This window comes from Paenibacillus sp. UNC496MF (genome assembly GCF_900113915.1).
Lineage (GTDB): Bacteria > Bacillota > Bacilli > Paenibacillales > Paenibacillaceae > Paenibacillus_Z > Paenibacillus_Z artemisiicola.
Genome location: NZ_FORE01000026.1, coordinates 1 through 41,029 on the forward strand (window position 1 = coordinate 1; position 41,029 = coordinate 41,029).

The window sequence follows — 41,029 nt, forward strand, 5'->3', positions numbered from 1 at the left end:
TTCCTCTAGACTTGCGAACTTCGTTTTAGGTCGACCTCTGAGGGATGAATGCTGTCCACGACCATCCTCTAATGAAACACCATTTTGGGATTTCTTAACCCAATCCAACACTTGAGCTTTACTACGAATATTCAATTGTTTCGCTACTTCGCGAGAGCTTACACCTGATTCATAAAGACGAATAGCCTCGCTTTTTAATTGTGCCGTGTATTGGAAAAATAGTTGTCCCTTTTTCGCCAAAAAAATCCCCTCCGATTGCAGCTTTTAAGTCCATTGTACCAATGGGCTTTTCTTCGCTGTCAACCATGAGGGGATATTACCACAACGACGGTCTTTAAACGAGCTGTAACGGATGTCATGCTTATACGGATGGTCATTATACGAATAATGGAGCGGCAGCATGCAGTAGTTCTGGCGCGCCGGTAATCGCCGCCTCCAGCGGCATCGGGGACTGAGTCGCTCCGGCGATGACATCCAGGAACACTCGATATATAAACTTCCATCCGGAATTTGATCGGCTTCATAACATGGACGAGTGTGCAAGGTACCCTGTAGCTTGAAATGCGGTGGCACATGTCTGCAATCAGTGATGCGTACAGACGAAGTTCTTTTAGCTCATTAGGCGAAAGGCTAGAAACGACAAGTTCATCCGCCAGAAGCGGTTCAATATAAGGAATGAGTTTTTCGGGTCTCCGGTCCACGCATCCATGTGCTAGCAGTTCATCTACATGAGGTACCATTTCATGTTGAATCTCATTGAACCTGCGAAGCATCCCTATTCGAGCCTCCACGGGGATATCGCGACTTAATCTGTCTCCGGCATCAGCCAGCAGCATCCATCCTTGTACAGGTTCAGACGTCATAACCTTCGGCACGCGGTCTGGGAATCGGCCTGCCATATAAGCCAGAAAATCAGGTTCCTGCGCGAATAGCGGTTGCTTGGCGTTTGTTTTGAAATAGATGATTCCTTGTGTGGTGGTTAGTTGAATCACACATGATAGGCTCCACCACTTTAACTGTTTTGGAGTTTCAGTCAGTTGTAAACCGAGCGCCCCAAGAGAAGTCTCGATCCAAGACATTGCTTTCGCATACCAGCCAATTTGCTCCCAAGGTCGTCGAAATTTCGGAATACTATCGTTAACTGCCTCTAGCAAGTAATTCTTAATAACTTCAGCGTGATACGGCTGCATGGATGGTAGATCCTCAGGGTCAAGCCATTGTGCGTTGTAATTAAGATCCTGATCCGAGGCATCCATGCGATCAAACTCGTAGAACGCTTCATTCCCACCTGTGGGACGATTAGTTTGAACCCATACGTATCGACAGGCGATGACGGGACATCCGAGAAGCTTTGTCATCTCTCGGGTTAACTTGTCTGGTGAGCAATCGGCTTGCCCTTGCAGCACGATTGTAGGCAAGTGCCAATCTTCATTCGCATGCTGCTTAATCGTCAGCAGTCGACCTGTGGAGGGATTACGTATTAGCCCGTGAATAAAGGACTCTACTTCATTTTCATTGGTACGATTCATTTATAGGTAGTTAACCTCCTATAAGCCGTTCTTACGTTATCAATCCCGCCATATGGCTATTGTTCTCATCGTTCATTTTCTTAAAAACATTTCACAAAACAGCTTTGAGGACTCCTAATTATATATGTCCTATTTACGATTCGGCAACTTGCCCAACTCTAGCCCGTATCCACGTAATTTCCTTCTTCCGTAGGAGCGCAATGAATAATAGGAGATCGACATAGCATTTCGTTCCCTTGCAAAGCCAGCCTCAGAAGGATATGAGAACTTGTATCCCGGGTCCACTTGACGCTTCCTTATACGAAGGTGGGAATGACAGCGGCATATGGCTGAAACCATAACAATAATAGGGCATACTCCAAGGTCAAATATTGACTTTGAAGTATGCCCCTTTTACTTTCAAGATATAGTTTTTTACCTACTTCAAGGAACGGGATAATTCAAATACACAACACAGAATTAAAGGTTTTTTTCAGGATCTCCTACGGTGCAGGCTGCTCTCTTGCACCGTTCGAATGCGACATTGTGGGATCGTACGGCTCGGTGAAGCAGCGCCTCCAATGTTCCGTAAAATGACCGTAAATATTCCGGTCGATGATATAGATCCCGGTACTCGCATGGACGTTCAACTGGTTGGGTATTGAAATATCCTCCCTGGCGGACTGTTAAGGCTGTGCATTGGATTCCTGGCGGTGCGATTGCTTTGCCTTGAATTCCCGTCTCCTGCGGTGAAGAATCGGCTCCGTGTACCCGTTCGGCTGGCTGCAGCCCTCGAAAACAAGCTCACAGGCGGCCTGAAAAGCGATGGATTTCTCAAAGTCCGCAGCCATCGGGCGGTAGGCGGGATCACCGGCGTTCTGCGCGTCTACGACGGTGGCCATCCGCTTCAGCGTAGCTACGATCTGCTCCCGCGAACAAATTCCGTGACGGAGCCAGTTGGCGATATGCTGGCTGGAAATTCGCAGCGTAGCTCTGTCCTCCATCAGGCCAACGTTATGGATGTCGGGTACTTTAGAGCACCCGATGCCCTGTTCGACCCAGCGGACGACGTATCCGAGGATCCCCTGCGCGTTGTTGTCCAGCTCCTGCGCGATTTCCGTCTCGCTCCACTCGGCATGCCGTGCCAGCGGAATGCTCAGAATGTCGTCTCGCCGGTCAACGAAGGAAGCCTTTAAGCAGTTCTGGACTGCCGTTACGTCCACCTCGTGGTAATGAAGCGCATGCAGCACGGCCGCGGTTGGGGACGGGACCCAGGCGGTGGTGGCACCGGCTTGGGGATGGCCGATCTTCTGCCTCAACATCTCCCTCATCAAATCCGGCATCGCCCACATCCCCTTGCCGATCTGGGCCCTTCCCTGAAGACCGCTGGCCAATCCGACGGCAACGTTTGATTGTTCATAGCTCTGCAGCCACTTCGACGTTTTCATCTCATGCTTCCGGATCACGGGGCCAGCTTCCATGGACGAATGGATCTCGTCGCCGGTGCGGTCCAGAAAGCCGGTATTGATGAAGACGACCCGTTCCTTCACGCTTCGGATGCAGGCTTTCAGATTCAGGGAAGTTCGGCGCTCTTCGTCCATGACCCCGATTTTGAGCGTGTGCCGTTCGAGGCCGAGCAGGTCCTCCACGCGTTCGAACAGCTCGCCCGCAAACGCGGCTTCTTCAGAGCCGTGCATCTTCGGCTTGACGATATAGACCGAGCCCTTGGGCGAATTGGTATACTTGCCGTTTCCGAGCAAATCGTGCTTGGCAATGAGAGCCGTAATGACGGCATCCATAATTCCCTCGTATACTTCCCGGCCGTCCTGGTCGAGTATCGCGGGGTTCGTCATCAAATGACCGACATTGCGGACGAACAGAAGCGATCTGCCACGGACGCTGAAAGTCTCACCCGTCAAAGAGGCATAGTCCCGGTCAGGATGGAGGGAACGTCTGACCGTTTTCCCGTCTTTCAGGAAGGTCGTATCCAAGTCTCCCTTCATCAGTCCCAGCCAGTTGCGGTAGACAAGCGCTTTGTCCTCCCCATCGACGGCGGTCACCGAATCTTCCGCATCCATAATCGTCGTCAGCGCCGCTTCCATCAGGATGTCTTTGATGCCAGCGTCATCGGTCCCGCCTACGGGATGAAGGCGGTCGATCTGGATTTCAAAATGCAGGCCGTGATTGCGCAAGAGCAGCGCGGACGGGCTTTCCGGCGTACCTTGATAGCCGATCAGCTTGCTGTTCTCCCGAAGTCGAGTCACGGCTCCGCTTCGCAGCTGTACCGCCAATTGGCCGTCCGAAACGGCATAGTTCACCGCGTCTGCGTGCGATCCCTGCGCGAGCGGAATCGTACGGTCCAGGAACGCCCGTGCGAACGCAATGACCTTACCGCCCCGCACGGCGTTGTAGTCGGAGGTTCGTTCCGCACCGTCTTCATCGCCGATTGCATCCGTGCCGTATAGTGCGTCGTACAGGCTGCCCCAGCGTGAGTTAGCCGCATTCAGCGCATACCGCGCGTTGTTGACGGGAACGACCAGCTGCGGTCCCGCCTGCAAGGCGATTTCGTCGTCGACGTTCGCCGTGGAAACTTGAACATCTTCGACGTCAGCTTCGAGATAGCCGATGCCCTGCAGAAACGATTTATAAGCCGCGAAATCAAAGCGATCACGATTCTCACGATGCCATTCATCCAGCTGTCGCTGCATCGCATCCCGACGTTCCAGCAATTCCGTGTTGCGGGGCGTCAAGTCATGGATCAGACGATCGAATCCGGACCAGAACGCATGGTTCTGAACACCGGTTCCCGGAAGCGCTTCCGTCTCCACGAATTCGTATAAGCGCCGATCTACCCGAAGACGATGCACGTTAACATAATGAGTCATGTTCCTTTCCTCCTTCATTGTCGTACTTTTGTTCATAATAATGAACAAGGTTCACAAAATATTTTATCACCCGCTCTCTGGTCGGTCAATTTAATCTTGCATGCATCCCGGCGGAAATTGACCGAATCAATCGGCAATGTTAGGATCAAATGAGTTCATAATATCGAACATCGCCCTGTGCGTAAGGAAGGTGAGTCATGGACCAGAAATATAACGTTCCCGCTCTGGATCGCGCCAATGCCGTGTTGAAGATGCTTTCGGAGCAGCCCTATACATGGAAGCTGTCCGATCTCTCCAAGCAGCTCGACATCAGCAAGAGCACGTTGTTTTCCCTGCTGCAGACCCTGGAACGCCTGCAATGGATTAGCCGCGACCGCCATGAGACCTATGCGATCGGAAGTGCCCTGGGGCAGCTGGGGGGAGCGTTCTTCCGTCAGTTCAATTTAACCGAAGATTTCAAGCGGCTGGCCGAGCCCGTCATGCTCAAGCTGAAAGAGTCGGTCCAGCTAGCAATGCTCGAAGGCGGCGACGTGCTGTATTTGGCCAAAGTGGCGGCCAGCAGCCCCGTACAGATGGTGTCGGGTCCCGGTGTTCGGTTCCCCGCCCATGCGACCGGTCTCGGCAAAGCCTTGATGTCTAATCTCGGCGAAGAGGAGATTCGGCAGCTGTTTCCGCAGGAGTTGCTTCCGAAACTCACGATGCACTCCATCGGCACGCGAGAGGCGCTTCTTCAGGAAATCCGCCAGGCAAACGAGAACGGCTATGCCACGGATATTCAGGAAGGCGTCATGGGGTTCTGCTGCGTGGCGGCTCCGATCCGCCGTCCCGACGGCACGTTGCTGGCGGCGGTAAGCTGCTCGATGCCTATCCATCATTGGGAAGGCAAGAAGGAAGACGCGACAAGGGAAATCATCGCGCTGGCCCGACGGCTTTCACCCGGCATTTAAATTCAATTGACGCGTCCATCCACCATGGACGCGTCTTTTTTCGCTTTACATGAGAGTTGATGATTGACATTCGGACTTCAATGACCGATGATAATTATGATATTTAGAACATTGTTCATTATAATGAACGAAAGGTGGAAGGACTAATGCGGTACGTTCGATTTACCATGGATCAGGAGTCAGAGTCGAGATTCGGGATCGTTGAAGGGAATTCCATTCTGGAGTGCAGAGGGGATCTATTCGACCAGCCTTCCCTTACCGGCAATTCGTTCTCCATGACGGACGTTATCCTGAAGGCGCCGCTTACCCCTCGGCACATTATCGGTATTGGCAAGAACTTTGCCGGGGAAGGCGAATCGAAGCCCAAGCCGCCCGAGCTGCCGATCTTTTTTTTTAAACCGCTTACCTCGGTGGTCGGCCCGAATGAGCCGATTCTGCTCCCCCGAGGCGCAGCTCAGGTGAAATATGAATCGGAGCTGGCGGTAATCATCGGGAAGACGGCAAGGAACATTGCACCTGAAGCGGCCGATGATTTCATCTTCGGCTGCACGGTGGCCAATGACGTCGGAGCGATCGACTATTTTCACCCGGAAGGCCACTGGACGATCGGCAAAGCCTTCGATACGTTCTGTCCGCTCGGGCCGGTGATCGTGACCGATTTCGATTATCGGCAGGCCCGTATCCATTCAAGGCTGAACGGTGAACAACGGCAGGACGCCGGCATGGAGTTAATTATTACGCCGATTGATCAGATGATTGCCGTCATCAGCCGGTTTATGACCTTGATGCCCGGCGACGTCATTCTGACGGGAACGCCTGCAGGCGCCGCGGTCATCCGTGATGGCGATATGGTCGACTGCCTCATCGATGGCATCGGCTGCCTCAGCAATCCGGTCCGGGAACGATCGGCCTAAAGCAGCTTAATCAAGGGAGGTCTACCGATGTCGATCAACACGACCATGATTTTTCGGATCCAAATGGACAAGAAAGCCATTACGTTCGGCGATGTCGTGTCAGTGGTCAACGCCGCCGGCGGGGATGTCGTCGCCGTCGATATGATCCGGGCAGGCAAGGAATCAACCGTTCGCGATATCACCGTCCAAATCAATGTCGATGCTCATGAGCGGCTGGAGGATCGCATCCGCCTGCTCCCGGGCATACAGATCATTCACGTTTCGGATAGCACGTTCCTCGCCCATCTCGGCGGCAAGATACAGGTCGTGCCCAAGACGCCGATCAAGAACCGTGAGGATCTGTCGAGAGTGTACACGCCGGGCGTCGCCCGCGTATGCATGGCGATTCATCAGGATCCGGCCAAGGCGTATACGCTGACCGCGAAGCGAAACACGGTGGCCGTCGTCACGGATGGCACCGCCGTTCTCGGTCTGGGCGACATCGGTCCCGAAGCGGCCATGCCGGTCATGGAAGGCAAGGCAATGCTGTTCAAGCAGTTCGCCGATGTGGACGCCTTCCCGATCTGCCTGCGCACGAAGAACCCGGATGAGATTGTCGGCATCATCAAAGCGATCTCGCCTACGTTCGGCGGCATCAATCTGGAGGACATCAGCTCGCCGCGCTGCTTCGAGATCGAGAGAAGGCTCAAGGAAGAGTTGGATATCCCCGTTTTCCACGACGACCAGCACGGTACGGCGGTCGTCATGCTCGCCGGACTGTTCAACGCGCTCCGGGTCGTCCGGAAATCGGCGGAAACGGTTCGCATCGTCGTCTGCGGAGTCGGCGCAGCCGGCGCAGCCTGCATCGAGATGCTGCTGGCGGCCGGATTACGCCACGTGACAGCGGTCGACCGCTGCGGCGCGCTCGTACCGGGAATCGAGTATGACAATCCGACGCTGAACCGGATTGCCGCGATCACGAATCCGGATCGTCTTATTGGATCTCTATCCGACGTCATTGAAGGGGCCGACGTCTTCATCGGCGTGTCCGGTCCCGGCGTCTTGAAGGCCGAAGATATCAAGCGCATGGCGCCCGATCCGATCGTCTTCGCCATGGCCAACCCGGAGCCCGAGATCGACCCCGAGCTTGCCGAGCCGCTGGTCCGCGTCCTCGCCACCGGAAGAAGCGATTATCCGAACCAAATCAACAATGTGCTTTGCTTCCCCGGCATCTTCCGCGGCGCGCTGGACTGCAGGGCAACCTGCATTAATGAAGAGATGAAGGTTGCCGCGGCACGCGCCATCGCCTCCATCGTCTCCGACGAGGAATTGAACGAGCAGTACATCATTCCCAGTATTTTTAACGAGAAAGTGGTGCAGGAAGTGCGCGATGCGGTCATCGCCGCCGCAATCGAGACCGGAACGGCGAAACGGCTGCCGCCCGAGTTTCAGAGCGCGGGGCCGGCTGGCATCGCCCCGGAAGACCGAAAGCTCGCCGTTCCACTGAACGGGAGCGCCGATTAGTTTGGGCAGGAAAGGAGATTTGACGATGAAGAACGAGCCGCTTCAGCAGGAAGCCGGGCAACCGGCCGCCACCAAAAATTTCATCATCGACTGCGATGTACACTGCATTCCCCAGCATCCGGAGCAGATCCGCAAGCATGTGCCCGCCGAGTGGCAGAACCGCTTCATGATGAGCAACCGCGATTTGTACTCCCACCCGATTTATGTGATCCGTACCGACTCTAGGCCGCCTTCCGGACTGCCTCCCGCCTCCGATCCGGATTTTCTGCGCAAGCAGCTGATCGACGAGTACGGCATGACTCATATCGTCATTATCCAGCGCCCGTTTACCAACCCGATTCCGAATCCCGCCTACGCCACCGTGCTGGCCAACGCCTTTAACGATTGGCTTTGCGAAACCTGGCTCGGGACCTACAACCACGACGGCGTCTTCAAAGGGTCGATCTGCGTATCCACGCAGGACGTATCCGGCGCGGTCAGGGAAATCGAACGGTTGGCCGGACACCCGCATCTGGTCCAGGTCGTGACGGATTCCGGATCTGCGGCAGCCTACGGACAAAGCCGGTTCGATCCGATTTACGAAGCCTGCCAGCGGCACGGCCTGCCGTTCGCCATGCATGCGGGAGCCGACGGCGTCGGGCTCAGCAATCTTCCCTCCAGCGGCTATCCGACGCATTACATGGAGTGGAGCGCCTGCCATCCGTTATCGTATCAGGCGCATCTCGTAAGCATGCTGGTCGAAGGCGTGTTCGAGCGATTCCCCCGTCTCAAGGTCGTCATGGTGGAGGGCGGCGTATCCTGGCTGCCGATGCTGCTGTGGCGGCAGGATACGCAGTACGAGCGCTTTCGCTCGGAAGTGCCTTGGCTGAAGCGGAAGCCGAGCGAGTATATCCGCGACCATGTACGGTTCACCTCGCAGCCGATCGAACGGCCCGACAAAGACAAGCACCTGCTGAAACTGCTTGATTTGATGGATGCCGAGCATATTCTGATGTTCTCGTCCGATTATCCGCATTGGGACTTCGACGATCCCAACTACGCGTTTCCGAAGCTGCCTGCTCTCATGCGGCAGCGGATTTTCTACGAGAATGCCAAAGAGCTATACGGGCTATAGTCCGAAACGAAAGGAAGCGTGCGGTATGCTTATTGATTGCGATGTGCATGTCTATCCTGCAAATCCCCAGGAAATCAAAGATTATCTGCAGCAGCCGTGGAAGCACCGCTTCGAGATTCGCAAGCAAATGTACTATAAGACGCCGTCCTCGCCGGATGGCCGCCCTGCGCCCGATCCGGCCGCGGCGTCGAAGCCGGAAGCGCTGAGGGAACATATTCGGAAGAATCGGCTCTCGCACGCCATTCTGATCGCCCTCCCCCACGCTTCCGCAAATCACGATCCCGATTTTGCCGCCGCCGTGGCCTCCGCTTACAATGATTGGCTGGCGGAGGTCTGGCTCGGCAGGCACAATGCCGACGGCGTATTCAAAGGGACGATCTGCATTTCCCATCAGGATCCGAAGCAGGCGGCGGCGGAGATCGATCGCTGGGCGGAGCATCCGCATTTTGTATAGGTGCTGATGGAATCCGGGGCGCGCGCGCCATTCGGCCAGCGGCAGTATTATCCCATCTACGAAGCCTGCTCTCGCCATAATCTCCCCTTGGTGATTCATCCGTCCGGCGAAAGCATGGGGGTCAACAAGCCGGTATGGCTCGGCTATCCGGTACACTATCTGGAATATTACACGGGCTTCAGCTTTGCGATGCAGTCCCACCTGACGAGCCTGCTGACCGAAGGGGTGTTCGAGCGATTCAAGAATCTGCGTCTGGTCATTGCCGAGGGCGGGGTTACCTGGTATCCCCCGATGATCTGGAGGCTCGACCAGATTTGGAAGGCGCTGCGGTCGGAAACGCCTTGGATGAAGCGTCTGCCGAGCGAATATGTGCGCGAGCATGTCCGGTTCACGACGCAGCCTCTGGAACGCGCCGCCCCCGACGGGGATCTGATCGAAGTGCTTGAGATGATGGACGCGCCGGATATGCTTATGTTCTCTTCCGATTATCCGGAGAGCGGTTTCGTGGACGTGGATGCCTCGATGCCGCCCTTGCCCGAGGCATGGCGGAGCCGCGTTTTTCATGATAACGCCAGACAGTGGTATGGCCTTTAATCATTGATGTGGAAAGGCGTGGGAACAAGATGGGAAAGCACGTCGTCTGCTCTTCCAAGGAGCTGCGGCCGGGAGAGCGCATGATCGTCGAGCTCGAGGGCAAGTCCATCGGCATTTTCAATATCAAAGACAACTACTACGCGGTGAAAAACGTATGTCCTCACCAATTCGCCCAATTGTGCACCGGCGAAGTCATGGGCGTCATGCTGCCTTCGGAGCCGCATGAATACAATTACGGCAAGGACGGAGAAATCATCCGGTGCCCGTGGCATGGCTGGGAATTCGACATCATCACCGGCAAGTCGGTCTTCGACCCCGGAAAGTGCCGGGTCAAGTCTTACGAGGTACAAGTGATGGCGTATTTGACGGAGGATGTCGCGAGGCTGGAGACGTATCCCGTCGAGGTGGAATCGGACTGGGTCGTCGTCGCGGTGTAAACCACGAGAAGACGGCCGGCGAGCGGAATGTCCGCTTGCCGGCCGTCTTTGTTTGCCCAGGAAACGTCTAATGCTGCCTCAGAACATAATAGGGCTGGTTCGCCAAACTGTTCCCGAAGCCCGGCGCGATCCATGCGTTCCTTCCGGGGCGGTCCGCCAGCTCGAAGAAATAGACGAGCGGATAGTCGGAGTCCGTATAGGAACCGGGAATCTCCGCTGCAAACCGCGTCCCTTTGCGGGTCATGTCAACGATGTTGTAACTTTCCCCCTGATTGGCTTTCCGGTAGTGCAACTGAACCTGCAAGTCTGTCATCGCTTCCTCGAGCTCGAGTGCAAGCTCGACCGTTTGGCCCCGGGTGAACGCTTCAGGCGCAGCATGCAGGAACGCCGGACAGCTTCCTTTTTTTCCGGATTCTAGTACGAATGCCGGCGCCTGCGACCCGGCGGACGGGTTGCCGCGGATACCGTCGTACAATGCAGCCATAGCCGACACATCGTCTTCGATGTCCTGCAGACGCCCCGCCCAATGTCCGCGCAAATGCGGAAAATAACCGAACGTAAGATCCTCGCGATAAACGTCTCCCGTCATCTCCGCTACCTTCGCCCATGCGTCCCTTGCCGATTCGTACCGCGACAGCGCTTGCCGAAGCAGCTCCGGGTTCTGCGTACGCTCAAACAACGCGTATGCCAGACCGGCGCGGAATTTGTCGGCAAAAAATACGCCGATGCCCGCCTGGACCGACACATCGATCGCCCATCTCCGGAACGCGGGCGCCTGCGGGTCGGGGACTTGGCGATTGGCTTCCTCCAATCGCCTCTCGGCCGTCTCCGCCAAATCCTGCAGCCAGTCCGCGACCTCAAGCGGCGAATATTTACCGCGCTGCTCGTCCTTGGGGAGATCGTCCGCGTATTCGTCAATGCCGTAGAAGAGTTCCGGGTCGAACGGGCTGATGGAACCGAAGGTTCTTGGGGGGGCCGTATCCATGTAAGGCGTCCGTTCATGTATGTTCACGATCGGCTGATTCACGTAGATCTCCGGCCAGTAAATGGCGTTCGCGGCAGCAAGGCCGTGCGCCGTGGTGATCAACGGCAGGATGCGGCTGGCATGGGCTAACGCTGCTTCGCAAGCCTCGGAAGCGGCGCCGAACTCGCTGCGCAGATACCGCCTCCAGGATTCGGGATTTTCATCCGGGTTATACAACAATCTGCCCCAGAGACGATACGTGTACATATACTTCTTCCATTCCTGGCCGGATAGCTGCAATGCATCGTCCGCATACGGTTCCCTGCCTCCTGCCGACCCGCTTCCCTTTCGCCCCTTGAACGAAAGCGGCTCGAAGAAATCGAAGCCAAGGCTATCGCAGAAGGTACCGCTTCGTCCCAGACCGGAAGCCAACTCCGGATCCCCCCATAGCAGCAGGCGCTGCGTACCCGGCCAAATGCGGTGAATAACGCCGTACGTGCGCTTTTCCTTCAGGTAATCGGCATAGCCGTAACGGGTGAAGCGGCGGTTGGTCGCCGTAATTGCCATCAGTCCGGTTCTCGCGCTGGTCAGATCCGGCTTCTCCGACTTCCGGATGTCGGTCTGATGGTAAGGCAGCCCCATGTGCTCGGCCCAGAATTTCGGCGAAATGGCAACCGGCATCCCCGTATTTGCGGCGAGCTCGAGCATTTCGTCGTCGACGCCCTTCGGATGCATATCGATTTCGATGTTGCGCCCTGCCGTCGCGATCCCTTCCATGGCGATCCGCCAAAATGAATGGTTCGGCTCCGGAATCCCGCCCTCGTAATGGACGCGGAGGGTGACGCCGTCAATCGCCGGGCATTCCTGCAGCAAAAGCCGGATGGCGTCACGGCAATAAGCCGCGTGGTTTTGTTCGGTGATTCCCTCAAACGTGTAGTTCATGTCCGGGCTGTCGAGATACTGATAGGCATGATTCCACAGTCCCAATTGAAAATGGATCGCTCTCCGTTTGCATGCCTCGCTAATATGTCGAAGCATTTCCAAATTCTTCTGCCTGTCCCGTTCGGAAAGCTCGGCAACCTTCACCTCGTATCCGGGGACCTGGACGAAGAACGGATAGGAAAAATTGAGAAAGTTATCGCGAACATTGGGATCGTGTCCGTAGTCGTACCCGATACCGAGCGCGAGATGGAAGCGATTGAACCGGTGCGTCGCGAGTTCGGACAAGTAGCTGTCCCAGAAGCTCTCGTCATAGAACCATGCGCTGTCCTCGAGCTCGTTGACGAAGGACCTCATGACGCTGCGGACCGGTGCGGAAGGTCTTTCGACGACAGTGCCGATTCCGCGAAGCTCGGCTATAGGTTTATCGGAATATCGGATACGGTCGGCAAGTTCCAGAACGGCGTAAACCAAACCTCTATCGTCCGCGCCCGCAATCGCCGCAAGCGGCTTTTCATTCCATTCGCCACCAACGATACAAAACGCCTCGGCCTCCGACCTAAACTCCACACCTGCCCGCTGCAGGATCTCACCCGCAAGCTTCGAGTCCGAACCGGCGATTACAAGAAATGCGTCGGCGGAAGGAATATCGTCGAGCAGGCCACCTTCAAGCACCTGGACGGACTGCCGTGCAAAGACTCTCGAAAGCTCCCTCGATGCCCAGACGACGGCCTCCCGTGATGCGATGGGATCCTGCGGATCCCGAATCATGGCTGCGCTAAATACCGGTGACGCATGTAAACCCGTTGCATCCATTTCTCTATTCCTGCCCTTCTGGATTGATTTTAGAGAAAATGGCATCCGGCGGCGTGGACATGCGTCTCCTCGCCCCGAATGCCCTTGTTAGGATATAACCGCGAACCGGCATTACTTCGTGGATTGATACCACTCGTTCGCTTCTTTCGTCAGCTGCTCTCCGCCGTCCTTGTACCAGCGCTGGACTTCGCTGTCGAACGTCTTGTCGATATCGATATCGCCCGCGATCGCTTTTACCACGTATTCTTTGATCCTCGTGTCCAAGAGCTCCGAATACTTCGCCTGCGAGGGCAGCACGATGCCGAGTTTGTTATTGTAGGAAGGAAACGCGTTAATGACGTCCATGGTTCGTTGATAACGTTGTTCGGCGCGAGGTCCGCCGATAACGCTGAAGAATGCCGAATTGGTGTTTTGTACCGGATTCAAGATCCAATCCCCGTATTTCTTATAGCCCGGATCGTACAGCGCATGCTTCGGCCAATCGGGATTCAGCAGCCGGCGACCCTGCGCGTCGCTTTTCCATTCCAAGCCGTCGATGCCGTAGCTCAGGTTCAGATAGGCTTCTTCGTCACTGGTGATATAATCGATAATCTGCAGCAGCTTAGCCAGTTTTTCCGGTTCCTTCGCCATCTGGGCACCGAAGATCATCGGACTGCCTTGGACGCCCGAGCTGTAGTATCCCTTGGCTCCGTTAGGCCCGCTGAATGGCGGCAAGTTAATGTAGATCGGCTGCGGTACCTCATCGTTAAAGTCCGTAAACACTTTGTTCGCGTACATCTTGTCCGGATCGCTCTTGTTGTCCTCGAAGAATTTCTGCCACTCCGGACTGTTCTTGACCCATCTGTAGTTAATATGGCCGTCATTATCCCACTGGCTGTCCTCGAAGCTGAGGTTATCCATGTAACCGATCTTGCCTTCGGCGAACTTGGTCGCCAAATCCTCCACGTCCGTGCTTCTGCCGTTGTCCGTTATGAATTCGGGAGAGATAAGCTCCATTTCATACCATTTATTCAGCCGCTTGAGCGCTTCCTTGACTTCCGGAGTCGTAAATCCGAATTGAAGCTTGTTATCCTTCTCCATCCAGATGAACGGGTTGGTACCGAATGCGCCGAAGATCGATTGGAACCAGACGTCGCCGCCGAAGGTGCTGGGATTGGACAGGGCATAGGTATCCTTCTTGCCGTCCTTGTCCGGATCGTCGTTTCGAAACCGGATGAACGCTTCCTCGAGCTCATCCAGCGTCTGGGGAACCTTGTCGATTCCAACGTTCTTCAGCCAATCCGCCCGGATGTTCGCGGTCCACGGCACTCCGCCTTTCGGGTTATACAGCGGAAGGGCCATGTTTTTGCCGTTCACTTGGGTGCTCTGGAACAGGCTCGCCTCTTTCAACTGGGGGTAGTAATGGGGCATGTTTTTCTCGATCATGTCCAGCGGGACTTCCGCTAGCAGCCCTTGGTTGGCGTACGCCGAAACGTCCGCCAGCGGGATGTAATACAGGAAGTCAGGAATGGTTCCGGTCGCGAACATGGTATTCAGCTGCTCTTTTCTCGTCGTGGTATCGAGCCGGACGAAATGAAGCTTCACATTGAACTTTTTCTCAAAATAGCGTTGGCCGAACGAACCGTCTTTTTCCGGCGCCACCAGCGGCTGCACGGTATATTCGAAGGTGGGCGTGTTCTTGAAGTATTCGGGCGTCTCCACCTTGGCCAGCGCTTCATCAATAATTGTATTGTCGGCCTCCAGGGAGAAGGGATCGTCACTGCCTCCGCCTCCGTCGCCGTTTTCGGCCGCGGCGTCCGTATTGGAGACCGCATCCGTCTGGCCGTCTCCGCCCCCCGCTGAATTGTTCCCGTTGTCGGAGCACCCTGAGAACAAGACAACGAACATGCAGACGGTCAAGAATGGGATGACTATCTTTTCTTTTTTGAGCATGCTTCCGCCTCCAAATACTCGTATTTAAATGCGTTCATTCGAACCTCCCCCGCTCACCTCCCCGCAAAATACGGGCTTTCAGCCTTTGACGGCCCCGATTACGACGCCTTTGACGAAGTATTTCTGGATGAACGGATAAATGCAGACAATGGGAATCATCGTGATCAGAATACCGGCGGCTTTGACGCTTTCGGCCGTAGGAACGCTGTCCATGTTGGCGAAGCCCATGGTTTCATTCATCAGCAATTGGCTCTGTTCAATGACAAGCTTCCGGATCAGCACCTGGATCACTTGTTTATCCATCGACTGCATATAAATCAGCGAGTCGAACCAGGAGTTCCAGTGAGCCACGGCAACCCACAAGCTGATCGTCGCGATGACGGGAGCGGATAAGGGCATGATGATCCGCGAGAAGATTCTCAGATCGCCGGCACCGTCCATTTTTGCGGACTCTTCCAAACTCTCGGGTACCGTCATGAAGAAATTGCGCAGGATGAGAATATAAAACGTGTTGTACAAAAACGGCGGCGCCAGTACGTACACCAGCGGGTTATTCAATAAGCCCAGGTTTTTGATCAGGATGAAGGTCGGAATCAACCCGCCGGAAAAAAACATGGTGAAAATAAAGTACATGGTCAGCGATTTTTTCATGGGGATTTTTTTGGAAAGCGCATAGGCGGCGAGCGACATCAATAATACGCCCGCAACGGTCCCGACCGCCGTTCTGCCCATCGTGTACAAGTAGCCGGTATAGATATATGAGGTCTTGAAGAATGCCTCATAGGCCTCCGTCGTAAACCCTTGCGGCCAGAGAAGCACGGTGGCGCTCGCCCCTCCGGATGCCAATCCTTCGCGCGTGCTGAGCGATAAGCAGGTCAGGTATATAATCGGGTAAAGAATCGAGACGCAGAACAAGGCAAGCACGGTGTAGTTTACGTAATCCATCCAAGTCATGCGGTTTCTGCCCGCGGCTGTCATATGCATCCTCCTACCATAAGCCGGTTTGGCCGAATCGGTTCGCCAGTCGATTGACGAGCAGCACAAGCGTCAGACCGATCGCATTCTTGAAGAGTCCCACGGCAGTGGAAAAGCTGTAATCCATTTGGACAAGCCCCAACCGGTACACGTAAGTATCGATAATATCGGCCACCTCGTATACTCTCGGGTTGTACAGGTTGAAGATTTGATCGAAGCCGGCGTTCATCAAATTACCTATATTGAAGATCATCATGATGATGATGACATTACTGATCGCAGGGAGGGTAACCCGCCAGATTTTCGTGAACCTGCCTGCCCCGTCGATGGTGGCCGCCTCATAGATTTGGGGATCCACGCCGGTAATCGCCGCCAAATAGATGATGGAGCCCCATCCGATGCTCTGCCAAATATCCGACAAGATGATGGTCGGCACGAACCAGTCCGGGTCTGCCAGAAAATAGATCTCCTTGCCGCCGAGCGCCTTGATGACATTATTCACCAGACCGCTCACCGGGGAAAGCAGCTCGATCATGAGGCTTCCGATGATGACCCAGGAAAGGAAGTGCGGGAGATAACTGATCGTTTGCACGATCCTCTTGAACTTCTCGTGGAACAATTCGTTAAGGGCAATGGCCAAAACGATGCCTGAGGCGGAAACGAAGATTAACTTGAGCCCGCTGATCACCAGCGTATTTCGGAGCACTCTGGTAAACTCGGGCGAGTTGAACATGCTGCTGAAATGGTCGAAGCCGACCCAAGGGCTCCCCAGTATACCATCCATGATTTGAAAATCCTTGAATGCGATCGTAATGCCGTACATCGGGATGTAATAAAAGACGAAATACCACACAACCGCCGGCAACAAAAACAGGAATAAAACCTTCGACTTCCGGCATTCCTTCATGAAAGCCCGAATTCTTGTTCGCGGAACCGAAGCTTCTTTTTCCCTCACGCCTTTTATGGGATGGAGCGAAGGGACTGCCACTTCATTTCCTCCTTTCAATATGAATGGTAGTTCAAACGGTCAGACATAAAGCACTACGACGTCTTCTTCAACGGATACTTTGTAGGTTTCGACGCTGTCCTGGACCGGCTCCACGGCGACATCGTACGTTTTCACAAGACATTTCTGGGGATCAAACAACGATTTTCCCGTTGTAACATCGAATTCCCATCCATGCCACGGGCAAGCCAAAACTTCTCCCTCCCGCCCGTAACGATACTGTCCCGGTTGGGAGGACAAGGTCGTACCGGTCACTCTCCCCAAACACAGCGGAGCGCCTTGATGCGGGCAGCTGTTACGCAAGGCATAGTAAGTGCCGTTCGCGTTGAACACGCCGATGGATCTACCGCCGACCTGCACGATTTTCCGCTGGCCGGTCTGCATCTCGGTCACTTTGCAGATCACGTAACGTTCCATTCGTCTGCTTTGCCCCTTCCCCTACAGGTTGTAGAATGCCTTTGCGTTCTCATAGAATATGCGCCGGTGAAGCGCTTCCGGCAGTTTGGGAAAGGCGCGGGTAGGCGAATCGAAATCCCAGTGCGGATAGTCGCTCGAGAACATTAATAGATTTTCGGCGTCCATCGCCTCTAACATCGAAAACAAATACTTGTCCTGATCCGGACGCTCGATGGGCTGGCTGGTCATGCGAATATGGTCCCGGAGATATTCGCTCGGGCGTTTCTCAAGCCAGGGCACCTCGTACCGCAGTCCCTTATACTCCGCGTCCAGCCGCCACATAAGCGGCGGAAGCCAGGTAACGCCGCCTTCCACGAGTACCACTTTGAATTTGGGATATTTAACAAACACGCCTTCAGTCAGAAAGCTGACGAGGTGCGCCTGAAACGCGAGAGACAGACACGTATGGAATTCAATATACCTCGTCGGATGGCCTGGTGTGGGCTGGTGATTGATGCCCATTCCGTCCGTTCCGGGATGGATCGCAAACGGGAAGCCGTATTTCTCGCAAGCTTCATAGATCGGGTAATAGTGCCGCTGACCGAAGGGTGCGCGGGCTCCCGAATCGGTCATCACCTGCACGAAGTGCGGGTGGCCCGCCCATCGCTCGATTTCCTTGGCGGCGCCGGCGGGATCCTGGGTCGCCACGTAGATGGAGCCTTTAAATACACCGTCGTGGTTGTACTTGCCGAGCCAGGTGTCGGCAAGCCAATCATTGTATGCGGCTGCAACGGCAGAGGCCATGTCCGGGTCCGGAAGGTTATTCAGCATGGCACGCGGCATGAGGATCGCGTATTCGATGCCATATTCGTCGATCAGCTGTTTTCTCAGAAAATCCGGATCCGTGCCGGCTGCTCCTCCGCCGGGAGGCGTCGCGTCCTTCCGGTTGCCCTGGATATTCCCGTATGCCCTGTTCAAGGGACGATACCAATCCCTCCAGGGCTGCGGCAGGTACTGATTTAATTCATCTCTGGACTTAGGGTAGACGTGTACATCGCAATCAATAATGCCGCGCTTCGGCCTTACCTCTTTCGCATCCACGGGTAATTCCTCCTCCGATTAGCCGCGTGACAGTGTTGGGCGACGACCGCGGCGGTTTTGTTTGATGACAGGATCACTCTTAATGTAAACGCCATCATTTCGGAGGAGCAATAAACATGTTTCCCTGCGGATACACCTTTCGTATAAACACCCGTAATTCCTTGGGCTATGCGCTCCTTCGTCGTTTGCCATTTCGGCGGATGTACAAATTGTGTATGAGCTAACCCGAGGTTCATTCCCTCACGCATTTCAAAGATGACCGGAACCGAGCGAAACGTTCCCCATTGACTTACTTTTGGAAATGTCAGAATATAAAGGTAAGAAAATTCGAACGGCGTTCATAATATAGAACAGACTGAAAGGTGATGAAAAAGAAGGAGTTACAACGCATGTACCCGCGTTGCACTCCTTCACGTCCGTTACGATTCAACGTAAGCGCTGGTATGCGGACCCAAGGACATTACGGCGACCGACGTCTCTTCCCCATCGTCCTTCGGTTCCTGCAATATTCTCAATGGGATTATCATACAGGTTGCCCCTGGTCGATAACAGGTATCCGATCATTCGCGCATTATCCTACCATCGTGCGCAGAGGCCATGATCGATTCAGTTTTACAAGCGCTTACATTTACGTTTCCATCTCATTTGGCAACCTTGGTTCACTACAATGACGGTGTGGTCCTGCACGATGATCGGCAAAGCTGCCCGTTCCGTACAACAGGCTGGTTTTCAACAACAATCACTATTCCATCAATGCACCATTTGTATCATCCGTACACCGCAACACGCTTGCATTGGCTCGGGTCATCTTCAAAGGGGGATGTATTCAGGGATGAAGAAAAAAAAGAGATGGTTTTACAGATCGTTATTCTCCTATCTTCCCATCTTCTTGATCGTAATCTCCGTACTGTTCGTCATTTTTATAACGGTGCTGAGCGAAAACGCAAAAGATTCCACACTGAAAGCAAATGAAGCGATTAGCGTCCAGATTGCCCAATCCGTAGACAATATGCTGAAGACAATCGACAAAGTAGCCATCAATCACATCATGACGGATGGAGCCGTTGCCAACTTTTATAACTCGAACGGTGTGTATTCCATTTATTCCGCGAATCAAATCTTGAACAGCATCATCTCCGGCCTGCCGGAAGTCGAATCGATCTATTTGGTCCGTTTTTCTGACGATCTGGTGCTATCCAACAATAAGTTTTTGGATTTGCAATCTTTTGCCGACCGGAACTTCATTGAGAGCCGGCGCAATAGCGAAGAAATCATGTACTGGTCCGGCAAGCGAAATTACACGAATCCGCTTCACCCTTATGCCAAGGAAGTCGTAACGTTAGCCCGGAAAGTGCCGCTTACGGGTATCAGCAAGGGACTTTTCGTCGTGAATATCCGTGTCGCCGCCATATCCGATATGGTCTCCCATATGTCAAACTCGAACGTGAACCGTATCGATTTGAAGGACAGACGCGGAGAGGTCATTTACAGTAATGCGAAAAGCGGTGCGGACACGCTTAAGGGAAGCGATAAATATTTGTCGCATTCCACCTTGTCCTACACAGGCTGGAGCATCGAAAGCGGCATCAACAAGGAATTTTCAACAGGCTTATTCTCCGATTTCCCCCTCCTCTGGGCTGTTTTAGGCCTGTTTACCATCGTCGCCGGTTCCCTGTTGATTATCCATGTCACTTTGATCAACTACAAACCGATCGAATCCATTATCGGACGAATTAATGAAAAGATCCTTCCCGCAAACTCCGAATTGCTGGGGAAGAGCGGACTGGATGAGATGCATTATATCTCGCTCGCCATTGAAAGACTGCTGCAAAACGAGAATGAGTATGAAAGCAAACAGAAAGAAAATCAAGCTATCATCCGAAAACACCTGTTTGTCGAATTGCTTGAAGGCGTGCAATATTTCCATATGAACGAATGCCAAAGAGATCTTAACCGCATCGGCATCAATTGGTCGTTCCGTTTCTTATCGTTACTTGTCCTTGAGATTGATAAGTACGCAGATTTTTGCTCCAACTACAGCGCGAAGGATCAATATCTCATGAAATTTGTTTTGCTTAACGTCGTTCAGGAAATGGCGGACAGCCAGGGAATCAATAGCTGGGCCGAATATGTAGACTCTTCGCGGCTTGGGATTATGGTTTTCGTGAATACATGCGAACATTCCGGCCAAGCGGAAGATTTGATTCTCTCCGTTTGTACGAATGCCTTAAGCTGGGCAAACAAAAATCTGAATTTTACGTTCACCATCGGATTCGGCGGCGTAACCAATCAAGCTGAAGCCATCCCCCGCCTCTACAAGAATGTCACCGAAACGCTCCAGTATAAATCCGTCTTGGGACGATCACGGGTGATTACCCGAAAGGATCTGCCTGAACAATCGCGATCAGATATTTTTCACTATGTTCAGATGGCTCGTTCGACAGCCCGATCTTACCGTTTCGGCGAAGCGAATTGGGAGCAAAGTTATCTGGATCTCATGGAGATGTTGAAAAAACATCTGCTCGGTATGGAAGACATCAAGAAAGTGCTTCAGTACCTGCTTTCATACCTAGATCGGGAAATGAATGAACTCCCTGAATCCCTCCAGGACCGCTGGAAGGAATCCGCTTCCCATGAATTACATTATTTTCTTGCTCATTTTGAATTGTTGGAGGAGTTTAAGGAGAACGCCATGCTGGTGTTACAGTCCACCTATCATCTCGTACTGTCCCAGAGGGAATGCAGTCAAAATCACGATTTGGTCCAGGATGTGAAAAGATATATCGAATCGAATTTTTCGAACCCGGATCTTTCCCTCAATCAGCTCAGCAACGAGTTCAAATTAAGCAATAGGTATCTAAGTAAACTCTTTAAAGACAGCTTCGGCGAGAAATTCATCGATTACCTGGTGAAACTCCGCGTGGAGCGGGCGAAGCAGCTACTTCTGGACACTAACGAACCTGTGCAAAATGTTGCCGTCAAGGTGGGCTATCTCCACCCGTTCTCTTTTATCCGCGTATTTAAGAAAATCGCCGGAACGACACCCGGTGATTTCCGGCGGTAACCGGCTCCGTGAAACGGTTACAGTTTCATCACGGGCTTTGTCGCCGGATATAAAGGACATTGAGCACCAGCTCGACCGCATTCTACATCCAACCCATTTCCACAAGCCTTTGCTGTGCCTCGCTTCAGGAAAAAGAAAACCAGCCTTACTAAGCAAGGCTGGTTTTCTTTTAATCGTAAGGAATCATACGCATTCCTCGAATTAGCATGTTTCCGGGTCAAGCCGCGACTTTTCCGTGAACATCCGGGATATCCCGGCTACCTTTATGCCGGAGCGTTCCGATGCCCAATGGTAGGCGACTCCTTGATGCTTCTATTTTGCCGGCTTCACCTTGAAATAAATTTGAAACGGTTCATAGCCGATATCCCGGATTCTCCTTAACGAAATCACCGGGTCCTGATTGACCGTTTTAAAAAAGTACCGCCAGCTTCCCCATTCGCGCTCATTTTCCATCTCAATCTCGGCCTCGACCTTTTCCTTTTCAACATACAGCATCCTCTCGTTCTCGCTTATCCCTGCGAGCACTTCGGGGCCGAAACGGAAGGCTCCTATGTCCTCGTCGTCCGGCAGCGGAATAAAGCGGATCCCGATCGGCAGGATGACGCTGACGATGTCGCCTTCCTCCCAGGTTCGGCGAACGGAATAGAATTGGCTGCTGTTTGCCGTCTTCCCCTGGAGGACACCGTTCACATAAATTGAGGCATCGGACACGATCCATTCCGGAATTCGGAAGCGCAGCGAAAACATGCTCCCCGCAGAGGCGCGCACGACAAAATCGTACTTCCGGTACCTAGGCATATTTTCGTGCATTGCGGTAATATCGCTAATCCCCTGATGCCCCGCTGTATTAGACGAGCTGAGCATGCTTCCGCTCATGCGATCCTGAGTCTGAACAATCCGTACGGCATCCCCGCCGATCTCCGCCGTCAATTCGGAATCAAAGTACTGTCCGACATAAATCCCGGCTTCATCCTGATAATACAGCCAACTGTTCCAGACTGCGTTTACTTGAACCATGGTACCGTGGCAGCAAAAGAAGCTGTCCTTTTCCTTGCTCCAGACCTTGCGCAATCCCGCCTTCATCGGCAGGAAGTACGTCAACAGCCCCGTCGCGGGATAGTCGTGCTTATCCCCGGCCAGGGAGTATTCCTGATAATAGGTTTGCGCCATGATGCCGTTATACAGATTGTATTCGATATATTGGGCGTAGCCGGGGTCGCCGGAATGCCGGAACAGAAAGTCCGCCAACCGAATCATGTTATAGACCGTACAATGCTCCTGATTCTTGTCCCCGAGCCGGGCCTTCATCTTCCCTCTTGGCATCCAGACCTCGCCGGCCGTCTGCCCTCCCGTAACCAGATATCCTCTCTCCGTGACGGCGCACTTCCAATAAGCCTCAACGATATCCATCCAGTGCGATTCGCCCGTCACTTCATACGCTTTGGCACAACCGAGCACCTCCGGGATTGTCGTATTCGCATGCATGTTCGTCAGCGGATCTTTTCCTTCGAGCAGCGGCTTGAAGAGTCTACTGCGATAGTAGCGCTCCAACAGCGCCTTGTATTTATCTTTGCCTGTGAGGCGCAGAAGATCCGCCCAGACCTCCAGCATTCCGCCGGTCTCAACGTCCAGAATATCGTCAAAGTGTTCTCTGGTAAATTGCCGGCTCCAGTCGGCAAACCAGTCCGCGAACGAATCCGCGATCTCCAGAGCCTGTTCGTTTCCCGTATACAGATAAGCGTCGACAAGTCCCATAAACAGCTTGTGCAAATTGTATTGGGGCGCCCAGACTTCTTTTCCTTCGGCTATCCAGTGCAAATATTTCTCAGGAATTGGTCCAGCCCACTTCCCGCCGTTGTCGCTCTGGCATTCAGCCAGTTCCCGAATAATGAGGTCCGCCTTCGCTTTCAATTCCGGATCCCCGGTCTGCTCATAGTGAAGTGCAGCCGCCGACAGCCAATGTCCGAGAAAATGGCCTCGCAGCTGACAGACCGGCGATTCCCACCCTCCATGCGCATCAGCAGGGATTCCCCTGCCCGAGTATCGGCCGGCCTCGAGCTTGTAGTTAAAGAGAAGATGATCGCTGTCCAGCATCATCAAATACGCCCTGTTCGCCGCTTCCCTGCGTTTTAGATCACCATCACGAACGCTGACTTGCTTGGCCTTCAATTGTTCCACTGCACGACGCCTCCCGTTTGTGTAATTCGGCCAGCCGCCGACTGGTTCGGGCATCCGGATATCGCGAAAGATCATATTGATCGTCTTTCCCGGCAAATCAAAGGGCTTTCTCTCCGTTTTTGGCTTCCAAGACTTCAAATTCCTTGCGATACTCGCGAATGACCCCGGACAGAATCCTTCTTTGCCCGGGCTCATCGTCGATAACCAATACACAAAGCACTATACTCTCCTCCTATTACGGATGTCTTGCAAGGCTATATTCACATCAACACTAAGCCCTCTTCCCTGTCAGTCGTAACGTCTTCAGGGTAATGAGGCGATGCATCGCCAATAAGCCCGTCCGTATAATAAGAATATCAAATTTTTACTTGGCCGCAGGTATGAGGGAAATATTGAATTTTAACCAAGGAAAGCAATAAATGGATAATGCAAGCAATTCCGGGCAAGGTAGTACCATCATCCCTTAACCACTGCCTAAGGAGATCTTTGTTATGAAATTCCGAAAATACCCGTCCGGCACGGGTACCGAAGCCGCTATTCGTACCCTTCATCAGCCTACCGACTACAATCATCCGATAAGCTCGAGCATGTCGACAAACGAACAACGGTTAAGAGCGATATTCCATGATTGCTCCGATGTTGTATTCCATAGCGCTCCAATGCCCATGCAGATCGAAACGCTTGCCATCTATATCATCGGTTTACCTGATACGAAACATCTCGATGAATTGATTTTGAATCAACTGGTCGCCGGTCATGCGCAGGCACAGTCGACGTCCGACCGTTTGGACGGCATAGGCTCTGTATTTCAAAAGAGGCTCGTTCCGGTCAGCATGTCCAGAAAGGTTACATTGATCTCTGAAGTCGTCGATGGCGTGTTGAAAGGCGAAGTCGTTTTTTTATTTGAAGGCGAATCCCATGGACTTGCCGCAAGCGTTCCTGGATCGGAAGGAAGAGCGATCGAAGATCCACCTTCGGAGCCGGTCATTCGAGGCCCTCGCGAAGGTTTCGTGGAAAGTTTAGTGACGAACACCAGCTTACTGCGCAAGCGGCTTCGGAGCGCTCATTTAAAAATCGAGACGTTCTCGATCGGCACGCTTTCGCATACGGAGGTCGCGCTCGTCTATTTGAAAGCCATTGCGGAGGAGGAACTGCTCCATGATGTTCGCAGCCGGCTTCAGCAGATTCAAATCGACGGAGTACTGGAGTCCGGGTATATCGAGGAATTCATAACGGATACCCCTTATTCGCCATTTCCCCAAATCCAGAATACCGAACGCCCCGATGTCGTAATCGGGAGTCTTCTTGAAGGCAAAGTAGCCGTTTTAACCGAGGGGACGCCTATTGCATTGGTGCTGCCGATGACCTTTTGGACCGGGTTGCAGGCAAGCGAGGATTATTACGAGCGATCGATGATTGCGACGCCCATTCGTTGGCTCCGCATCTTATTCATGTCCGTCTCCTTATTTCTGCCTTCCTTATACGTTTCCTTGGTCAGTTACGACCATCCGGCTCTGCCGACAAACCTCCTCCTTAGCATCGCGTCATCGCAGCGTCTCTCCCCTTTTCCCGCGATCATCGAGACGCTTCTGATGGAGATTACGTTTGAAGCCTTGCGCGAAGCGGGCGTCCGGCTCCCGAAAGGCGTCGGCTCTGCCGTTACCATCGTTGGCGGAATCGTCATTGGTCAAGCCGCGGTTCAGGCCGGTTTTATTTCGGCCCCGGTGGTGATTGTCGTAGCCACAACCGGAATCGCGTCGTTCATTATTCCCCGTTATAATTTCGGACTTGCGTTTCGCTTGTTACGATTCCCGCTGTTATTGCTGGCTGGTTTTATGGGCTTTTTTGGTTTAATGATCGGCATTCTCGCCATCATCATCCATTTGGCCGCGCTGCGTTCTTTCGGGTTGCCGTATCTATATCCGGTGGCACCGCTCTCGCCGGAAGGATTGAAGGACGTGTTCATTCGTAAAACGTGGTTCAACATGGGCACGCGGCCAAAGCCGGCCAACACGCAGAATCGCTTCAGAATGTCACCGGGGCAGCAGCCCGATTCTCGCAATCAAGGCGAATAAAACGCGGAGGTCGAGATGATGCCAACAGAGAAAATCTCCCAATGGCAATTTATGATCATTATGAGCGTTTCCGTACTAGGGACTGAAATCTTTAATATTGCGGCTTTTCCCGCGCAATTCTCCAAGCAGGACGCATGGTTGTCCATTCTGATAGCACCAGTCACAAGCATTTGGTGTATCTTGGTTTCGACTGCATTGGCCGCCCGTTACCCTAAAATGACGCTCATCGAGTACAGCAGATGCATTCTAGGGAAATGGTTCAGCCTATTCGTTGAAGCTTTTTATCTATGCCTGCTCTTTGTATACACGAGCGTGATCGCGAAAGTTATCGTGGATCTCATCTCCTTGATCTCTCACCCGCTCACCCCTCACGTCGTGCTTCTACTCATGCTGTTCGCCATTTGCGGGGCAGCGGCATGGTGCGGGATCGGCGTCATAGGCCGATGCGGCGAAATGATCTTTCCGATTATGGTCGTCATCGCTTCCTTGATCTTTCTGCTCACGATCCGCGACTGGAATGCGATCTATCTGCGCCCGGTCGCGGAAAATGGGCTGGTCTCCATCCTGCGGGGAGCCTCGGTGCCCAGCGGATGGCTGGGCGAGGTCATGCTCATCGCGTTCTTGATTCCCTTCATGAATCAACCTAAACGAGCGCGCAAGGCTTCCTTGTACACGACGGTCATCATTACGCTCTTTATGCTGAAAACGGTACTCGAATGCACGCTGGTCGAAGGCCCGCTCGTGTCAGAGTTTCCGTTCCCCTATGCCGCGGTAATTCGCTATATCAGTTTAGGCGATGTGCTGGAGAGGATTGATCCCGTTTTTCTGCCAATTTGGGTCTCCGTAGGCTTCTTGAAGTTGGCCACTTTTCTTTTTGTTACTTGTCTTTGCGTGAGTCGGATGTTTAAAGTCGAAAATCAACGCACATTATCCCTGCCCGTCATGCTGATCATTTTTATTGGCACGCTTTGGACGATGAAAAGCTCCTCCGGGATGGATGCGATTTTGCGGTTTTACTTCTATTCGTTTCCGATTGCCAGCTTTATTGGAGCCAATCTAATCCCGACGATGCTATTGGGCATTGATTGGATCCGTTCAAACCGGAGGATTGTATATGATGAATAGACACCTAATCGTCGTCTTGGTTATCGCAAGCTTACTCGCGACGACCGGCTGCTGGGATCGAAAAGAAGTAAAAGATTTGGCGATCGTTACCGCAACCGGTCTGGATCTCAATCCGGATGGCACCTTGACGCAAAGCGTCCAGATCGCGATTCCTTCACCGATGCAATCCAGTGGAGGCAGTAGCAATCAGAAATCATTTTTCGTCATTGGCGCAAAAGGAAAGACGCTGGCAGATACGCGACAACAATTGCAGCAAAAAATTCATCTCAAGCTGTACTATTCGCATCGAAGAGTCATCATCATCGGCGAACGGATGGCACGGCATGGACTCGACCACGTTTTTGACAGTTTTCATCGCGAAATCGATATGCGGATGAGGAATATGGTATTCGTTGCCAAAGGGTCAGATGCGGCTACGATCTTGAATTGTCCGGTAACGCTCGAATCCATTCCGGCAGATCAATTTCAAGATCTGCATATGCAGCCTTCCGGGATAGCATCAACGATCATGAATTTCGATGCGATTGCCGCATCAGAAGGAATCGAACCGGTCATGGGCGCTTTCGAGGTCAATCAAGAACAAGGGTCCACCCAATCTAGAGCGTCGGCTGCGACAATTTCCGGACCGCGCATTAAATTATACGGCGTCGGTATCTTCAATCATTTAAAGCTAGTCGGTTATTTTAATGATGACGAAACCCGCGCCCTGAAATGGGCTACGGCAAATATGATGGATGCTTATTTGACCACGTACGTCCCGCAAGGACACGGCAACGTCAGCGTGCATATTCTCTCGTCCAAACACAGCATTCGCCCCGAAATAATCGGCAAAAAGATCCGCATGCATATCTCTGTACAAAGCAATTGCGAGCTAATTGAAAACGGGACCGACCTGGATTACACTCAGCCCCTAAACGTACGGATGGTAAATGCGCTTCTCTCCGCTCAGGTTAATCGCGCCGTCGACTCTTCCGTCAAGAAGAGTCAGCAGCTTTATAAGGCCGATGTGTTCGGATTCGGGCGCATCCTTCATGCCACCCATCCTCGGGAGTGGAAACGACTAGCCTCTTCCTGGGAAGACCTCTATCCGCAAATCGACGTCTTAACTCATGCGAATGTATCCGTCATCGGAACGGGGTTCGCAAAGAGACCGCTGCATCGAAATGTTGAAACGAGAGAAGGCAAATAATGCAAATTCTAAACGTACTCTTATTTTTGGCACTGTTGTCTGCCGTAACTACCATTCAAGTCCGCAGGCTGTTCCGTAAACACGAGGTGACAGCGGGCGTCGCCTATCTTGGATTAATGTCCGTTGCAGCCGCGATGTACGCAGTTGTCATCTTGAGCAAGAAGTTTCCATTCAGTCCTTTGAGCCTTTTACAATTTCCATTCGAACATATTGGGAAGTATCTTATTGGTCCATAACATCCATAGCAGCGAACTGAGGATGTTCAAAACAATGGCAGAGCAGCTCCTGCACGCGCTGCAGCCCTCCGCCGCCGTCAGGTGCTTCTTCCCGTTTTCGTCCATAAAACTCAACCATCAAGCCTCTAACGGAATTAAAAACCGTTGTTTTATTTTCTAAGAGTAGGGACAAGTCTATGGTGTTGCAATAAAAGGTCTAGTCCGTCTGCAATATTATTTACAACGATATGGCTAGCCATTAAGGTTACCGTTGCGCATCCTTCTTTGCCAACAATTGCAATTGCCAGATCAGCTTGCCGGAACATTAACTCATCGTTGACACCGTTGCCCATAACTGCAACGCCTTTTGGAGAGAGATTACAAACATAACTGCGCTTTTTCTCTCGCTGGTCATCTTGACTAATAATCTGTAGTATTACAGGCAATCCGGCGCATTCTCTTGCTGCACTTCCATTACTATCCGCAGTTAATACATGGATCGTAAACAATTTCTCTAACTTTACAAGTCTTTCCCTTACACCCTGTTGCAGTTTTCCATCCAAAGCTATGGTTCCGTTAAAGTCTAATACTAGATGATGAATACGAATTTCTCTTTCTCCTGGGATGTGAATTTGCATAATACACTGCTCCTATGTATTCATGTAATTGTTACTCCACAGTCCTTGTACTCAGTGTAGCACGTGTATTCTAACTGCACAATTTTAACAACCGGCTGAGTTTATTTAATCCGGGCTTGGTTTTTCTCGCGCTTGACCAAGTAAATGACCCCGTTAAAGAATTCCACTTAACCATTAACGCATTTCCTGCGCTAGTATGCTCACATGGGCCATGTAACGTAGGTTTCGGAAATACTCCTGAATTTCTCCATCATAACCACCCTTGATTTTCGTACTTGGAAATATATTCTTCTTCTTTATTATGGCGTATTCGCGAAATGATCCACATCAATTACTGGTTCAAGCTCCCGAACGGGCAGAAAGGCCGCAGGAAGTTCGCTATCGTGATCGTTACAGCTCCAACAGCCTTCAACCATGAATTCAACCGGCTTGCTCACTCTTAATATCCGCACGTTCAGTTGCGAATCGAATAAAATGTGTTGAATAATTATGACGGTTGTTTAGTGTAATGCCACACTTTGAGGAGAGTTCACTTTTGACTTATCTACTAATCAATGGAATAGTATGGGATTTCGAAAAGATGGAACTGTATCACTTTAGACAGGCAGAGCTATTCGAACGCTTGAAATCGGCATCGGCTGCCGATCCGATTTTATGTAATGAGTATGCCGAGCAACAGTTTATGAATATGGCTTTGGCTTACCGATATAAAGCAATGGCAGCAAAACAATATCGCAACCCATTCGCAGCCGCTCATAGGTCGCTGTTAGATGATCTACGTAGAGGGGGTTATATTCTTTATACAAGGCACGGAGAAGCAACTGTAGGAGAAGATCAACCAAACTTGAATTTTCAGGATTGTATGACTCTACGAAATCTTTCCGACGAAGGAAGACGCCAAGCAATCGCCTACGGGGAGACAATTCGGAGATTACGCATACCCGTTTCCTTGCCGGTAGAAGCCAGTCCTTTTTGCAGGACGATCGAAACGGCAACGCTGGCATTTGGAGGAGAGAATGTACAAGTCGACGCGACCGGATACGATATATATAGGCTGAGCGGTAGCTTGAGTCCCGGTGAACAGTCAACTATATTAAATAAACTCGGAACGGTATTGGGAAAACAGCCGCCCCCGGGAAGAAATCAAATAATTATCGCTCACAGTTTTCCGGCAGGGGTTGGGTTGGGTCAAATTCCGAACCTTGGAACCGTTGTAGTGAAGCCAAACGGATTTGGTAACGGATATGATCTAGTCGACAAACTATCCCTGGAGGAACTGGGAGGCCTAGCCGACGAAAACCGATCATTATAGAACTTTGGCTCATTGATTGGCCGCTCTGGGCGGTCGCGCCGTGGCGACGATAATATGGATTCCCGAATCATAACACCGTTTAACAGCCTCGCAATTTCTAGACGATATGGAGTTGTCGCTGCCGAGCAATGTTCCGTCCAGATCTAATACAATTGCCTGTATGACCGACATCTGCATCTCTCCTCCAATTAATTCTTCCAATAATAAGCTAAGTCCAGGAAAGATGCTAGACTCATGATTGAATTAATCTGCCCGTTAGCGCAACGACGGCAGCCGATCGTTATAAGGCCGGCTGCCGTCGTGTCATAATTGAGCTATCGTGTCCCGTTAGCGCAATAAACTTTCTTGCGTGAAAAGAATTCGCTGGAGTAAGTCAACATAATCCAAACTGCGGGGTGTTGTTGTGTTGATTCTATGGACTGTACCACCAATAGCAAGTGGCGTAAGATTTTCGTGTAAGAGTCGTTCTTTGTTTTCATCTTGTTGAATCCATTCCAGATCACGATGTCCGATGTGTCGTTCTGTTGTCCCTATACGAGCAAGGAAACGCTCCAAGAGAACCTTTCCATCCCCGTTACACATGATTTGAAATGGCTCAAAATCGTAAGCCTCTTTCAATTTATGAAACTCTGCACTTCTTAGTTCCGGTCGACCAAAAAAACCTTCGATTATTAAGGACTTCCCGGCTGATAGTAATGAACTTGCGACTGAGTATAAGAGGGTAAACGTTGCAGGTGCTATCAACGGCGGACACCCATTCTCTTGACATTCTAAGGCATCGTACAGGGTCTCATATAGACCGTCTCGGGAGATTACTGGAAACCGCGCGTCTTTAGAAAGTCGCTTTGCTAAAGTTGTCTTTCCTGAGCCAGGAAGTCCATTGACGATAATTAACAATGGTTTTTCCAAGTCGTATGACCTCCAATAACATCATTCATCGATTTAAAACGCTCACACCAATATATCCATTGAGGAGCATACTTGTTTTCGTATACCTTTCCCCGGTCATTGAAAGAGCGACGTCTTACTCTGCAGCCGGAAAAGGAGCCCCCGGGAGGACCCCTTGCTTCCGATTGCGATTTAAACCTTCAGCCTTTGATGCCCGAAAGCGTTACGCCCTCGATAATATACCGCTGCCCGATGATATAGACGATGAGCACCGGTATAAGCGCGATCGCCGCTCCCGCCATCATCAGGGTCCAATCCGTCGCGTACATGCCCCGGTACAGGTTGAGCATCATCGGAACGGTGAACTTATCCGGGCTGTTGAGGAAAATCAACGGATTAAAGAAGTTGTTCCACATGCCGAGGAAGGTGAATATCCCCAGCGCCGATAAGGCCGGCTTGATCAAAGGCAGCATAATCCGCAAGTAAATCGTCCATCGGTTCGCCCCGTCCACGATAGCCGCCTCTTCCATCTCCTTGGGAATGCCTTTGAAGAACTGGCGTAGCAGAAACACCCCGAAGGCATTCAGCAAAGCAGAGGGAACAATGATCGACAGATGGGAATCCAGCCAGCCGATGTTCTTCATAATGAGATACAGCGGAATAATCGTAACCTGTCCGGGAACCATCATGGTGGCCAGAAACATCAGAAACAGCGGCTCGCGCATGGGAAAACGGATCTTGGCGAACGCATAAGCGGCCATGGAACAGGTTAGCAGCTGCGACAGAACGACGATCACATTAATATAGAAGCTGTTGAAGTATGCCCGGCCAAATGGCAGCGCCGTCAGAGAGTCCTTGAAGTTGGACCAGACGAAGGGGCTTGGAATCCACTTCGGCGGCACGATGAATACCTGCGATAAATCCTTCAACGCGCTAAGCACCATCCAGACGAAAGGGAGTGCCATTACGCAAGCCCCCAGAATCAGCACAAGATGGAGCGCCAGGGTGGAAATACGGATGCCTTTTAGCTGCATATCGCTGCTCCTCCTTACCGAATCTATTAGTCCTCGTAATGTACCCAGCGTTTGGATATGCCCATTTGAACCAGTGTCAGCGACAAGATGATCAGAAACAGGATTACCGCAGCCGCCGTGCTTTTGCCAAATGTAAAATCTACAAACGCGGTCTCGTAAATATGGAACACAATGGTATAGCTAGCCTTGGCCGGTCCTCCCGAGGTCATGACGAAGGACTGGTCGAATACCTGAAAGGAACCGATGATCGACATGATGGTGACAAAAAAGGTGGTCGGCGAAATCAAAGGAATGGTAATATGGCGCAGCTGCTGCCACTTGCTTGCTCCGTCAATCTGGGAAGCTTCATAATAGCTTGCCGATATGCCCTGCAGACCCGCAAGAAACAGCACCATATTGCCGCCAAGCCCCATCCAGATGCTGAGCATCGCGATGGACGGCATCACAAAACGCGTATCCGTCAGCCACATCGGCCCTTTGATCCCGAACCATTCCTTCAAATACAGATTGATGAGCCCAAAATCCGCGTTGAACAACCACATGAATACGACGGCTACCGCAACCGACATCGTGATGTTCGGCATGAAATAGATCAGCCGGTAGATCACCTTCCCCCTTACCCGGTTGAGCCCGATCGCGACGAGCAGAGCCAGCAAAATGCCGGTCGGCACCGTCAGCAAGGTGTAATAAAGCGTATTGACAATGGCGATCCGGAATTCTTCATCCTTGAATTGGGAGATAAAGTTATCCAATCCGACAAATGACCGCTCTCCGAAGCCATCCCATTTCATCAAACTCAGCACAAATGCCATAATGAGCGGAAGCAGCGAGAAACAGAGCAGCCCGACGAATTGCGGGAAAATGAAGAAGTATCCCCAGAAGCGGTCCGTTGTCTTGTTATTCAAGGGCTGCCGTTGCGGGCCGATTTCCGGGCTTATGGTGCCTGCTGCCTGTGCTTGCCTGGTATTCACATCCATCGTCATCCCAACTTTCTTTTGCTGGCCTTATTTCTTCTTATATTCGTCGATTTTTTTGTTGGCAAGATCCTGAATCTCCTGCATGGCCGTATCCAGATCCTCGTTTTTGAGCCATAGCGCTTCAAAGCGGGAATTAATGTCTGCGCTGAGTCCGGGAATGCCGGCTTCGGCAGGCGTCAGCGCATAGCCGACTTCCCGGGCATCGAGAAACAGCTTCGCATGCTCCGGCAGATTGCCTTCCAGCACGACATCGTCCGCTCCTTTGACGGACGGAACCGCGTTGCCGCCGCCCTTCAGGCGATAGATCTGGCCTTCTTTACTGACGAACTCCGTCAGGAACTTGTAGGATGCTTCTTTTTGCTTGGACGCTTTATTCAATACCATATAAGCAGTGGGGATACCGGCTGGCTCGATTTTGTTGCCTGTATTGGTCGGCCAGGTTACCACGTCATATTCGAGACTGGCATTTTTCTTGAACAGCGGGAGGTACCAGCGTCCGGCGCCGACAAATCCGACCTGATTGGACATGAACATGGCATCGCCGCCTTGACCTTTGGGAAGCGTACCGGAGAACGTAATATTTTTGGCCTTCACATTGTCATAGAGGAACTGGAAGGCTTCCTTTGCTTTGGGATCGGAGTTGCCGACATAGGCTCCGGACTCGTCATATACTTTACCGCCGTTTGCGGTTACCCAGCTGTGGGTGCTGTTCCAGGAATTATCCAGCACATAGCCGTATTTGCCGGTCGTGCGGATTTTCTCGGTCATCAGCTTGAATGCGTCCCACGTCCATTCGCCCTTCTCCTGAAGATCTGCAGGCATATCCGTGACGCCTGCATCCTTCAGCACCTTCTTGTTGTACCAGAGAACCATGGGATTACAGTCCACCATGATGCCGTAAATTTTGTTGTCGCGCTGCGCTGCGCCCCACAGTCCTTCGAAGTAATCCTCCTTCTTCAGCGTGCTGCCCGACACTTCCATCAAGGGTGTCAGCTCTTCAATGCTGCCATTCTCAATCAGCTTCACGATGAAGGCATCACCCGCATAAAAGATATCCGGCGCTTTGCCGCCCGTAAGCTGCGTGAGGATTTTCTGATCGTATTCGCCAGGGATCGGAATGAGCTCGGCTTCAATATCGGGATGCTTGGCGTTAAAATCCTTGGTAAATTCCTGAAATCTTGTCAATTCGCCAGGATTTCCCCATGTCGCCCAGGTAATTTTCACTTTCTCCCCTTTGGGCGGCGCTGTATTTCCCCCTTCGGTCTGACCTTCTTCATTGCCTGCCGCACAAGCCTGCAGCAGAATCGATAGAGTAAGAACAAGAGCCAGCAGCGACCATTTTTGCTTTTTCATTACGAATTCCTCCTTTAAATTGTCCACCCATGCCCCACCTCTACGAATGGAAGCGCTTTTAGTATAAAATACGAGATTTTTCAACAAAACGGCTTTTGTTCCGATCATGTGTCTTGTTTTCCGCTGTTTGCTTCTCCTCCCGGTTTATGGGGCTGTCCGTGATATTCGCCCGGCGAAAGCCCGACAATTTTCTTGAACTGCTTGCTGAAGTGCTTGACGTCGTTGAAGCCCGACTTTTCCGCGACCTCATAGACCCTCAGCGTTGACTCCGTGAGCAGCTCCTTGGCCCTGTTGACCCGCAGGGCAATCAGATAATCGATAAAGTTCTTCCCCGTCACCTTCTTGAACATTTCGCTGAAATAATTCCGGCTGACATTGACTTCATCCGCCACCTGCTGAAGGGAAATCGCCTCGGTAAAATGCTCCGTCATGAACTGCACCGCCTGCATCACAATCCGACCGTGAAGCGTGATGTCCGGAATTCCGGAGTCGTCCGGCACCGGCCTGCCGCTAAAGCAGGCCTCCACATGCTCCGCAATATCTGCCGCAAAATCAAGCTTGCTAAGCTTGCGAATATGATGCACCATCGCCGTATCGTTATGCTTGCTTAACGTGAGCAGGCTGAGCATCTGCTCGGCTTCAACAATGACCTGCTGCTTCGTCTTGAATTGGCGGCTCCAATGGCCGGTGATCCGCTTCAGCTGGAGCAAGGCTTCGCAATGATTCTCCACGGCCAGCGCTTCCTTGAGCAGATGCAAAATGTCGCCATGATCGGGAAGAGGCTGGCGAGCTGGCTGAGGCCTTTCCTCCGCCGTCACGATGCTGCCCGGACCGTAAAAGAATGTATCCTCGAGCGCCTGCTGCGCTTCTGCAAAAGCAGCCTGAAGTTCCCGCAGATCCCCATGCAGCCGGCTGATCCCAGCCGTATACACATCATCGGCCAGCTCCGCGCCCCGGACGGCTTGGCCGACAACCTCCTCCGCCCGCCCCGCCGACAATACCCGTTCGGGAATAACCGCTATCAGCAGATCCGGGTGGATTGCGGCGGCAGCGGGAGCTTCCAACCTTTCATACAAAAGGGTCTTCATGGATTCAATCCCCCGCCCCAGCCGGACTTCAGATTCCAGAGCATGCGGCTTGATGCCATGAACCTGAAGAACAGCCATGCCGTAACGATGCGGAGTATCCGTCAGATTCACGATCAGCGAAGCACAGGCCTCCTCATTGCCGCGAACGGCCTCAATCAACAGCTTCTCCAGCTCTTCCTGCTGTTCGGCAAGCTGTTTGTCCCGATACTTCTCGAGCAGCTCCCGATTCGCCTGCTCCTCCCGGAGCTGCACCCGCATCTGGTCGAGAATCGTCTTGAGCGAATTCGCGTTCAATGTCGGTTTCAAGATATAATCGGACGCGCCCAGCCTGATCCCTTCCCGCACATAATCGAAATCGCTATGGCAGCTGAGCAGCAGAACCTTGACCCAAGGACACAATTCCCGCGCCCGGCGCGTCAGCTCGAGTCCGTCCATCACCGGCATGGCGATATCCGTAATCAGAATATCCACTTCCCCGTTCTCGAGCCACTTCATCGCACGCATGCCGTTTGCGGCTTCGCCCACCAGCCGGTAGCCGTTTCCCTCCCAATCGAACGTCGCGCGAAGTCCGGCCCTGGCCATGAATTCATCGTCAACGAGCAGCACTCTGCACATATTTGTCCTCCTTTCTCCGCGAGAACGTAATCAGCACCGAAGTGCCTTCCCCTTCTGCGCTGGACACTTTTACCCCGTAGGCACTACCGTAATACAGCTTGACCGTTTGATCCACATGCCGCAGCCCGATGCTCGTCATCCCTTTCGTCGTACGCTCCTTGCTGCTGATCAGCAGCTGGCTGATCAGCTCCTTGTCCATGCCGACTCCGTCATCCTGGATCCGGATATGCAGATCCTCCCCCAGCTGCCGAACCTGGATGGCGATCGTCCCCTTCTCCTCCTTGGGAGCAATCCCGTGGAAGATGGCATTCTCCACGATCGGCTGCAGCAGCATGCGGGGGATCGGAACGTCGAGCAATTCTTCCGGACAGTCGGTATACAGCTCAATCTTGTTCTCGTACCGGTATTCCTGGATAATCATATATTTCTCCAGAAGCTCAAGCTCACCGCCGATGGTGCCGAACACGCCTCCCCGTTCCAGGCTCCCTTCCAGCAGCTGAACCAGCGTCGTAACGGCATTATCCACATCATTCGTGCGGTTGAGCTTGGCCATCCAGCGAATGGAGTTCAGCGTATTGTACAAGAAATGGGGATTGATCTGGTAGCGCAGTGCCCGGATTTCGGCCTTCTTCTTCTCCGATTCCTCTTTCGAGATACGCTCGATCAAGAGCGCGATCTGTCCGATCATTTTGTTGAAGCTGCGCCCCAGCTGGCCAATTTCGTTTCGTCCGATGTGACCGCTTCTGACCGTCAGATCCCCGGCTTCGCCCTTCTTCATCAGCCGGCTAAGGTTAACGAGCGGATTGCCGATTATGCGGATTCCGAATACCCCCATGCCGATAGCAAGCACGATGGCGCCCAACGCGATCCAAAGCGTAAAATTGCGGATGCTAGCGGAGTCTGCGGTCAGCTCCTTCAGCGGAACAACACCGACTACATGCCAGCCGTTATCCAGTTTCTCGGGAATAACCAGCGTTTTCTTCTTATCGCTATCCCGCATCTTCTCCGTCAGCTCGATCCTTGAGGCTTGTCCGTATTCCGCCGGGTCGGGGTGATAGAAATAACGGTTCTCGTCATTGGTCACATAGATATAGCCGGTATCTCCGAACTGCACGCGATCAAGCTCGTCAATGAGCAGATCGGCCATGATTTCATAGAACATCACGCCGATGATCTCCCCCGTCTCCCAGCTGCGGATGGCGCGGCCCAACCCGAATACGGGAAAGCCCGTTTCCGTTTTCTTCAGGTATGAGGTTTGCGAAATGCCGAACCAGACCGTATTGCCGTTCGCCTTCAGGATGGCTTCATACCAGTCCGAATCCCATTGATCGGGGACGGACATGAGAGAATCTCCGCTGAACACGGAGTTGTTGCGTTTTACATCGAAGATGTAGATGTCAAGAATTTCCGTGGAATTGATCATAATGGATGTTAGCAGCTCTTTGCTGTTCTTCACCATCTCATTGAGTTCGTAAGGGGTGACATCCGACTTTTGCTCCAATACTTCCTGAATGAGCTTGCTGTTGAGCACCATCATGGAGGAGTCGTCAAGCTTCTTGAAGAACAGATTCAGTTTATCGCTGACCTGCGTGATGGTAAGGGACGCGACCTTGCTAACCTGCTCCTCCACAATAGCCGAAGATTTGTTATAGGACAGGAAGCCCATCACAAGTACCGGAAGCGTCATGCCGATAAAACAAAACAAAAACAGCTGATTAACGATCGAATGCAGATGCCGAAATCGCATGAGGATGTATCCTTTCCAGTCAGATTTGATTATCCGCTTACAGCTTTGAGACTTTACCTCCCTTCTGTGAAAGCAAGGGTGCTCGGGACAAAATAAATCCCCTTACCACCTCATTGCTAATGATCGACCCCTTAAATTCGCCAATAGCCGGATTTCCCCTTCATTGGTTGCCATTTTCAGTAAAATAGGAAGAACAAGCTTCGCCGTCCTGAAGGGGGAACCCCCCTATCCGTACCGGGTAAAATTCATAAAAAAAGAAACAGGCTACTTTTCGGTACTCCTGTTTCTTATTCGAAATCGATTCTGCCTGGATCAAGCCGGTCATCCTACCGGCAGCGAGTATGCCGCTTCCCAGATTCCTCCCAAACGCCGCTTAAACTTAAAAAACGGCTTCTCGCGTTAGGCGAAAAGCCGTTTGTGCTAAGCTGGCGCGTCTGTTAATTAAAACTGCCCGTTACTTCAAGGATTAAGAGCAACTGCCGGCGGCAAACTGCTCGATGCGTTCAACTATCGTGTCCCGTTAGCTCCATGAACATTAGCTATTTCTCGAGAATTACTAATGAATAAACAGCGGCACCGCATTCGCCTCCATGGTTTTAGGGCCACCCTAGAGGGATGGCCCTTTCGTTGCACGAATTTCACAGCGCGTCTATAAAGGTAAAGACACTTTTAAAAAGTCGTATAACGTCAACGGAGGTCGCCCGATCAGGTCCGCTAAAGCGTTACTCGTTTGCGCAAAGTCCCCGTTACGGCTGGCACGGAATAAACCCAAGGTGATGGCAATGCGCGCTTCCGGAAAACCTTGTGCTGTCAGATGCGCCCGGTACGCTTCGTCCGTTACGACCTTACGATAGATAGGCCGGCCGATGATATCCGATACCATCGCCGCAACCCCCTCCATATCAATCGCTTTAGAGGCCGTTAGATTCGGAGAGGGTCCATCCCAGTTCTTCTCGGTTAAGATCACTGCCGTAGCTTGGGCCAAATCCGAGTGCGTTGTCCAGGCAATCGGACCGTCCTCGGGAACAATCAACTCGCCCGTGTTGACGGCATCGCCTATTAATCCAACTAATGAAGAGGCATAAAAACCGTTGCGAAGAGACGTGTGGCGCATACCCGACTCTTTAAGCAAATCTTCTGTCGCTCCATGGTGAACCATAGGCGGAAAATACGACGTCGAAGAAGAGCCCATATGACTCGTGTATAGAACCCGTGCGGCGCCGGATTTCTTTGCTGTTTCAATCGCGGTTTGGTGCTGACGGATCCCCGCGTCTCCCAACATACCGGTTGAGACAAAGAGAACTTGTGACGCGCCTTCAAAAGCATTCAGCAAGCTCTCCGCCTCAATGAAATCGCCATGACGAACACGTACGCCGCGCTCCTTTAAATCCTGCGCCTGGCTCACATCCCGAACACTGACACCAATCTGCGCAGCCGGGAGGCGTTTAAGCAGCTGCTCGACCACGCCCCTGCCTAACCTGCCATTCGCTCCAGTAACGATCAGCATGTTACTCTCACCCTTTCTTCTCGGTAAAAAATTTGCTAACGATACGGATTTGTGTAACCATATATCGCATAAGTAAAAGATAAAGGGTTGGAGACCGGTCAACAATCAGCAAAAGGCCGGTTTCGTTGCGTTCCCAACACATTCGCCGTTTTGTTTGTTTTTGAGATCCGAAGAAAGAGTGGTATAGCATGCCGGTAAATCCTAGCGATCTCCGTGTAAAGAGAACCCGCCAGTTGTTTATGCAAGCCTTTAACGATTTGCTTGACGAGAAGAGAAACATCTATTCCATCTCCGTTCACGACATTGCGAATCGAGCGGCTGTCAACCGCGCCACCTTCTATGCCCATTATGAAGACAAATTCGCGTTTCTCGCTTATTGGATGACCGAGAAGTTTCAACTTATTCTCCAAAAAAGACTGCCGGATGATGCCGCCTTCAGTCCGGATAATTTGTATATCCTTGTTCAGACCGTCTTTCAATTTCTAGTACGATTTCGACAGTACCTCACGCCGGGGGACAAGCAATTTGAGCCGCTGCTGGAGAACGCCATGCAAAAGGAATTGTATCGTCTCCTGCTCCAATGGTTAATATCGGGGCCTAAACGGAACGGCTTGCAAGAAAATCGGGAAGCCACGGCTCTTGTGGTCAGTTGGGGCATATTCGGGTCGGCCCTGCAGTGGAGCAGGGAGATTCAAACTCGCACGATCGAGTCAATGGTAGGAGAGGTAATTGAAGTTGTAACGGTTAATTTAAGCGCTTTTTGGGAGCAAGGAACCGGATGAGCTACGGGCGCGTTGTGGGCGATAGGCGGCGCCGGTGGTTCGTCAGCCGCCCCGGATTGCCCGGACCGTTGTCGCGGATCGACAGCAGCATCCGGCCGTCTTCCCACTTGCCCTCGATCAGTCACCCCTGCCAACCGTCGGGAATGAGATTAAGTTCTTGTCAATTTCGGAAACGGGATCAAGTTCTTGTCATTTGGTTTTGACGAGAACTTGATCCCATAACTACAAAAAGCCGCGAATATCGCGGCCTTTACGATTACCTCGCCGAACGCTACCGCTTCCTTGCAGCTGCCCATCTTTTACCCCGTGTCGCGCCCATATTCCCTGAACCAATTGAAAGAATTCCAATGCCTCTTTGCTCGGGGAAGGCGATTTGGTGTAAAAGTTTCTACCATGACGGCCTATGTTAAATTCGAATGTTGAGTTTGGAACAAAGAAAACCCGCCCTTTTTGAAAAGGCGGTAAAATTGTCTCTTTTGTACTGCTATTTCATTCCGACTACAGCGGCGAACGCTTGAACGGCGGCATTGGCCACTTCCATGTCTTGCTCCATGGTGCCTCCGGCGACGCCGATACCGCCGACGGTCATGCCTTCGTGAACGAGTGGGATACCGCCTCCCAAGACGGTGACTGTCCCTTGGTTTGTCGTGTTGACCCCATAGTGTTGACCGCCGGGAAGCGCCGACTGGGCTAAGTTAGCCGTGGGCATTTGCATGGCTACGCTCGTCCAGGCCTTCCCCTTGGAGATTTCGATCCC

31 protein-coding genes and 1 pseudogene are annotated in these 41,029 nt (G+C 52.3%); 12 read left to right on the plus strand and 20 right to left on the minus strand.

The genetic code is table 11. The annotated features are described in order from the left end of the window. The 3 genes from BMZ79_RS34045 to BMZ79_RS32855 form a co-directional block, all read right to left on the minus strand. A partial coding sequence (locus tag BMZ79_RS34045; RefSeq protein WP_177222464.1) for a transposase occupies positions 1 to 240 on the minus strand: 240 nt, incomplete at its 3' end. Positions 241 to 299: 59 nt separating this feature from the next. Further along, positions 300 to 1,529: a hypothetical protein gene (locus BMZ79_RS34050; protein WP_143089192.1), complete on the minus strand. Its 1,230-nt coding sequence runs from the start codon at positions 1,527 to 1,529 to the stop codon at positions 300 to 302. Positions 1,530 to 2,194: 665 nt separating this feature from the next. Next, on the minus strand, positions 2,195 to 4,393 hold the full coding sequence (locus BMZ79_RS32855) for a malate synthase G (protein ID WP_090649326.1): 2,199 nt from the start codon (positions 4,391 to 4,393) through the stop codon (positions 2,195 to 2,197). Positions 4,394 to 4,590: 197 nt separating this feature from the next. Between BMZ79_RS32855 and BMZ79_RS32860 the strand changes: the two genes are divergently transcribed. The 6 genes and pseudogenes from BMZ79_RS32860 (at position 4,591) to BMZ79_RS32890 (ending at position 10,356) form a co-directional block, all read left to right on the plus strand. After that, positions 4,591 to 5,340, plus strand: coding sequence for an IclR family transcriptional regulator (locus BMZ79_RS32860; RefSeq protein WP_090649329.1), 750 nt, complete (start codon positions 4,591 to 4,593; stop codon positions 5,338 to 5,340). Positions 5,341 to 5,486: 146 nt separating this feature from the next. Beyond that, on the plus strand, positions 5,487 to 6,254 hold the full coding sequence (locus BMZ79_RS32865) for a fumarylacetoacetate hydrolase family protein (RefSeq protein WP_090649332.1): 768 nt from the start codon (positions 5,487 to 5,489) through the stop codon (positions 6,252 to 6,254). Between the two features lie 27 nt (positions 6,255 to 6,281). After that, positions 6,282 to 7,757 carry an NAD-dependent malic enzyme gene (locus BMZ79_RS32870; protein ID WP_090649335.1) on the plus strand — a complete coding sequence of 492 codons (1,476 nt, stop codon included), beginning with the start codon at positions 6,282 to 6,284 and terminating at the stop codon, positions 7,755 to 7,757. 25 nt (positions 7,758 to 7,782) lie between these two features. Beyond that, positions 7,783 to 8,871, plus strand: coding sequence for an amidohydrolase family protein (locus tag BMZ79_RS32875; RefSeq protein WP_090649338.1), 1,089 nt, complete (start codon positions 7,783 to 7,785; stop codon positions 8,869 to 8,871). A gap of 25 nt (positions 8,872 to 8,896) precedes the next feature. Next, positions 8,897 to 9,919, plus strand: a pseudogene (locus tag BMZ79_RS35450) (amidohydrolase family protein). A gap of 29 nt (positions 9,920 to 9,948) precedes the next feature. After that, positions 9,949 to 10,356, plus strand: a complete 408-nt coding sequence (locus BMZ79_RS32890) for a Rieske (2Fe-2S) protein (RefSeq protein ID WP_090649346.1) — start codon at positions 9,949 to 9,951, stop codon at positions 10,354 to 10,356. A gap of 67 nt (positions 10,357 to 10,423) precedes the next feature. Here BMZ79_RS32890 and BMZ79_RS32895 read toward each other — a convergent pair whose 3' ends face one another. The 6 genes from BMZ79_RS32895 to BMZ79_RS32920 form a co-directional block, all read right to left on the minus strand. Further along, complete coding sequence (locus BMZ79_RS32895) at positions 10,424 to 13,075, minus strand: hypothetical protein (protein WP_143089194.1); 2,652 nt, start codon at positions 13,073 to 13,075, stop codon at positions 10,424 to 10,426. A 111-nt stretch (positions 13,076 to 13,186) separates the two neighbouring features. Beyond that, positions 13,187 to 15,007 (minus strand): extracellular solute-binding protein, encoded by a 1,821-nt coding sequence (locus BMZ79_RS32900; protein ID WP_090649351.1) that lies wholly within the window; start codon positions 15,005 to 15,007, stop codon positions 13,187 to 13,189. 78 nt (positions 15,008 to 15,085) lie between these two features. Further along, positions 15,086 to 15,985 carry a carbohydrate ABC transporter permease gene (locus BMZ79_RS32905; RefSeq protein WP_177222466.1) on the minus strand — a complete coding sequence of 300 codons (900 nt, stop codon included), beginning with the start codon at positions 15,983 to 15,985 and terminating at the stop codon, positions 15,086 to 15,088. Between the two features lie 10 nt (positions 15,986 to 15,995). Then, positions 15,996 to 16,889 (minus strand): ABC transporter permease, encoded by an 894-nt coding sequence (locus BMZ79_RS32910; RefSeq protein WP_256253309.1) that lies wholly within the window; start codon positions 16,887 to 16,889, stop codon positions 15,996 to 15,998. Between the two features lie 120 nt (positions 16,890 to 17,009). After that, on the minus strand, positions 17,010 to 17,405 hold the full coding sequence (locus BMZ79_RS32915) for a Rieske (2Fe-2S) protein (RefSeq protein WP_090649360.1): 396 nt from the start codon (positions 17,403 to 17,405) through the stop codon (positions 17,010 to 17,012). 21 nt (positions 17,406 to 17,426) lie between these two features. Continuing rightward, positions 17,427 to 18,485, minus strand: coding sequence for an amidohydrolase family protein (locus BMZ79_RS32920; RefSeq protein WP_256253311.1), 1,059 nt, complete (start codon positions 18,483 to 18,485; stop codon positions 17,427 to 17,429). A gap of 688 nt (positions 18,486 to 19,173) precedes the next feature. On the opposite strand from BMZ79_RS32920, the gene BMZ79_RS32925 reads away from it, so the two are divergent. Further along, positions 19,174 to 21,549, plus strand: a complete 2,376-nt coding sequence (locus tag BMZ79_RS32925; RefSeq protein ID WP_177222467.1) for a helix-turn-helix domain-containing protein — start codon at positions 19,174 to 19,176, stop codon at positions 21,547 to 21,549. A gap of 312 nt (positions 21,550 to 21,861) precedes the next feature. On the opposite strand, the gene BMZ79_RS32930 is transcribed toward BMZ79_RS32925, so the two are convergent. Continuing rightward, positions 21,862 to 23,727: a beta-L-arabinofuranosidase domain-containing protein gene (locus BMZ79_RS32930; protein ID WP_090649404.1), complete on the minus strand. Its 1,866-nt coding sequence runs from the start codon at positions 23,725 to 23,727 to the stop codon at positions 21,862 to 21,864. Between the two features lie 491 nt (positions 23,728 to 24,218). Between BMZ79_RS32930 and BMZ79_RS32935 the strand changes: the two genes are divergently transcribed. From BMZ79_RS32935 to BMZ79_RS32945, 3 genes are read left to right on the plus strand one after another with little or no spacing between them, the layout of a single operon-like run. Then, on the plus strand, positions 24,219 to 25,802 hold the full coding sequence (locus BMZ79_RS32935; RefSeq protein WP_090649365.1) for a spore germination protein: 1,584 nt from the start codon (positions 24,219 to 24,221) through the stop codon (positions 25,800 to 25,802). Positions 25,803 to 25,820: 18 nt separating this feature from the next. After that, positions 25,821 to 26,927, plus strand: coding sequence for a GerAB/ArcD/ProY family transporter (locus BMZ79_RS32940; RefSeq protein WP_177222468.1), 1,107 nt, complete (start codon positions 25,821 to 25,823; stop codon positions 26,925 to 26,927). Continuing rightward, positions 26,917 to 28,116: a Ger(x)C family spore germination protein gene (locus BMZ79_RS32945; protein WP_090649372.1), complete on the plus strand. Its 1,200-nt coding sequence runs from the start codon at positions 26,917 to 26,919 to the stop codon at positions 28,114 to 28,116. Before BMZ79_RS32940 ends, BMZ79_RS32945 begins: the two co-directional genes overlap by 11 nt. 385 nt (positions 28,117 to 28,501) lie before the next feature. Here the strand turns inward: BMZ79_RS32945 and BMZ79_RS34055 are convergent, their stop codons facing one another. Further along, positions 28,502 to 28,969, minus strand: a complete 468-nt coding sequence (locus BMZ79_RS34055; protein ID WP_143089195.1) for an HAD family hydrolase — start codon at positions 28,967 to 28,969, stop codon at positions 28,502 to 28,504. A gap of 580 nt (positions 28,970 to 29,549) precedes the next feature. Between BMZ79_RS34055 and BMZ79_RS32955 the strand changes: the two genes are divergently transcribed. Further along, positions 29,550 to 30,281 (plus strand): histidine phosphatase family protein, encoded by a 732-nt coding sequence (locus BMZ79_RS32955; protein ID WP_371263836.1) that lies wholly within the window; start codon positions 29,550 to 29,552, stop codon positions 30,279 to 30,281. Positions 30,282 to 30,290: 9 nt separating this feature from the next. On the opposite strand, the gene BMZ79_RS35765 is transcribed toward BMZ79_RS32955, so the two are convergent. The 8 genes from BMZ79_RS35765 to BMZ79_RS32995 all read right to left on the minus strand — a co-directional run bounded on the left by BMZ79_RS35765 (position 30,291) and on the right by BMZ79_RS32995 (position 39,490). Continuing rightward, positions 30,291 to 30,458: an HAD family hydrolase gene (locus BMZ79_RS35765; RefSeq protein ID WP_090649378.1), complete on the minus strand. Its 168-nt coding sequence runs from the start codon at positions 30,456 to 30,458 to the stop codon at positions 30,291 to 30,293. A 150-nt stretch (positions 30,459 to 30,608) separates the two neighbouring features. After that, positions 30,609 to 31,190 carry a P-loop nucleotide/nucleoside kinase family protein gene (locus BMZ79_RS32965; RefSeq protein ID WP_090649381.1) on the minus strand — a complete coding sequence of 194 codons (582 nt, stop codon included), beginning with the start codon at positions 31,188 to 31,190 and terminating at the stop codon, positions 30,609 to 30,611. 179 nt (positions 31,191 to 31,369) lie between these two features. Beyond that, positions 31,370 to 32,203: a carbohydrate ABC transporter permease gene (locus tag BMZ79_RS32970; RefSeq protein WP_090649384.1), complete on the minus strand. Its 834-nt coding sequence runs from the start codon at positions 32,201 to 32,203 to the stop codon at positions 31,370 to 31,372. 26 nt (positions 32,204 to 32,229) lie between these two features. Further along, entirely contained in the window at positions 32,230 to 33,186 is a 957-nt protein-coding gene (locus BMZ79_RS32975; RefSeq protein ID WP_371263837.1) for a carbohydrate ABC transporter permease, read from the minus strand. Positions 33,187 to 33,207: 21 nt separating this feature from the next. After that, positions 33,208 to 34,533: an ABC transporter substrate-binding protein gene (locus BMZ79_RS32980; protein ID WP_090649387.1), complete on the minus strand. Its 1,326-nt coding sequence runs from the start codon at positions 34,531 to 34,533 to the stop codon at positions 33,208 to 33,210. A gap of 104 nt (positions 34,534 to 34,637) precedes the next feature. Further along, a complete protein-coding gene (locus BMZ79_RS32985; protein WP_090649390.1) occupies positions 34,638 to 36,236 on the minus strand; it encodes a response regulator in 1,599 nt (532 codons plus the stop codon). Continuing rightward, positions 36,214 to 37,983, minus strand: coding sequence for a cache domain-containing sensor histidine kinase (locus tag BMZ79_RS32990; protein WP_090649393.1), 1,770 nt, complete (start codon positions 37,981 to 37,983; stop codon positions 36,214 to 36,216). Before BMZ79_RS32990 ends, BMZ79_RS32985 begins: the two co-directional genes overlap by 23 nt. 649 nt (positions 37,984 to 38,632) lie before the next feature. Continuing rightward, positions 38,633 to 39,490 carry an SDR family oxidoreductase gene (locus BMZ79_RS32995; RefSeq protein ID WP_090649395.1) on the minus strand — a complete coding sequence of 286 codons (858 nt, stop codon included), beginning with the start codon at positions 39,488 to 39,490 and terminating at the stop codon, positions 38,633 to 38,635. Positions 39,491 to 39,729: 239 nt separating this feature from the next. Between BMZ79_RS32995 and BMZ79_RS33000 the strand changes: the two genes are divergently transcribed. After that, positions 39,730 to 40,272: a TetR/AcrR family transcriptional regulator gene (locus BMZ79_RS33000; protein WP_256253312.1), complete on the plus strand. Its 543-nt coding sequence runs from the start codon at positions 39,730 to 39,732 to the stop codon at positions 40,270 to 40,272. 484 nt (positions 40,273 to 40,756) lie between these two features. Here BMZ79_RS33000 and BMZ79_RS33005 read toward each other — a convergent pair. Continuing rightward, the coding region (locus tag BMZ79_RS33005; RefSeq protein ID WP_143089197.1) for a GlcG/HbpS family heme-binding protein at positions 40,757 to 41,029 on the minus strand (273 nt) is incomplete at its 5' end.

What these genes read in the sequence shown, in the direction of transcription:
- BMZ79_RS32935 (WP_090649365.1), top strand. Translation starts at nt 24,219, where the DNA reads ATGAAATTCCGAAAATACCCGTCCGGCACGGGTACCGAAGCCGCTATT.
- BMZ79_RS32955 (WP_371263836.1), top strand. Translation starts at nt 29,550, where the DNA reads ATGGAACTGTATCACTTTAGACAGGCAGAGCTATTCGAACGCTTGAAA.
- BMZ79_RS32870 (WP_090649335.1), top strand. Translation starts at nt 6,282, where the DNA reads ATGTCGATCAACACGACCATGATTTTTCGGATCCAAATGGACAAGAAA.
- BMZ79_RS32890 (WP_090649346.1), top strand. Translation starts at nt 9,949, where the DNA reads ATGGGAAAGCACGTCGTCTGCTCTTCCAAGGAGCTGCGGCCGGGAGAG.
- BMZ79_RS32895 (WP_143089194.1), bottom strand. Translation starts at nt 13,075, where the DNA reads ATGGATGCAACGGGTTTACATGCGTCACCGGTATTTAGCGCAGCCATG.
- BMZ79_RS32945 (WP_090649372.1), top strand. Translation starts at nt 26,917, where the DNA reads ATGATGAATAGACACCTAATCGTCGTCTTGGTTATCGCAAGCTTACTC.
- BMZ79_RS32905 (WP_177222466.1), bottom strand. Translation starts at nt 15,985, where the DNA reads ATGACAGCCGCGGGCAGAAACCGCATGACTTGGATGGATTACGTAAAC.
- BMZ79_RS32970 (WP_090649384.1), bottom strand. Translation starts at nt 32,203, where the DNA reads ATGCAGCTAAAAGGCATCCGTATTTCCACCCTGGCGCTCCATCTTGTG.
- BMZ79_RS33000 (WP_256253312.1), top strand. Translation starts at nt 39,730, where the DNA reads ATGCAAGCCTTTAACGATTTGCTTGACGAGAAGAGAAACATCTATTCC.
- BMZ79_RS32865 (WP_090649332.1), top strand. Translation starts at nt 5,487, where the DNA reads ATGCGGTACGTTCGATTTACCATGGATCAGGAGTCAGAGTCGAGATTC.
- BMZ79_RS32995 (WP_090649395.1), bottom strand. Translation starts at nt 39,490, where the DNA reads ATGCTGATCGTTACTGGAGCGAATGGCAGGTTAGGCAGGGGCGTGGTC.
- BMZ79_RS32900 (WP_090649351.1), bottom strand. Translation starts at nt 15,007, where the DNA reads ATGCTCAAAAAAGAAAAGATAGTCATCCCATTCTTGACCGTCTGCATG.
- BMZ79_RS32975 (WP_371263837.1), bottom strand. Translation starts at nt 33,186, where the DNA reads ATGACGATGGATGTGAATACCAGGCAAGCACAGGCAGCAGGCACCATA.
- BMZ79_RS32990 (WP_090649393.1), bottom strand. Translation starts at nt 37,983, where the DNA reads ATGCGATTTCGGCATCTGCATTCGATCGTTAATCAGCTGTTTTTGTTT.
- BMZ79_RS32915 (WP_090649360.1), bottom strand. Translation starts at nt 17,405, where the DNA reads ATGGAACGTTACGTGATCTGCAAAGTGACCGAGATGCAGACCGGCCAG.
- BMZ79_RS32925 (WP_177222467.1), top strand. Translation starts at nt 19,174, where the DNA reads ATGATCGGCAAAGCTGCCCGTTCCGTACAACAGGCTGGTTTTCAACAA.
- BMZ79_RS34050 (WP_143089192.1), bottom strand. Translation starts at nt 1,529, where the DNA reads ATGAATCGTACCAATGAAAATGAAGTAGAGTCCTTTATTCACGGGCTA.
- BMZ79_RS32875 (WP_090649338.1), top strand. Translation starts at nt 7,783, where the DNA reads ATGAAGAACGAGCCGCTTCAGCAGGAAGCCGGGCAACCGGCCGCCACC.
- BMZ79_RS32855 (WP_090649326.1), bottom strand. Translation starts at nt 4,393, where the DNA reads ATGACTCATTATGTTAACGTGCATCGTCTTCGGGTAGATCGGCGCTTA.
- BMZ79_RS32860 (WP_090649329.1), top strand. Translation starts at nt 4,591, where the DNA reads ATGGACCAGAAATATAACGTTCCCGCTCTGGATCGCGCCAATGCCGTG.
- BMZ79_RS35765 (WP_090649378.1), bottom strand. Translation starts at nt 30,458, where the DNA reads ATGCAGATGTCGGTCATACAGGCAATTGTATTAGATCTGGACGGAACA.
- BMZ79_RS32910 (WP_256253309.1), bottom strand. Translation starts at nt 16,889, where the DNA reads ATGAAGGAATGCCGGAAGTCGAAGGTTTTATTCCTGTTTTTGTTGCCG.
- BMZ79_RS32985 (WP_090649390.1), bottom strand. Translation starts at nt 36,236, where the DNA reads ATGTGCAGAGTGCTGCTCGTTGACGATGAATTCATGGCCAGGGCCGGA.
- BMZ79_RS32980 (WP_090649387.1), bottom strand. Translation starts at nt 34,533, where the DNA reads ATGAAAAAGCAAAAATGGTCGCTGCTGGCTCTTGTTCTTACTCTATCG.
- BMZ79_RS34055 (WP_143089195.1), bottom strand. Translation starts at nt 28,969, where the DNA reads ATGCAAATTCACATCCCAGGAGAAAGAGAAATTCGTATTCATCATCTA.
- BMZ79_RS32940 (WP_177222468.1), top strand. Translation starts at nt 25,821, where the DNA reads ATGCCAACAGAGAAAATCTCCCAATGGCAATTTATGATCATTATGAGC.